Origin of the sequence: Aliiroseovarius crassostreae (assembly GCF_025137635.1) — a bacterium.
GTDB lineage: Bacteria > Pseudomonadota > Alphaproteobacteria > Rhodobacterales > Rhodobacteraceae > Aliiroseovarius > Aliiroseovarius crassostreae.
In genome coordinates this window covers 2,540,001-2,596,870 of record NZ_CP080772.1, presented here as the reverse complement: position 1 = coordinate 2,596,870, position 56,870 = coordinate 2,540,001, and the positions used below count along the sequence as shown (strand labels likewise).

At 59.1% G+C, this 56,870-nt stretch carries 52 protein-coding genes, 1 tRNA gene and 1 rRNA gene (2 of these 54 cut by a window edge); 32 read left to right on the top strand and 22 right to left on the bottom strand.

Annotated features, from left to right (window positions below):
* A protein-coding gene (pnp, locus tag K3J57_RS12460) for a polyribonucleotide nucleotidyltransferase (protein ID WP_173486745.1) crosses the window boundary here: on the bottom strand, nt 1-831 show its beginning. Its footprint begins 1,320 nt before the window's first position; only the first 831 of its 2,151 coding nucleotides appear in the window; it begins with the start codon at nt 829-831; the stop codon falls past the left edge of the window.
* 290 nt (nt 832-1,121) lie between these two features.
* Here pnp and K3J57_RS12455 point away from each other — a divergent pair, with 290 nt between their 5' ends.
* The gene (locus K3J57_RS12455) at nt 1,122-1,781 is read left to right on the top strand and encodes an SGNH/GDSL hydrolase family protein (RefSeq protein WP_259796135.1); all 660 of its coding nucleotides are present in this window, start codon (nt 1,122-1,124) and stop codon (nt 1,779-1,781) included.
* Between the two features lie 89 nt (nt 1,782-1,870).
* Here the strand turns inward: K3J57_RS12455 and rpsO are convergent, their stop codons facing one another.
* Both rpsO and K3J57_RS12445 read right to left on the bottom strand, forming a co-directional pair.
* Nucleotides 1,871-2,140: a 30S ribosomal protein S15 gene (gene rpsO, locus K3J57_RS12450; RefSeq protein ID WP_055192751.1), complete on the bottom strand. Its 270-nt coding sequence runs from the start codon at nt 2,138-2,140 to the stop codon at nt 1,871-1,873.
* 143 nt (nt 2,141-2,283) lie between these two features.
* On the bottom strand, nt 2,284-2,592 hold the full coding sequence (locus K3J57_RS12445; RefSeq protein ID WP_235477701.1) for a DUF5665 domain-containing protein: 309 nt from the start codon (nt 2,590-2,592) through the stop codon (nt 2,284-2,286).
* 174 nt (nt 2,593-2,766) lie between these two features.
* Between K3J57_RS12445 and K3J57_RS12440 the strand changes: the two genes are divergently transcribed.
* Nucleotides 2,767-4,008, top strand: coding sequence for a calcium-binding protein (locus K3J57_RS12440; RefSeq protein WP_259796133.1), 1,242 nt, complete (start codon nt 2,767-2,769; stop codon nt 4,006-4,008).
* A gap of 42 nt (nt 4,009-4,050) precedes the next feature.
* Here K3J57_RS12440 and K3J57_RS12435 read toward each other — a convergent pair whose 3' ends face one another.
* The gene (locus tag K3J57_RS12435; RefSeq protein WP_259797783.1) at nt 4,051-4,584 is read right to left on the bottom strand and encodes a DUF1643 domain-containing protein; all 534 of its coding nucleotides are present in this window, start codon (nt 4,582-4,584) and stop codon (nt 4,051-4,053) included.
* A 92-nt stretch (nt 4,585-4,676) separates the two neighbouring features.
* On the opposite strand from K3J57_RS12435, the gene deoA reads away from it, so the two are divergent.
* Complete coding sequence (gene deoA / locus K3J57_RS12430; RefSeq protein WP_259796131.1) at nt 4,677-5,987, top strand: thymidine phosphorylase; 1,311 nt, start codon at nt 4,677-4,679, stop codon at nt 5,985-5,987.
* 353 nt (nt 5,988-6,340) lie between these two features.
* Here deoA and truB read toward each other — a convergent pair whose 3' ends face one another.
* Together truB and rbfA are read right to left on the bottom strand one after the other, a co-directional pair.
* Nucleotides 6,341-7,246, bottom strand: a complete 906-nt coding sequence (truB, locus tag K3J57_RS12425; protein ID WP_259796130.1) for a tRNA pseudouridine(55) synthase TruB — start codon at nt 7,244-7,246, stop codon at nt 6,341-6,343.
* Nucleotides 7,247-7,324: 78 nt separating this feature from the next.
* Complete coding sequence (gene rbfA, locus K3J57_RS12420) at nt 7,325-7,750, bottom strand: 30S ribosome-binding factor RbfA (RefSeq protein ID WP_055192870.1); 426 nt, start codon at nt 7,748-7,750, stop codon at nt 7,325-7,327.
* A gap of 96 nt (nt 7,751-7,846) precedes the next feature.
* Between rbfA and dapB the strand changes: the two genes are divergently transcribed.
* On the top strand, nt 7,847-8,656 hold the full coding sequence (gene dapB / locus K3J57_RS12415; protein ID WP_055192747.1) for a 4-hydroxy-tetrahydrodipicolinate reductase: 810 nt from the start codon (nt 7,847-7,849) through the stop codon (nt 8,654-8,656).
* 242 nt (nt 8,657-8,898) lie between these two features.
* Here the strand turns inward: dapB and K3J57_RS12410 are convergent, their stop codons facing one another.
* Nucleotides 8,899-9,081, bottom strand: coding sequence for a DUF1674 domain-containing protein (locus K3J57_RS12410; protein WP_259779186.1), 183 nt, complete (start codon nt 9,079-9,081; stop codon nt 8,899-8,901).
* 68 nt (nt 9,082-9,149) lie between these two features.
* On the opposite strand from K3J57_RS12410, the gene K3J57_RS12405 reads away from it, so the two are divergent.
* The 9 genes from K3J57_RS12405 (at nt 9,150) to K3J57_RS12365 (ending at nt 21,054) form a co-directional block, all read left to right on the top strand.
* Entirely contained in the window at nt 9,150-10,442 is a 1,293-nt protein-coding gene (locus tag K3J57_RS12405; protein WP_259796128.1) for an RsmB/NOP family class I SAM-dependent RNA methyltransferase, read from the top strand.
* 172 nt (nt 10,443-10,614) lie between these two features.
* The gene (locus K3J57_RS12400) at nt 10,615-12,354 is read left to right on the top strand and encodes a heparinase II/III family protein (protein ID WP_259792143.1); all 1,740 of its coding nucleotides are present in this window, start codon (nt 10,615-10,617) and stop codon (nt 12,352-12,354) included.
* A gap of 27 nt (nt 12,355-12,381) precedes the next feature.
* Nucleotides 12,382-13,971: a bifunctional phosphoribosylaminoimidazolecarboxamide formyltransferase/IMP cyclohydrolase gene (gene purH / locus K3J57_RS12395; RefSeq protein ID WP_259792142.1), complete on the top strand. Its 1,590-nt coding sequence runs from the start codon at nt 12,382-12,384 to the stop codon at nt 13,969-13,971.
* Nucleotides 13,972-13,976: 5 nt separating this feature from the next.
* Nucleotides 13,977-14,447 carry a signal peptidase II gene (gene lspA, locus K3J57_RS12390; protein WP_173486737.1) on the top strand — a complete coding sequence of 157 codons (471 nt, stop codon included), beginning with the start codon at nt 13,977-13,979 and terminating at the stop codon, nt 14,445-14,447.
* 61 nt (nt 14,448-14,508) lie between these two features.
* A complete protein-coding gene (locus K3J57_RS12385; protein WP_259792130.1) occupies nt 14,509-15,048 on the top strand; it encodes a DUF3035 domain-containing protein in 540 nt (179 codons plus the stop codon).
* Between the two features lie 130 nt (nt 15,049-15,178).
* Nucleotides 15,179-16,513, top strand: a complete 1,335-nt coding sequence (locus K3J57_RS12380) for a M16 family metallopeptidase (RefSeq protein ID WP_259792128.1) — start codon at nt 15,179-15,181, stop codon at nt 16,511-16,513.
* The gene (locus K3J57_RS12375; RefSeq protein ID WP_375542807.1) at nt 16,513-17,829 is read left to right on the top strand and encodes a M16 family metallopeptidase; all 1,317 of its coding nucleotides are present in this window, start codon (nt 16,513-16,515) and stop codon (nt 17,827-17,829) included. The genes K3J57_RS12380 and K3J57_RS12375 overlap by 1 nt, the downstream gene beginning before the upstream one ends.
* A 94-nt stretch (nt 17,830-17,923) precedes the next feature.
* Nucleotides 17,924-19,831 (top strand): DNA mismatch repair endonuclease MutL, encoded by a 1,908-nt coding sequence (gene mutL / locus K3J57_RS12370; protein WP_259792124.1) that lies wholly within the window; start codon nt 17,924-17,926, stop codon nt 19,829-19,831.
* Nucleotides 19,828-21,054, top strand: coding sequence for a DNA recombination protein RmuC (locus K3J57_RS12365; protein ID WP_259796124.1), 1,227 nt, complete (start codon nt 19,828-19,830; stop codon nt 21,052-21,054). The genes mutL and K3J57_RS12365 overlap by 4 nt, the downstream gene beginning before the upstream one ends.
* 91 nt (nt 21,055-21,145) lie before the next feature.
* On the opposite strand, the gene K3J57_RS12360 is transcribed toward K3J57_RS12365, so the two are convergent.
* From K3J57_RS12360 to K3J57_RS12340, 5 genes are all read right to left on the bottom strand, one after another.
* Nucleotides 21,146-22,399, bottom strand: coding sequence for an NAD(P)/FAD-dependent oxidoreductase (locus tag K3J57_RS12360; protein ID WP_259792123.1), 1,254 nt, complete (start codon nt 22,397-22,399; stop codon nt 21,146-21,148).
* Nucleotides 22,396-23,028 (bottom strand): HD domain-containing protein, encoded by a 633-nt coding sequence (locus tag K3J57_RS12355; RefSeq protein ID WP_259784928.1) that lies wholly within the window; start codon nt 23,026-23,028, stop codon nt 22,396-22,398. Before K3J57_RS12355 ends, K3J57_RS12360 begins: the two co-directional genes overlap by 4 nt.
* Nucleotides 23,029-23,116: 88 nt before the next feature.
* A complete protein-coding gene (locus K3J57_RS12350) occupies nt 23,117-24,259 on the bottom strand; it encodes a saccharopine dehydrogenase family protein (RefSeq protein ID WP_259796122.1) in 1,143 nt (380 codons plus the stop codon).
* 1 nt (nt 24,260) lies between these two features.
* A complete protein-coding gene (locus tag K3J57_RS12345; protein WP_259796120.1) occupies nt 24,261-25,316 on the bottom strand; it encodes a saccharopine dehydrogenase in 1,056 nt (351 codons plus the stop codon).
* Between the two features lie 31 nt (nt 25,317-25,347).
* Nucleotides 25,348-25,998, bottom strand: coding sequence for a histidine phosphatase family protein (locus tag K3J57_RS12340; protein WP_259796118.1), 651 nt, complete (start codon nt 25,996-25,998; stop codon nt 25,348-25,350).
* A gap of 174 nt (nt 25,999-26,172) precedes the next feature.
* Here K3J57_RS12340 and fdhF point away from each other — a divergent pair, with 174 nt between their 5' ends.
* Both fdhF and K3J57_RS12330 read left to right on the top strand, forming a co-directional pair.
* Entirely contained in the window at nt 26,173-28,923 is a 2,751-nt protein-coding gene (fdhF, locus tag K3J57_RS12335) for a formate dehydrogenase subunit alpha (RefSeq protein ID WP_259797781.1), read from the top strand.
* A gap of 164 nt (nt 28,924-29,087) precedes the next feature.
* Nucleotides 29,088-29,624: a pentapeptide repeat-containing protein gene (locus K3J57_RS12330; RefSeq protein ID WP_259773249.1), complete on the top strand. Its 537-nt coding sequence runs from the start codon at nt 29,088-29,090 to the stop codon at nt 29,622-29,624.
* A 96-nt stretch (nt 29,625-29,720) separates the two neighbouring features.
* On the opposite strand, the gene K3J57_RS12325 is transcribed toward K3J57_RS12330, so the two are convergent.
* Entirely contained in the window at nt 29,721-30,437 is a 717-nt protein-coding gene (locus K3J57_RS12325) for a response regulator transcription factor (protein WP_055192737.1), read from the bottom strand.
* Complete coding sequence (locus K3J57_RS12320; RefSeq protein WP_259796115.1) at nt 30,434-32,356, bottom strand: hybrid sensor histidine kinase/response regulator; 1,923 nt, start codon at nt 32,354-32,356, stop codon at nt 30,434-30,436. The genes K3J57_RS12325 and K3J57_RS12320 overlap by 4 nt, the downstream gene beginning before the upstream one ends.
* A 238-nt stretch (nt 32,357-32,594) precedes the next feature.
* On the opposite strand from K3J57_RS12320, the gene K3J57_RS12315 reads away from it, so the two are divergent.
* The 7 genes from K3J57_RS12315 to K3J57_RS12285 all read left to right on the top strand — a co-directional run bounded on the left by K3J57_RS12315 (nt 32,595) and on the right by K3J57_RS12285 (nt 41,254).
* Entirely contained in the window at nt 32,595-34,757 is a 2,163-nt protein-coding gene (locus K3J57_RS12315) for an AMP-binding protein (protein ID WP_259796112.1), read from the top strand.
* A complete protein-coding gene (locus K3J57_RS12310; protein ID WP_173486723.1) occupies nt 34,754-35,578 on the top strand; it encodes an ABC transporter ATP-binding protein in 825 nt (274 codons plus the stop codon). The genes K3J57_RS12315 and K3J57_RS12310 overlap by 4 nt, the downstream gene beginning before the upstream one ends.
* 10 nt (nt 35,579-35,588) lie before the next feature.
* Nucleotides 35,589-36,575, top strand: coding sequence for a branched-chain amino acid ABC transporter permease (locus K3J57_RS12305; protein WP_259773245.1), 987 nt, complete (start codon nt 35,589-35,591; stop codon nt 36,573-36,575).
* A 3-nt stretch (nt 36,576-36,578) separates the two neighbouring features.
* On the top strand, nt 36,579-37,655 hold the full coding sequence (locus K3J57_RS12300; protein WP_055192732.1) for a branched-chain amino acid ABC transporter permease: 1,077 nt from the start codon (nt 36,579-36,581) through the stop codon (nt 37,653-37,655).
* A 121-nt stretch (nt 37,656-37,776) separates the two neighbouring features.
* On the top strand, nt 37,777-39,063 hold the full coding sequence (locus K3J57_RS12295) for an ABC transporter substrate-binding protein (RefSeq protein ID WP_259796107.1): 1,287 nt from the start codon (nt 37,777-37,779) through the stop codon (nt 39,061-39,063).
* 74 nt (nt 39,064-39,137) lie between these two features.
* Nucleotides 39,138-39,962, top strand: coding sequence for an ABC transporter ATP-binding protein (locus K3J57_RS12290; RefSeq protein ID WP_055192730.1), 825 nt, complete (start codon nt 39,138-39,140; stop codon nt 39,960-39,962).
* A 71-nt stretch (nt 39,963-40,033) separates the two neighbouring features.
* Nucleotides 40,034-41,254: a phenylacetate--CoA ligase family protein gene (locus K3J57_RS12285; RefSeq protein WP_259796105.1), complete on the top strand. Its 1,221-nt coding sequence runs from the start codon at nt 40,034-40,036 to the stop codon at nt 41,252-41,254.
* 129 nt (nt 41,255-41,383) lie between these two features.
* On the opposite strand, the gene K3J57_RS12280 is transcribed toward K3J57_RS12285, so the two are convergent.
* Nucleotides 41,384-41,707, bottom strand: coding sequence for a hypothetical protein (locus K3J57_RS12280; RefSeq protein WP_259773242.1), 324 nt, complete (start codon nt 41,705-41,707; stop codon nt 41,384-41,386).
* 209 nt (nt 41,708-41,916) lie between these two features.
* Between K3J57_RS12280 and K3J57_RS12275 the strand changes: the two genes are divergently transcribed.
* On the top strand, nt 41,917-42,810 hold the full coding sequence (locus K3J57_RS12275) for a LysR family transcriptional regulator (protein WP_259796103.1): 894 nt from the start codon (nt 41,917-41,919) through the stop codon (nt 42,808-42,810).
* 70 nt (nt 42,811-42,880) lie between these two features.
* On the opposite strand, the gene ykgO is transcribed toward K3J57_RS12275, so the two are convergent.
* Together ykgO and K3J57_RS12265 are read right to left on the bottom strand one after the other, a co-directional pair.
* Nucleotides 42,881-43,006, bottom strand: coding sequence for a type B 50S ribosomal protein L36 (gene ykgO / locus K3J57_RS12270; RefSeq protein ID WP_005850168.1), 126 nt, complete (start codon nt 43,004-43,006; stop codon nt 42,881-42,883).
* Between the two features lie 96 nt (nt 43,007-43,102).
* A tRNA-Val gene (locus tag K3J57_RS12265) sits at nt 43,103-43,177 on the bottom strand.
* A gap of 167 nt (nt 43,178-43,344) precedes the next feature.
* On the opposite strand from K3J57_RS12265, the gene K3J57_RS12260 reads away from it, so the two are divergent.
* Complete coding sequence (locus tag K3J57_RS12260; RefSeq protein WP_259784900.1) at nt 43,345-44,202, top strand: N-formylglutamate amidohydrolase; 858 nt, start codon at nt 43,345-43,347, stop codon at nt 44,200-44,202.
* Between the two features lie 48 nt (nt 44,203-44,250).
* Here K3J57_RS12260 and K3J57_RS12255 read toward each other — a convergent pair whose 3' ends face one another.
* Nucleotides 44,251-45,516 (bottom strand): DNA polymerase IV, encoded by a 1,266-nt coding sequence (locus K3J57_RS12255; RefSeq protein ID WP_259797779.1) that lies wholly within the window; start codon nt 45,514-45,516, stop codon nt 44,251-44,253.
* 160 nt (nt 45,517-45,676) lie between these two features.
* Here K3J57_RS12255 and K3J57_RS12250 point away from each other — a divergent pair, with 160 nt between their 5' ends.
* The gene (locus K3J57_RS12250; protein ID WP_259773239.1) at nt 45,677-46,555 is read left to right on the top strand and encodes an SPFH domain-containing protein; all 879 of its coding nucleotides are present in this window, start codon (nt 45,677-45,679) and stop codon (nt 46,553-46,555) included.
* Nucleotides 46,555-46,821 (top strand): NfeD family protein, encoded by a 267-nt coding sequence (locus K3J57_RS12245; protein WP_173486714.1) that lies wholly within the window; start codon nt 46,555-46,557, stop codon nt 46,819-46,821. Before K3J57_RS12250 ends, K3J57_RS12245 begins: the two co-directional genes overlap by 1 nt.
* Here the strand turns inward: K3J57_RS12245 and K3J57_RS12240 are convergent.
* The 3 genes from K3J57_RS12240 to K3J57_RS12230 form a co-directional block, all read right to left on the bottom strand.
* Nucleotides 46,811-47,566, bottom strand: a complete 756-nt coding sequence (locus tag K3J57_RS12240) for a hypothetical protein (RefSeq protein ID WP_259796102.1) — start codon at nt 47,564-47,566, stop codon at nt 46,811-46,813. The genes K3J57_RS12245 and K3J57_RS12240 overlap by 11 nt on opposite strands.
* A gap of 207 nt (nt 47,567-47,773) precedes the next feature.
* Nucleotides 47,774-48,490 (bottom strand): orotidine-5'-phosphate decarboxylase, encoded by a 717-nt coding sequence (gene pyrF / locus K3J57_RS12235; RefSeq protein WP_259796099.1) that lies wholly within the window; start codon nt 48,488-48,490, stop codon nt 47,774-47,776.
* Nucleotides 48,491-48,559: 69 nt separating this feature from the next.
* Entirely contained in the window at nt 48,560-48,838 is a 279-nt protein-coding gene (locus tag K3J57_RS12230) for a hypothetical protein (protein ID WP_259792100.1), read from the bottom strand.
* 193 nt (nt 48,839-49,031) lie between these two features.
* On the opposite strand from K3J57_RS12230, the gene clpB reads away from it, so the two are divergent.
* On the top strand, nt 49,032-51,647 hold the full coding sequence (gene clpB, locus K3J57_RS12225; protein WP_259792098.1) for an ATP-dependent chaperone ClpB: 2,616 nt from the start codon (nt 49,032-49,034) through the stop codon (nt 51,645-51,647).
* An 87-nt stretch (nt 51,648-51,734) separates the two neighbouring features.
* On the top strand, nt 51,735-53,126 hold the full coding sequence (gene dgt, locus K3J57_RS12220; RefSeq protein ID WP_259796097.1) for a dGTP triphosphohydrolase: 1,392 nt from the start codon (nt 51,735-51,737) through the stop codon (nt 53,124-53,126).
* Nucleotides 53,127-53,214: 88 nt separating this feature from the next.
* Here dgt and K3J57_RS12215 read toward each other — a convergent pair whose 3' ends face one another.
* On the bottom strand, nt 53,215-53,451 hold the full coding sequence (locus tag K3J57_RS12215; protein ID WP_055192718.1) for an EF-hand domain-containing protein: 237 nt from the start codon (nt 53,449-53,451) through the stop codon (nt 53,215-53,217).
* A 537-nt stretch (nt 53,452-53,988) separates the two neighbouring features.
* Between K3J57_RS12215 and msrP the strand changes: the two genes are divergently transcribed.
* The 4 genes from msrP to K3J57_RS12195 all read left to right on the top strand — a co-directional run.
* Nucleotides 53,989-54,909 (top strand): protein-methionine-sulfoxide reductase catalytic subunit MsrP, encoded by a 921-nt coding sequence (gene msrP / locus K3J57_RS12210; protein ID WP_259796094.1) that lies wholly within the window; start codon nt 53,989-53,991, stop codon nt 54,907-54,909.
* A 2-nt stretch (nt 54,910-54,911) separates the two neighbouring features.
* A complete protein-coding gene (locus K3J57_RS12205; protein ID WP_055192508.1) occupies nt 54,912-55,118 on the top strand; it encodes a GDCCVxC domain-containing (seleno)protein in 207 nt (68 codons plus the stop codon).
* Complete coding sequence (msrQ, locus tag K3J57_RS12200) at nt 55,115-55,738, top strand: protein-methionine-sulfoxide reductase heme-binding subunit MsrQ (protein ID WP_259792091.1); 624 nt, start codon at nt 55,115-55,117, stop codon at nt 55,736-55,738. Before K3J57_RS12205 ends, msrQ begins: the two co-directional genes overlap by 4 nt.
* A 948-nt stretch (nt 55,739-56,686) precedes the next feature.
* Nucleotides 56,687-56,870, top strand: a 16S ribosomal RNA gene (locus tag K3J57_RS12195); it runs 1,282 nt beyond the window's last position.

Below are 56,870 nucleotides of genomic sequence, written 5' to 3'. Positions count from 1 at the left end.
AGCGGCCACGGCAGCAACGCGTTCCTGCTTGTCGGTGTTGCCGTATGCAGCGCGGATCTTGTCTTCGCCAGCGGCTTTAACAGCCTCATACAGGTCCGAGTAGTCAGCAGGCTGGAAGTCAAACGGCTCTTTCGCGGCTTCTTCGGCCAGTTCGATGATCAGGTCGATCACCGGCTGAATCTGCTCGTGCGCGAACTTCACGGCGCCCAGCATCTCAGCTTCCGACAGTTCGTAGGCTTCCGATTCCACCATCATCACGGCGTCTTTGGTGCCGGCCACAACAAGGTCCAGACGCTGGTCCGGGTTGTTGCGCAGATCGTGCATGTCGTCGCAGGTCGGGTTCAGGATGTATTCGCCATCCTCGAAACCAACGCGGCAGGCACCGATCGGGCCCATGAACGGAGCACCCGAAATGGTCAGCGCGGCCGAAGCTGCGATCATTGCCACCATGTCCGGGTCGTTGACCAGGTCGTGCGACAGCACGGTGCAGATCACCAGAACTTCGTTTTTGAAGCCGGGAACGAACAGCGGGCGGATCGGACGGTCGATCAGGCGCGAGGTCAGCGTCTCTTTCTCGGTCGGACGGGCTTCACGCTTGAAGAAGCCACCGGGGATCTTACCGGCAGCATAGTATTTCTCGTTGTAGTGAACCGTCAGCGGGAAGAAGTCCTGACCGGGCTTCTGCTGGCGCGCGAAGGTCACGTTGGCCATGACAGAGGTCTCGCCCAGAGTGGCGATGACCGAACCGTCGGCCTGACGGGCAACCTTGCCCGTTTCCAGAGTGAGGGTTTCTTCGCCCCACTCCATCGATTTTTTAGTTACGTCAAACATCATGTTTTCCTAGTTGGAAGCACTCCCGGCCCTCCGGGTCTCCCGTTGAAATGGCGGCCCCATTGCCGCCGACCCCACTATCCTATTCGAGCGCCGGGGTCCGGGCGCAAGTCTCAGATGTTTGCGCCATACATGAAAAGGGGCCGCTTGGGAAGAGGGGGTGGTTTTGGCGCCGGATTGTTTCGTGATCTGTGCTGGATTTTGCGCGGGATATCGGCAAGGGTGGCGGAAGATTGTTTAACACGTTCCAGAGCCTGCAAATGCTGCGTCCCCTTCTTTCGGTTTTTTTATTGTTCCTTGTCCTGAGCGCACCGATCGCGGCAGAGCCCGCAGCGCGCATTCTTACCATCGGTGACAGCCTGATTGCGTGGAACGGGCCGGGGCAGAAATCCGTGGCGGATGTGATGGCGCAGGAATTGGGGGAACCGGTCAAAAGCCGTGCCGTATCAGGTGCGCGGATCATCTATGGCCTGCCGATCACCGGGGCGCTGGGGATGCGGATTGCACGCCAGTTCAACCCGAAACAGCCGCGTGACTGGGTGGTGCTGTCAGGCGGCGGCAATGACCTGTGGTTCGGCTGCGGTTGCAACAAATGCGAGCGCCGGATGGGGCGGATGATTTCCGAGGATGGCCGCAGCGGCGCGGTGGTGGATCTGGTCGCGAAAATTCGCAAGTCCGGCGCACGGGTGGTGATGCTGGGCTATCTGCGCAGCCCCGGTGTGAACTCGCCGATTGAAAGCTGCCGCGATGAGGGTGACGCCTATGAGGCACGTCTGGCGATGATGGCCAAGCGCCTCAAGGGGGTGCATTTCCTGTCCAACGCTGACCTTGTGCCCCATGGCGACAAGAGCTTCCACGCCTTTGACATGATCCACCCGTCGATCAAGGGCAGCCGCGCGATTGGCAAGCGGGTGGTGGACCTGATTAAACGCGAGGATAAGGGGCGTTAAACTGGACGCTAACGCGAGGCGTTTGGGGTTTGACACAAAAAACGCCCGCCTCTTTCGAGACGGGCGCATCATTCCGAATATCGGAGCGATTAGCGGCGCAGGCCGAGGCGTTTGATGAGGTCCTGGTAACGGGCCTCGTCTTTTGCCTTGGTGTAGTCCAAGAGCTTACGACGCTGAGCAACCATTTTCAGAAGGCCACGACGACCGTGGTTGTCCTTCTTGTGGGTTTTGAAGTGCTCGGTCAGGGTCGCGATGCGCGAGCTGAGGATGGCAACCTGAACTTCGGGCGAACCAGTGTCGCCGTCTTTGGTGCCGAACTCTTTGATCAGACGAGCTTTTTCTTCGGGCGTAATCGACATCGGGGTCTCCTTTACAAGGTTAAAGTGGATGGCGCAGGCCGGGATGTCGTCCAGCAGGGCCCATGGAGGTATCGGTCCCGTTTCAGAAACCGATGCGCGCATATAGGGGGATTCTGCAGCGATGGCAAGGAAAACAAGGCTGCTCAGGGCGTGGATTGCGGGGCGTTGATCTGCTCGATGATCTGTTGCGCCCAATTTCCGATCACTGGAATGAAGTCGATCGAAGACAGCATCTGCACGACCACGGCCACAAGAAAGGTGGCGCCCAGAACCGACCCCAGCCCAAAGGCCAGTCCCCGGTAAAGCTGAAACAGGCCCAGTTTCCACAGGCTGTCATGCAGGCGGATGAAGCGGTGACTGTTCAGGTGATGCACTTCTTCCCGCAAGGCGCGGATCTCGTCACCGATGCTGGAGGTGCGGGTGTCAGCCGGCGTCTGATCTGATTTTTGCACGGAGCCTCCGTTAACTATTTCTTATATTTTTAAGGGCATTTAGTGAAAATTGAAGGCATTTTTTTTTGCAAGTTGGGTGTGATTGCGGTAGCCTCGGGCGAGTGGTTGTGTGTCACCTCACGATTCTCGTTATGGTGTGATATAAGTGGTGATGGCAAAAAATACAGGTGCCAAATGCTGTTAGGTCTATTGTTTCTCGGTCTCGTGCCCGCTGCCTTCATGGCGGAGGGTTTCCTTGAAGGCAGCAAAGAGGTCGAGCCGGATGATGTGCAGCCTACAACCAACGGCCAGACCACGGGGGAATCGACCGGCGATTTCCTGAACCCTGACAGCTCCCAGTCTCCTGATGACGGTGATGTTCTCAACCCGATTGATCAGCCGGGTGAAGGGGCTGGTGAAGGGCCGGATGCAACCTTTCTTGACAAGCTGCTGGCAGAAAATACCGACGCGATCTACGGGTTGCAGGACTATGACAAGATCACGGATGATCGTGACCCCGACCCTGTTCAACTGGGCGATGGGGATGATGTTTTTGTCGGGTCCAGCGATGGAACGGCCTCGGACGCGGCGCTTCAACTGTTTAACGGCACCCCCTTCGTCGATCTGCAAGAGGACGAGCTGGTCGAGGTGATTGACGGGCAGGGCGGCGATGACACCATCACCACAGGGGACGATGCCAGCTTTGCCTTCGGAGGTGCCGGGGATGATCTGATCACCGTGGGCGCCGCACCTGCCGCCGTTTTTGGCGGCGAAGGCAATGATCAGATTGTCGGGGCCTATACCGCAAATGAGGACCAGTATTCGGGCTATCTCGATGGGGGGCTTGGCAATGACAGCATCCTTGGCGGCGAAGGCATTGACCTGATTTTCGGTGGGCAGCATGACGATACCGGTGACGGGCCGGATGATGATACCCTGTCCGGCGGTGCCGGGGATGACCAGATTGCCGGCGGTTATGGTGCGGATGAAATCTCTGGGGATACTGGCGATGACATTCTAAATCACCTTGGCCACGCGATGGAAAACAGCGGTGCTGAGCGCAGCAGCTTTGACTGGCACATCGATGGTGACAGCGACACGCTGGATGGTGGGCAAGGCAATGACACTCTGATTTTTGATCGGTTCGATATCGCAACTGGTGGCGAAGGAGCGGATAATTTCCACCTCTATTCCGATCAGGACGCCGGGCTTGGGCATGCAACCGTCACCGATTTTGTGTCTGGCGAGGATTTTCTGCGCATCACGCTTGATCCGGATGTAGACCCCGACACCATAGCGCTCGAGGTGACCCCCTCTGATGATGGGGCGGATAGTGTGGTTTCGGTGAACGGCGAAGTTGTCGCCATCTTGCAAGGTGCGCCCGGAGCCACGGTTGCCGACCTTTATGTTGAGGTCATGGAGGAGGTCTACGCCTAACGACCGGACCGCCGTAAGTGCCCCGCAATCTGTTCTCTAGCTTTACTGACCCCCGTCAGTCGCGTTTTCGCGGTCCCAGCGCATTGGTTGCGTAGCATAGGCAATATACAGCGGATGCTTTGGATGCCCCGCTTTGCTCAGCCCAAGGTGATACAAGCGGTGGCCCCGCGCGCGCAGTAGATTTGCAACCTCACTCCCCCTGTCCCGATGCGCTCCATGTGTCCCCCAGCCGCAAATGATCTGGTCGGCCCAGTCACATCCTGCCAGCAGTTCCAGATCATTTTCCGGCCCGACCGGATCTGCCGCCTGACGCATCACCTGTGGATGCGTCTCGCGTAGGCCAAAGATGTTGACCACACGAAATCCGCCAAACCCCAATGCGCGCGCCCGGCGTTCACACCGCTCTACAGTGGGATCGTTCTGAATTTCCGTCGCCTTGGAGGGGTTCAGCATGATGAAAAGAACCCGTTTCGCCTGTGGTTCCCATACGCGCGTCAGAGCATAGCGATAATGTTCGCAATCCGAATATACCGCTACGCTGGCGGCATCGCCTTTTTGAAACTCTCGTGTAATCATGCCTGTCATTGCCCCCGCGTGACGGGAAAAGCAATCCCTTGCCAATTTTGTCCAAAAGGTCAAAACTGTTCGCTTGAGGAAAGGACACCACCATGTTGATTGCCGAGATCATTCGTAAAAAACGCGACGGGCACCGTCTGGAAATGGACGAGATTGCTGCCATGGTTCGGGGGATTACAGATCAGACTGCCAGCGAAGGGCAGGTGGCGGCTTTTGCCATGGCGGTCTTTTTCCAGGGCATGGTGCCGGACGAGGCCGCGCAACTTACCCTGTCCATGCGCGACAGCGGGGATGTCTTTCGCTGGGATGACCTGCCCGGCCCGGCGGTCGACAAGCATTCGACCGGAGGGGTGGGGGACAATGTCAGTCTGATGCTCGCACCGATTGTTGCTGCCTGCGGCGGGTATGTGCCAATGATTTCCGGCCGTGGGCTGGGCCATACCGGGGGCACTTTGGACAAGATGGAGGCCATTCCCGGCTATACCGTGACCCCCGACAACGCGCTCTTTGCCAGGGTTGTGAAAGATGTCGGTTGCGCGGTGATTGGCCAGACTGCCAATCTCGCCCCTGCTGACAAACGCTTTTACGGCATTCGTGATGTGACCGCGACTGTGGAAAGCATCCCGCTCATCACGGCCTCGATCCTGTCCAAAAAACTCGCGGCCGGGCTGGGCTCCCTTGTGATGGACGTGAAGTTTGGCAACGGGGCTTTCATGGCCAATTATGAAACGGCCAAGGATCTGGCCCTTTCTATCACGCAAGTGGCCCGCCGTGCAGGGCTGCCATGCCACGCTTTGCTGACCGATATGAACCAACCGCTGGCTTCGGCGGCAGGCAATGCGTTGGAAGTGGTCAATGCGATCGAGTTCCTGACCGGCACCAAGCAAGATCCCCGTCTGCGTGAGGTCACACTTGCCCTTTGCGCGGAAATGCTGCTCACCTCAGGCTTGCAAACAGATCGCATGGCTGCATTGACCGCGGTCACCCGCGCGCTGGATAGCGGCAAAGCGGCCGAGCTATTTGGCCGCATGGTGACGGCGCTGGGCGGCCCCGCAGACCTGATCGAAAACCACGCCGCCCTGCTGCCAAAAGCAAAGCATGTTACGCAGGTCTGTGCGCAGGCCGATGGCTTTATCCGTGCAATTGACACCCGCACTATCGGCCTTGCCGTGGTTGAACTTGGCGGTGGGCGCAGGCGCGCCTCAGATGAGGTCAATCCCGCTGTCGGGCTGACCGGGCTCCTGGATTTGGGGGTGGCAGTCTCAAAAGGTGATCCAATTGCCCTGATCCATGCAGATGATGATACCCACGCCGCCGCTGCCCATGATCAGGTTCTTGCGGCCTACCAAATCGGCGCCGCCCCCGAAAAAACACCCGCCTTACGTGACATTGTCGAAGGCTAATATGTTCAGATATCTTATCCGCAAAAACGCGTCCCGCAATGCATAAGGGGCGCTGCCCCTCGCCTCTTCGAGGCTCACCCCGAGGTATTTTGAGGCAAGAAAAAGGCGCGCGCCCCAGCATCATTTTCTGGCTAGCAAGACCCTAAAGCGTTTCGGAGCAAGCATGTGTTTCAAGTTCGTCCCGAAACGCCTACGACATTGATCTCTCTTACAGCGTTATGACTTTCCCCTGCCTCAGGTGAATGTCGTAACGCTTTAGGGTGAGGCCACGCTTTAAGCGCGGGGCCGAGGGGCAAAGCCCCTTTCGGTTTGGGCCGCGATAGCAATGTGGTGTCGTGTTGTCTTCGCGCGGGTTATTGATTGAAAACGCGGCTTGGGTGCAATTCACCCGAGCGGAATATCCCTACTGCAACAGCTTTGCCTTCAAAGGAGGCCCAGGCTTCATCGCCATATTCCACGTCGGATCCCAGCACCATGCCAGGATTGCCATGTTTCAGGCGCGTGGCACCCTCTGCGGTGCAAATCAGTTCGGGCAGTTCGAACAGACCGTCTTCCAGAGGCAGCAGATATTGGTCCAGCTCACCTGTTTTGGAGAGGCTTTCAACCAGTTCCATGCTGACACCATCCTCAACCTCAAACGGGCCGGACCAGATCCGACGCAATTCGCGAACATGGCCAAAACAGCCAAGGGCTTCGCCCAAATCGCGGGCAATGGCACGCACATACCCCCCTTTGCCGCAGGTCATTTCCAGCGTTACATGATCCGCATCATCGCGCCCGACCATCCGCAGTTCCTCGACCCAAAGTGGCCGCGCGGCAATCTCGAATTCTTCGTCGTCCCGGGCGAGCTTGTAGGCGCGTTCACCATCGATCTTGATGGCAGAAAATTTGGGCGGAACCTGCATGATCTGACCTGTGAACTGGTCAAGGGCTGCCTCGATGTCATCATCGGACGGGCGTGCAGTTGTTTCGGAAATCACCTCACCCTCAGCGTCATCGGTGTTGGTTGCCTGTCCCAGCCGCACGGTGAAGCGATAGGCCTTCAGCGTGTCCGTCACGTAAGGAACCGTCTTGGTGGCCTCCCCCAGCGCAACGGCAAGAACGCCGGTGGCTTCCGGGTCCAATGTGCCCGCGTGGCCCGCTTTTTTTGCGTCCATCGCCCAGCGCACCTTGTTCACCACCGCGTTTGAGCTGATGCCCGCGGGCTTGTCCACAACCAACCAGCCGTGAATGTCGCGTCCCTTGCGTTTGCGTGCCATATGCCGTGCCCCACAGATGAATTTTCCCACCCGCGGGTCAATCGGGGTGGCGGTGTCAGTCTAGTTGAAAAGAAGAGGTCAGTCTTCGTCGCTTCTGTCGTCGTCCAAACCTTCGTCCAGATCCCGCTGCACGTCCTCTTGTGCGAACAGGCGACGGGTTTCGTCCATCTGGTCGAAGGTTTCGTCAATCTGGAACCGTAGGTCAGGTGTGAACTTGAGGTTCGTCGACTTGCCAAGGGCGCGGCGCAGCTCGCTTTTGTTGCGGGCGAGGGCCTGAATTGCTTCGTCCTTCCCATGCCCGCCAAGAGGCAGCACATAGGCGGTGGCAATCTTCAGGTCCGGCGACGTGCGCACCTCACCCACCGTGATCGACATCCGGTTCAGCTCGGGGTCATGCACATCGCCGCGTGCCAGCACCTCAGACAGGGTGCGGCGAATCAATTCAGCCACACGCAGCTGTCGCTGCGACGGGCCATCGTGGTCATGAAATCGGTTCTTTGCCATGGCGTCCACATAGGGCGGAATGCGCAATCATGCAAGCAGGGCTTTGCCAAGCAGGGAAATGCGGGTTAGGAGAGGAACGAAATAAGGAGACAAGACATGAGCGAATTGCCGGGCATTGTTGTGATGGGGGCGTCGGGCCGGATGGGGCAGATGCTGATCAAAGAGGTTCTGGCCTCGGACAAGGCGCGGCTGGTTGGTGCGCTTGATCGCCCGGGGCATGATTGGATCGGGCGTGATGTGGGCGAATGTATGGGCGGCCAGCCGGTTGGCGTTGCGGTCAGCGATGACGCGCTGGAAACCATGTCCAAAGCACAGGCCGTGATTGATTTCACCGCCCCGTCTGCCACCGTGGATATGGCTGAAATCGCCGCGCAGGCCCGTGCTGTGCATGTGATCGGCACCACTGGGCTGACCGATGAGGACCTCGAAAAACTCCGCCTTGCCGGGCGACACGCCACCATTGTGCGGGCTGGTAATATGAGCCTTGGGGTGAACCTCCTCACCCAGCTGACCAAAAAGGTCGCAGCGGCGTTGGATGAAGATTACGATATCGAGATCATCGAAAGCCATCACCACCACAAGGTGGATGCGCCCTCTGGCACCGCATTGATGCTGGGAGAGGCTGCCGCTGAAGGCCGTGGTGTGAACCTGACGGATGTGTCTGATCGCGGCCGGGACGGGATCACCGGAGCACGCAAACGCGGTGATATCGGGTTTCATGCCATCCGCGGCGGTGACATCATTGGGGAACATGATGTTCTGTTTGCCGCTGAGGGGGAGCGCATCACGCTTCGTCACGTGGCCAGCGATCGGTCTGTTTTTGCGCGGGGTGCGTTGAAAGCCGCGCTTTGGGGGCAGGGCCAGAAGCCTGGCGAATATGACATGCTGGATGTGCTCGGTCTCTGAAGCTGCGCGTCTGTGCAGGGGCCGAAATCAGGGGCGTTGCTCCTCGGCCCCGTTCTTAAAGCGTGGCCGCACCCTAAAGCGTTTCGACATTCACCTGAGACACGGAAAAGTCGAAACGCTTTAGGATCTTGCTGACCAGAAAATAAGGGCCAGACCGCGCGCCTTTTTCTTGCCCGAAATACCTCGGGGTGAGAGCAAAGCTCGAGGGGCAGAGCCCCTTTCGGCGGGATTTGAGGGGCGCCTCAAAAGTCGATGGCGATGCCCTTTTTTTCCCAATCGCCATAGCGCACGGGTTCGGGTCCGTCACGGCCACCATATTCCTTGGGGATCTCTTTTGCGGCCGCTTCCGCCTTTTTTCGCCGTGCCTCTGCCTCGTCCAGGGCGCGTTGGGCGGCGGGGGGGAGATCTCGTTTTTCGTCGGACATGTCGATATCCTTGTCGCTATGCTGGGATTGATATAGGCCGCTCATGACAAAAAGGCAAAGGTGAGAAAATGGCGGGTGCAAGACAGGCCGGGCAAAAAGGCAAAACACGTGTCATCGACACGCGGCATGTTGTGGTGGACCTGCTGGGGGATGTGATCGAAGACAAGCGCCTGCTGTCCGAAGTTCTGCCCAAGCGCTTGAAACGTCTTGAGGTGGAAGAGCGCGCACGTGCCCAACGACTGGTTCTGACGGTTCTGCGCGGTATGGACCGTGCCGACCGGATGCTGGGACCGCATCTGAAAAAACGCCCCCCGCTCCGGGTGATGAATATCCTGCGCCTGGGGGTGGTTGAAATCTGCTCGGGGGGGGCAGCACATGGGGTGGTGAATTCCTGTGTCTCCGCCGCGCGTGAGGACCGCACCACCGAGAAGATGTCAGGGCTGGTCAACGCCGTTTTGCGCAAGATTTCGGGGGAGGTCGATAAATGGGACAAGTTGCCCGTGCCCCGTCTGCCGAAATGGCTGCGCAAACCGCTTTTGGCAGATTACGGCAAGGAAGCGGTTGAGGCGATGGAGGTCGCGCATTTTGCTGGGGCACCGCTGGATCTCTCCGCCAAATCAAATTCGGCAGGTCTTGCAGAGCGCCTGACGGGGATGCACCTGTCGACAGGGTCGGTGCGCCTGATGGATCCCGGGCAGGTGACGGCCTTGCCGGGCTATGCATCCGGCGATTGGTGGGTGCAGGATGTGTCTGCGTCTCTTCCGGCGAAGGTGCTGAACGCGCAAGCGGGAGAGCGGGTTCTGGATATGTGCGCGGCCCCCGGGGGCAAAACGATGCAGCTTGCGTCAGCGGGGGCAGATGTGACCGCTTTGGATATTTCCGAGGGGCGCATGAAGCGGGTCGAGGAGAACCTCGTCCGCACCGGGTTGCAGGCCACGACGGTTGTCGGTGACGCGCTGGAATTCGAGGACGGACCGTTTGATGCGATCTTGCTGGATGCGCCATGCACGGCAACCGGCACAATCCGGCGCCACCCGGACCTGCCACATGCCAAGGATGGGAGCGAGTTTCCGGGCCTGTTCGAATTGCAGGAATATATGATTGACCGGGCGCTGGGCCTTTTGCGGCCAGGCGGACGGCTGGTATTTTGCACGTGTTCATTGCTGATTGACGAGGGGGAAGAGCAGGTGCGGGATGCGCTGTCGCGCCACGAAGGCCTGCAACTGGACCTTGACGCGTTGCGTATTCCCGGTGTGGATGAGGGGTGGATAGGCCCCGAAGGGCTGCGCCTGTTTCCCCATTATCACGCCGATCTGGGCGGGATGGACGGGTTTTTTGTCACCGCTTTTCGCAAGGCCTGACATCGCGGTTTAACGGGCCTGCTGCAGGCGTGAAATCGCCAGATGACAGAGGCGACGCCCGGATGTATGCTCCTCTCAACCCCCGACAAAAAGAGGGGAATACTGGTTTGAGGTGAAGCCCGGCTGGCCGCGAAAAGGCCATGCAGGGCAAGGAGTTGCCAAGGTGAAGCAGGTGGCACAGCGAACGCCCCCAACAGATTTTCGAAACCAGCTCGCCAATCGCTGGCAGGCATGGCGCTCTACCCGTGCGGCGCCGGCAACGGGGTTTGTGTCGCAGCCAGAGCCACGGACAGTGGGATCTTTTGCCAGAGGCAAGCAACTGGTGGCGGGCAATTTTCTGTTTGCCGGACATCTGGTGAATGCGCCTGCATGTGGATTATGGGATCTTGCCCCGCCGAGCCCGCAATTTGCCAAGGAATTGCAGGGGTTTGTCTGGCTGGATGACCTGGCGGCCCTCGGGGATCTTCAGGCCAGGAAACGGGGCCAGGACTGGTTGATCGGCTGGATTGATCACTTCGGTGCAGGACGTGGACCGGGCTGGACCCCGGACCTGACCGGGCGGCGTTTGATCCGCTGGATCAACCATGCGCTGTTCCTGATGGCTGGAATGGAGCCTGCAAACAGCAAGCGGTTTTTCTCCTCACTTGGGCAGCAGACGATTTTTCTGTCGCGCCGCTGGCATGGGGCCAGTCCGGGACTGCCCCGGTTCGAAGCGTTGACAGGGTTGATCTATGCGGGCCTCAGCCTGACCGGGATGGAAAAGCATGTTGCGCCTGCGGTGCGCGCGCTGGCGCAGGATTGTCGTGAGCAGATTGACGCCGAAGGTGGCATTCCGACCCGCAACCCCGAAGAGTTGCTGGAGGTGTTTACCCTGCTGACCTGGGTGGCGTCCGCCCTGTCAGAAAGTGGACAGGCCGCACCGGCAGATCATCTTGCAGCCATGGAACGGATTGCTCCTACCCTGCGGGCCCTGCGCCACGCTGATGGTGGGCTGGCGCGGTTTCATGGCGGTGGGCGTGGCCTTGAGGGGCGTTTGGATCATGCGCTGGCAAGTTCCGGCATTCGCGGGGGTGCGCATCCGGGCCTGTCGATGGGATTTGCCCGGATGACCGGAGGGCGCACAACAATTGTAATGGATGCGGCCGCGCCCCCCCGGGGGAGGGCTTCTGTCAATGCTCATGCCTCGACCCTGTCTTTCGAGCTGACCTCGGGACGACGCCCGCTGATCGTGAATTGCGGCACCGGGGTGCAGTTTGGCGAGGATTGGCGCAAGGCGGGGCGGGCCACACCTTCGCATTCCACGCTGGGTCTCAAGGGGGTGTCGTCCTCACGCGTGGCGGATGCGGGGGAAGGGGCAAGTGGTCAATTGGTTCAGGCCCCCGAAGATGTGCGGGTGCAGATGACACATGATGCGGGGCGGGTGGGTATCTTTGCCGATCACGATGGCTATCTGGCCACCCATGGCCTTTTGCACATGCGTCGTCTGGAGCTGAGCGTGGATGGTCGTGACCTGACAGGGGAAGAAACGCTTGCGGCACTCGATCCCGATCATCAAGGCCGGTTTGATGCGGTGATGGATGCGCGCGGGTTGCAGGGAATTCCTTTCGCGGTGCGTTTCCACCTGCACCCGGATGTGGATGCGGCGCTGGATCTGGGGGGAACGGCCGTGTCGATGGCGCTCAGATCAGGTGAAATCTGGGTTTTCCGCCATGATGGACAGGCAGAACTGACGCTGGAAAACAGCGTTTATCTGGAAAAAACGCGTTTAAAGCCCCGTGCGACGAAACAGGTGGTTCTCAGGGCGGTCGCAATGGATTATGCGACACGCATTCGTTGGTCATTGGCAAAGGCGCAAGAGACCCCTTCGGTTCTGCGCGACCTTGAAGACGGTGACCGCGAGCTGCCACAGTAACTTCGCTGCCTAAGGGGCCAGACCGACATGACCGACCTTCATCGCGTAGAGCGCGCGCTTATTTCCGTATCCGACAAGACCGGGCTTATTGAGCTGGGACAGGCGCTGCAGGCGCGCGGTGTCGAAATCCTGTCGACCGGCGGGTCTGCCAAGGCGCTGCGTGAGGCCGGTGTGGCCGTGAAAGATGTCTCGGAAATCACCGAGTTCCCGGAAATGATGGATGGTCGGGTGAAAACCCTGCATCCCCGCGTGCATGGTGGCCTTCTGGCCCTGCGCGACAATGACGAACATGTTGCCGCCATGACCGAGCACGGTATCGGCGCCATCGACCTTCTCGTCGTGAACCTCTACCCGTTTGAGGCCACTGTCGCCAAAGGGGCCGATTATGACACCTGCATCGAAAACATCGACATTGGTGGCCCGGCGATGATCCGTGCCGCCGCCAAGAACCACGCCTTCGTGAACGTGGTTGTGGATGTGGAAGATTACGAAAAACTGCTGGGCGACATGGACCAGCATGGCGGCAAGACCTGCCCCAAATTCCGCAAAAAGCTGGCGCAGAAAGCCTATGCCCGCACCGCGGCGTATGATTCGGCCGTGTCGAACTGGATGGCCAAGGCGCTGGAACTGGACGCGCCCAAGCGCCGCGCCTTTGCCGGTGAGCTGAAACAGACCCTGCGTTATGGTGAAAACAGCCATCAGAAGGCTGCCTTCTATACCGATGGCTCGAACCGTCCCGGCGTGGCAACCGCTGTTCAGTTGCAGGGCAAGGAACTGAGCTACAACAATATCAACGACACCGATGCAGCCTATGAGCTGGTGTCCGAATTTGACCCCGCCGAAAGTGCCGCCGTGGCGATCATCAAACACGCCAACCCCTGCGGTGTGGCCAAGGGCGCGACTCTGGTCGAAGCCTATCAAAAGGCGTTCGACTGCGACCGCACCTCGGCTTTCGGGGGCATCGTGGCCCTGAACAAACCTCTGGATGCAGAAACCGCAACCAAGATCGTTGAGATCTTCACCGAGGTTGTCATTGCGCCGGGTGCGTCCGATGAGGCCAAGGAAATCTTTGCTGCCAAGAAAAACCTGCGCCTGCTGCTGACTGATGGCCTGCCGAACACGCGTGAGCCGATTGTGGCTTATAAACAGGTTGCCGGTGGCATGCTCGTTCAGGACAAGGATGTTGGCTATGTCGGTATGGAGGACCTGAAGGTTGTGACCGACAAAGCGCCGACCGATGAGCAGATGCAAGACCTTCTGTTCGCCTGGAAAGTTGCCAAACACGTGAAATCCAATGCGATTGTCTATGTGAAAGGCAACGCAACCGTTGGTGTTGGTGCAGGGCAGATGTCGCGTCTCGACAGCGCCAATGTTGCCGCGTCGAAAGCGGGCCGGATGGCGGCAGAGCTGGGGCTGGATGAAAGCCTCGCCAAGGGCTGCGCCGTGGCATCGGATGCGTTTTTCCCCTTCCCCGATGGCCTGATGGAAGCCGCCGCTGCGGGTGGCACCTGCGTGATCCAGCCCGGTGGGTCGATGCGCGATGACGAGGTGATCAAGGCGGCAAATGAGGCCGGCCTCGCCATGGTCTTCACCGGTATGCGTCACTTCCGCCATTGATCCCGATGCGTGTGATTGCTCTTTTTGCTGCCCTGTCGCTCCTGATTGATCAGGGCAGCAAGTTTTTTGTGCTGAATGTGCTGGACCTTGCGCAACGTGGCTGGGTCGAAGTGTTTCCGCCTTTTCTGAATTTCCAGATGGCCTGGAATCGGGGGGTCAATTTTGGCCTCTTCGGGTCAGATGGCTCGGCGATGCGCTGGGTGTTGATTGCCCTTGCGCTGGGCATCTCTGCCTGGGTGGTGCGCTGGGTTGTCAAAACAGGCGCGGGTCGTCTAGCGCTGATCAGTGCGGGGCTTTTGGTCGGTGGGGCGCTCGGGAATGTGGTGGACCGGGTGATTTACGGGGCCGTGGTTGATTTTCTGAACATGTCCTGCTGTGGTTTTCAAAACCCCTATTCCTTCAACGTCGCGGATATATTTGTCTTTGCCGGCGCATTTGGGCTGGTGCTTTTTGCCGATCCTGCCAAGTCCGAGTGAAAGGCGCGTGACGCGCGTTTCCAGATGGGCTAAGAAACGGTAAGAAATGGGGGTTTGCTCAATGCGCAATGTAACGATGAAAGTTCTGATCCTCGGGGCCACCGTGTTTGCGATCTCTGCCTGCAGCAGCGATGACAACCCGCGCCTGATGAACCTGAAATCGACACAAAGCAGCCCGGATGAGTTTGCCATCCTGCCAACCAAACCGTTGCAGGAACCCCCGAGCTATCGTGATCTGCCCACGCCAACCCCCGGTGGCAGCAACCTGACCGACCCGACCCCGATCAAGGACGCGGTGGCGGCACTGGGCGGCAAGCCCGGATTGCTGGATGATACCGGGATCCGGCGCAGCGAAACCGCGCTGGTATCCTACGCAGGGCGCAAAGGCGTGACGGGCAATATCCGTCAGGCGCTTGCTGCGGAAGATCTGGAATGGCGTCGTGAAAACGATGGGCGCCTGCTGGAACGCCTGTTTGACGTGAATGTCTATTTCCGTGCGTATGAGAGGATGGAACTGGATCAGCACCGCGAGCTTGAACGCCTCCGCCGTGCCGGTGTCTGGACCCCGTCCGCTCCGCCTGAATTCCTTCCGACCGAGTAAATCCGCTCCCCTCTGTTGCAGCTTTGCACTTTTGCGCGCTTGGGTGCAGAAGCTTATCAACTTTGCGTGCGCATGGCTTGCAGCCCACGTCAGGGACCCTAACTTGATCGCAACAGAACAGGAGTGTTCCATGCGACGATTGATGGCCGCCTTGGCGGTTTGTTTCGCGCTGCCGGTGCAGGCGGCACAGGATGGTGTGACAGAATTCAAGCTCGATAATGGGTTGCAGGTGGTGGTGATCGAAGATCACAGGGCACCGGTTGTCGTGCAGATGCTTTGGTATCGGGCCGGGGCGGCAGATGAAAAGCCGGGGGTTTCGGGGGTTGCGCATTTCCTCGAACACCTTCTGTTCAAGGCCACCGATACGATGGAAGCAGGAGAGCTGTCGCGGGTTGTCACGGAAAATGGCGGCTCGGACAATGCGTTCACATCGCAAGATTACACCGCATATTTTCAACGCATTGCGGCAGATCGCCTGCCGCTGATCATGCGGATGGAAGCAGACCGGATGCGCAACCTGCGCCTGACCGAAGAGGATGTGGCGACGGAGCGTGAGGTGATCCTTGAGGAACGCGCCCAACGCACCGACAGCGATCCCGGATCGCTCTTTTACGAACAGATGCGGGCCGCGCAATATCTGAACCACCCTTATGGAATTCCCGTGATTGGTTGGCGGCATGAGATGGAAAACCTCTCGCGCACGGCTGCACTGGAGTATTATCAGCGGTTTTACGCCCCCAATAATGCGACGCTGGTGGTGGCAGGGGATGTGAACCCGGAGGAGGTCAGGCAGCTTGCTGAGACCTATTACGGTCCGCTGGAACCGACGGCGGATCTTGCCCCGCGCGCCCGGATCACCGAACCCCCGCAATTGGCTGAGCGGCGTTTGCGCATGGCGGATGCGCGGGTCTCGCAACCGTATCTGATGCGCAGCTACCTGGCGCCGGAACGTGATCCGGGGAACCAGAAAGAGGCCGCAGCCCTGGTCTATCTGTCGGAAATCCTTGGCGGCTCCGGGGCCACCTCGGTATTGGGGCGGGCCTTGCAGTTTGACAACCCGATCGCCGTCTATGCAGGGGCAAGCTATGGGGCCACGGCGCTGGATGACACGAGTTTCAGCCTTGTGGTCGTGCCCAATGGGGAGACCTCTCTGCGCGCGGCGGAAACCGCTCTGGATGACACGCTGGAGACATTTCTGGCAGGCGAAATTGATGTAGCCCAGTTCGAGCGGATCAAGTTTCAGCTCAAGGCGTCTGAGATTTATGCCCAGGACAATGCACAGGCGCGGGCGGATCGCTATGGTCGTGCACTCAGCTCGGGTCTGACCCTGCAAGACATAGATGCCTGGCAGGACGTATTGCAGGCGGTCACGCCCGATGACGTCATGGCAGTGGCGCGCAAAGTGCTGAACAGGAAGCAATCGGTCACGGGTTGGCTGGTCCCCGAAGGTGGAGAGGAAATGTGATGCTGCGATTTCTCCTTGTTGTTCTGGCCCTTGTGGCCTTTCCGGCCCGCGCTGAAGTGGCCATTCAGGACGTCACCTCAAAGGCGGGGCTCAAGGCCTGGCTGGTTGAAGAACACAGCCTGCCCTTTGTGGCGCTTGAGATCAGTTTTCGCGGGGGGACCTCGCTGGATCGGCTGGGCAAACGGGGCTCGGTTGAGTTGATGACATCGCTTCTTGAAGAAGGGGCAGGTGATCTGGATGCGCGCGGGTTTGCAGAAGCCGCCGAGGCGCTGGCTGCGTCTTTCATGTTTCGGGCCGGTCGCGATGGTGTGGATGTGTCCGCGCAGTTTCTGACCGAAAACCGGGAGGAGGCCATGGCGCTGCTGCGTTCGGCCCTGATCGAACCCAGATTTGAAGCGGATGCAATTGAACGGGTCCGCGATCAGCTCCTTTCGAACCTGCGTTCCCGCGCCACGGACCCGGCCGATATCCTGTCGGAAACCTGGGATGTGACCACCTATGGCGACCACCCCTATGGCAGCTATGATGGCGGCACGGTGGAAAGTGTCGAGGGGCTGACGCGTGAGGACCTGCTGACCGCCTATCGTGATACTTTGGCGCTGGATCGGGTCTATATTGCCGCGGTTGGGGATATCACGGCCGATGAACTGGCCGAGTTGATGGACCGTCTTCTTGAAGGGCTGAGCGCCGAAGGGGCACCCTTCCCCGAGCGGGCGGAAGTCTCCTGGAACGGTGCGCAGACCGTGATCCCCTTTGATACCCCGCAATCCATTGCGCGGTTTGGTCATGGTGGGATCGACCGTGAGGATCCGGATTTCTTTGCCGCCTACCTGATCTCGCAGATCATGGGCGGTCTGGGATCCGACAGCCGGTTGATGCAGGAAGTGCGCGAAAAGCGGGGCCTGACCTACGGGATCGGTGCCTATCTGTTTGATCGTGAATATGCCAACGGGTTCGCCGGGCAGTTCTCCAGCCAGAATGCCAGCATGGCCGAGGCGGTAGAGGTGGTTCGTCAGGAATGGGCCGACATGGCGCAGAACGGTATCAGCGCCGAGGAGCTGTCGGCGGCAAAAACCTATCTCACCGGTTCTTATCCGCTGCGCTTTGATGGCAACTCGAATATCGCCAACCTTCTGGTGGGGATGCAGATCGAAGGCCTGCCGATCGATTATATCTCCACGCGCAATGACAAGGTGGAGGCCGTGACGCTGGAACAGGCCAACCGGGTTGCAGGTGAAATTTTCCGCCCGGAGGAGCTGACCTTCATGATCATCGGAAAGCCAGACGGGCTGGCTGATCAGCCCGCATCGAACTAACTGGAGGGGGAGCCCAGAGCCGCCGACACGCGCCTGTGCTTCCCCGTTCCGAATCGGGTGTCGAATCGGGCGGAGCCATGCTAAATTTTGTGGTATGCCCGAGGACACCCCCCATATGAGCTTGAATTCCGCGCCGAAACGCCCTGTGATCCGCCAGCTGGATGACGCTGCGATCAACCGGATTGCAGCCGGTGAAGTGGTCGAACGCCCTGCGTCTGCGGTCAAGGAACTGGTGGAAAATGCCATTGATGCGGGGGCCACCCGGATTGAGGTGGCTTATGCCGATGGCGGCAAGACGCTGATCCGGGTGACCGATGACGGGTGTGGCATCGCGCCCGAAGATCTGCCACTGGCCCTGTCGCGCCATGCCACGTCAAAGATTGATGGCTCCGACCTGCTTGATATTCACACTTTCGGTTTCCGGGGTGAGGCGCTGCCATCGCTGGGGGCCGTCGCAAGGCTTACCATAACATCGCGCGCCGAAGGGGGCGAGGCTGCAACCCTGCGTGTGACCGGCGGCAAGATGGGGTCGGTGAAGCCCGCGGCCCTGTCTCAGGGGACGATGGTCGAGTTGCGGGACCTCTTTTTCGCCACACCCGCCCGGTTGAAATTCATGCGCACGGATCGGGCCGAGGCGCAGGCGATCAATGATGTGATCAAGCGTCTGGCCATGGCAGAGCCACATGTGGGCTTTACCTTGCGCGATGTGTCGGGCGGAGGGGAGGGGCGCGTGACCTTCCGTGCTGATGCCCAGTCCGGCGATCTGTTTGATGCGCTTTATGGTCGGCTGACCCAGATCCTGGGCCGTGAGTTTACCGAAAACGCGCTGGCAATTGATGCCACGCGGGAAGGGTTGCGGCTGACGGGCTATGCCGCGCTGCCAACCTATTCGCGCGGGGCGGCGGTGGCACAGTTCCTGTTTGTGAATGGTCGCCCGGTGAAGGACAAACTGCTGACCGGCGCATTGCGCGCGGCATATTTCGATTTCCTGTCGCGCGACCGCCATCCCGCGGCGGCGCTTTTCATCACCTGTGATCCGCAACTGGTGGACGTGAACGTGCACCCGGCCAAATCCGAGGTGCGCTTTCGTGATCCGGGGCTGGCGCGCGGGCTGATCGTGTCGGGGCTGCGCCATGCGCTGGCAGAAGCTGGCCACCGTGCGTCGACCACCGTGGCCGGGGCCACCCTTGGGGCGATGCGCCCGGAGGAGCCCACCGCGACCGGTGCTGCGCGGGTTTACCAGATGGACCGCCCCTCAATGGGGGCCTTGCGTGCCTCGTATCAGGGGCAAGCGCCGCAAAGCCTGCCAGAGCGGGACTATGGCGCGCCGGGGTTTTCCGAGATGGCAACCCCGTCTGCCCGGTTCGAAGATGAAGTCCTGGACCCATCCCCCACACCCGTTGACGCGGTTCGGGCCACGGAATTGCCACTGGGGGCCGCCCGGGCGCAGGTGCATGAAAACTATATCATCGCCCAGACTGAGACCGGGATCGTGATCGTTGATCAGCACGCCGCACATGAACGGCTGGTCTATGAAAAGCTCAAACACCAAATGGCGGAAAACGGCGTGGCCTCGCAGGCTTTGTTGATCCCGGAAATCATCGAACTGTCCTCAGACGAGATTGCCCGTCTGTTGGAGGTGGCCGAGGATCTGAAAACCCTTGGACTGGTGATTGAACCATTTGGCGGCACGGCGGTTGCCGTGCGCGAAACCCCGGCAATCCTGGGCGAGGTCAACGCCACCGCGATGATCCGGGATGTGTTGGATGAGCTTGCGGATCTGGGCGACAGCAACACGGTGCAGGCGCGGATCGAAGCGGTTCTGTCGCGGGTGGCCTGCCATGGCTCGATCCGGTCCGGGCGCTGGATGCGTGGTGAGGAAATGAATGCGCTTCTGCGCGAGATGGAAGCAACGCCGCATTCGGGGCAATGCAACCATGGCCGCCCCACTTATGTGGAGTTGAAGCTGGCAGATATCGAAAGGCTGTTTGGGCGCACATGATTGAAATCGGAGAATTTTCACTGCCATTGATCCATCCGCTTGCATTGGTGGCAGCAGGCGTCGTGGCGCTGATCCTGATCTTGCTGATGCTGTCCCTGCGGCGCGCCGGGCAATCGGCACGCATGGGGGAGGATCTGGCCCGGCAGATGCACTGGCTCGGGCAGAACGTGCAGCAGCTCGGCCAGGGGCAGGAGCAGCTCCGCGGTGGATTGAACCATGTGTCAGACCAGCAGGCCAGCGCGCAGGTGCAGGTGATCCAGACCGTTGAGGCCCGTCTTGGCGCAGTGCAGCAGCAGATGAATGACCGGCTGCATGACAATGCGATGAAATCCGCCCGGGCGCTGGCTGACATGCAGGAACGGATGAAGGAAAGCCTGCAGGGATCCGCGGTGAAAACCACCGAAAGCCTGACCCAGCTGCAGGAGCGCCTGAAGGTCATCGACAAGGCGCAGGACAATATCACCCGGCTGTCTGGGGATGTGCTGTCGCTGCAGGATATTCTGTCCAACAAGCAGACCCGCGGGGCGTTTGGTGAGATCCAGTTGCGCGATATCGTCTCAAAGGCGCTGCCCGCTGACAGCTTTGGATTGCAGGTCACCCTGTCGAACGGCAAACGCGCGGATTGCCTGATCCACCTGCCCAACCCGCCCGGGCCGATTGTGATCGACAGCAAGTTTCCGTTGGAAGCCTATGAAGCGCTTGTCGCGGCCAGCACCGAGGCGGAGCTGAAAGCTGCGATGCAGATGTTTCGCAGCTCGGTGCGCAAGCATATCAACGATATTTCCGACAAATACATCATCGAAGGTGAAACTGCGGATGGGGCGCTGATGTTTCTGCCGTCTGAGGCGGTTTATGCCGAGCTTCACGCCAAGTTTCCCGATCTGGTGCAGGAAAGCTTTACCAAACGCGTCTGGATTGTTTCCCCCACCACCTGCATGGCGACGCTGAATACGATGCGGGCGATTTTGAAAGACGCAAGGATGCGGGAACAGGCCGGGGCCATCCGCAAGGAATTGCATCTTCTGTCAGCGGATGTGGGACGGCTGGGCGATCGGGTTGCCAATCTCGACCGGCATTTCCATCAGGCTTCCAAAGATATTTCCGACATCAAGATTTCCGCCGAGAAAGCGGGTAACCGCGCGAAACGGCTGGATAATTTTGACTTTGAAGAAGTGGCGGCCGAGGACCAGACCGTGGTGCCGATCGGGAAGGCGCCAAGCTGACTGCAGCTGACTGTCTGGGCCGAACAAATTTCTTCTGTTTCCGGGCAACGAACTGCGCAGTGCTACGTCCCAGTGTTTCGGGCGAAACGGTTTAATGAGAAAACCGGGTCGGCGAAAATGCTGCGATATCGAAGCTCGGGCTCTTTTCCTGTGCCAGATCTGAAATCACCTTTCCGGTGATCCCCCCCAGGGTGAGGCCGATATGTTGGTGCCCAAATGCAAAAAGCACACGGTCGGAATGCGGCGAGGGACCAATGACCGGCAGGGCATCGGGCAGGGTGGGGCGGTGGCCCAGCCACGTCGCATCCGGCTTTCCGAGCGGGCCGAACATGTCTTGTGATTTTCGGGTGAGGTAATCGGTGCGACCTGTGTTGAAGGGCGCGTCGAGGGCGTTGATTTCCACCGTGCCAGCAATCCGCAGCCCCTCCGCCATTGGCGTTGCGTAAAACCCGGCTTCGGCCCAGCCCACGGGGCGTGAAATCAGATGGCCGTGGTTGCGATAAAGCACATGATAGCCGCGTTCCGTGCCCAGCGGCAGATGCTCGCCCCCCGTCCCCTGGATGCGTCGTGAATATGCGCCTGCGGTGAGGGCAAATCTGCGCGCGCGAAGGGGTCGCTGGCCCTCAAGATGTGCGGTTACACCTGTTTTGTCAGGGGAGATGCGGCCAATGCCCTGCGCGAGATACGCCCCTCCCAGCTCTTCAAACCGGGCACACATGCGCGATACCAGCAATTCGGGGCTGGTCACGTGGCGGGCCCCTTTGAACAACAGGCCGCGATAGAGGGGAAGGGTCAGGTTCGGTTCCAGATCCCGCAACTCGTCAGGGGAGAGTTCGTCAAACGCCACCCCCTGTGCGCGGCGCATCTCATTGCCGTGGCGCGCATTGTCATAGCCGGATTTTGACGACCAGACATAAAGGCAGTCATTCTGGACAATCAGGTCCTGGGCGCGGGCCTCGGCAATCAGCGGATCAAGGCCCGCATCTGCCTGTGCCAGAAACTGGCCGAGGGCGCGGGTAATGTGGCGAACCCGGCCGGCACGGCAATTGTTCAGAAAGGACAGCATCCAGCGGGGATTGCGCAGCCCGTGCCAGAGGTTGAAGCTGAGCGGGCTGTCCGAACTGGTCAGAAGCTGGGGCAGAGAGGTCAGGACAGAGGGGGAATTGACCGGAAGGCACGCATAGGTGGCGATGGTGCAGGCAGAGCCGGACGTGGTGCCGGAACCGGGCGGGTTCGGGTCACATAGCGCCACCCGCAGGCCCGCCTTTTGCGCATAAAGCGCGGTGGACATGCCGACAATGCCAGCCCCGGCCACGATCAGGTCAAAGTCATCTTGCTCTGTCACGTACCTGTCTGGTCCTTGTCTTTCGGGACATCCTCACGGGTTTCATTCAGCTCCATATGCCCCTCGGTTCGGCTGAACACCCGGCGCAGCATCGGTTCAAAGAACTCAAGCGGTTTGGTGGGGTAGTCCGGGTCGAAACTGGCCTGATCATACTCGTGACAGAACCGCACACAGGCGTCGTAATGCGGGCTGTCCTTGTATTTCTCGCGGGCATGGCGATCACCGCCAAGGTGATGGTTGTAATAGTAGCCCTGGAAAACGCAGTGATGTTTCAGGATCCAGTATGTGCGCTCACTGACATAGGGTTTCACGATGGCAGCGGCGAGTTCACCATGGTTGAACGGGGCCAGCGTATCACCAAGGTCATGCACAAGGGCGGCCACGATCAGATCCTCCGGCTCCCCCGCTTCATGGGCCCGCGTGGCGGATTGTAACGAATGCTGGTAGCGGTTGATCGGATAGGGGGTGTCCTCTTCGTCCAGTTCCTTCAAGGCCACCAGCAGCCGGTCAACCACGGCATTTGCATAAGCCTCGTCATATTCCATAACGGCAAGGAAATCTTCCTTGGTGGCGGTTTCGAAACTGGTCCAGCCGGGTCTGGGCCACTTGGATTGAGCGGTGTCTGGCATGGCGTCCTCCCTTTTCGGAAAGCCTAACGCCCTTGGGACGCCATGCCGAGTTGTTTGCGACAGGATAATGTCGTTCGTGGCGTGTCGCTCAGGCGATGTGATCGACAATAGCCAGATGTTGAGCAAGGGTGCGCACCTCACCCATCCAGCTGTCGATCAGGGCCGGATCCGAGGGGGCTGCGCTGACGCCTGCGGAAATTTTGCCCCCTTGCACCGCTTCAATCGCCAAAGAGACCGGCGTGGAGACAAGCCGCGCCATGGCGGTGCCACGGGCGTCGCCCCAGGCATCCATCACATAGGTTTTGTGATAGGTGGCCGCGCCATCTTTTTCCGCTTTCAATGCCACACACATGATCACGCGGTCAGGCTCGCCTTCGTCATAGGCATTGTCCTGCCAGAACTGGTCGGACATTTCCTTGAGGCGCGCATCACCTGCCGCACCTTCCAGCGTTTCAACCTCGGCAAACACATCTTTCCACGCATCGGCCCAGCCGTTCAGGCGCAGGGTGCCGCGCACAAACAGATCGGTGTTCCAGTCCGGATCAAAGCCGTATTCTTCCATGAACGGCAGGCTGTCCCGGTTGGGATAGACCTCGAAACTTTCGGCCTGCGGCAGCGGGGCGTCATAGGCGGAAATCGCATCCCATGGGCGGGCCACGTCAAAAACCTTGCCGCCTTTCAGGGATCTGGATGGTGAACGCAGCGCCTTCAGTACCCCCAGCGGCGACCAGCTGAATTTGTATCGGAACGGGTTGGCCGTTTTCGGCACCCCACCGCAATACGAGATGAACGAGAGCACCTGCCCCTGATCCGTGTCCTGACTGGCGCGGTAATCAGCCACCAGCCAATGGGCCATCAAATGGTCAATGCCGGGGTCCAGCCCAACCTCGTTTACCGAACACAGACCCGCATCTTTGAACTTGGCATCCAAGGCGCGCATCTCGGGGGAGATGTAGCTGGAGGACACGAAATGTGCGCCGTTTTTCAGACACAGTTCCGCCACCGGCACATGCAGATCACCGGGCAGCATCGACACGGCGATGTCACCGGGTTGAAGGGCCGCATCCAGCGCGTCCATCTCAAAGGCGCGGATGTCCTTTGCTATGTCGCCCACCGCTTCGCGGGCCTTGTCGATGGTTCGGTTCCAGACCACCACATCCTGTCCATTCTCGATCAGGCGACGCAGGCCGGGGATGGCCGACAGGCCGGTGCCACACCAATGGATGGTCATGTCAGATCTCCTTCATATGTTCGTGAAAGGTGGCGGCGGCTCGCCCCCAGACCCCGGAGGAGAGGTCGGTCAGGGTGAGCAGGCTGGGGAGTAACTGGCCCGCGTAATCAATTGAACTTTCCACCGGCAGCATCGAGGGCAGGTTGTCGATTGCCATCACGTCGAGCACCGGATCGGTCGCAACCCGCAGCGCCGGGGCAGCCCAGCTGGTGGCCTTGTTATAAACCGGCACCGGGTTGTAATCGCTGTCCGGGTCGCAAGCCACATCGCCAATGGCGGTCAGCCTGCGGTCGGCCTCTTTCGCGTCTTGTGGCACAAAAACCGGAGTCTGCGGCCCGGCCAGGATGCAGTTGATGAATATGTCGTGAGTGAGAATTTCCGGGAATGGCCCGCCATGGGCGGTTTCCGCCATGTCCCATTTGGTCACGGCAACGCCCATCGCTTCCATCAGGTCGGAGGCCCCGGTGCCAACCCGGCCCAAGGCGCCGATCACGATGGCGTTGGGGCGCGGCGCGGCTGTGGCGTCCAGCTCGGTCTTGAGCTCGTCCAGCAGCGCGTCCTTGCCGGAATAGGCGCCGACCGGCCCGCAAATCTCGCCCCGTTGCTGGGCGGCCCAGCTTTTCAGGGTCACGGCGGCCCCCGCAAATCCGGCCCAATAGCCGAAGGCGGCCACGCGGCGCCCGTTTTCCGCCACCAGATATTCAAGGTCATAAAGGGTGCCGCCACCGGCTTTGAACCGTTCCAGAAGGATCTTGCCGGAAAACTGCCCCTTGAAGGCATGGCCGAACATGATGTGCTTATGACGCAGGGGCGTGCCGCCTTCGGGCAGTTCCTTGAGGCCAAAAATGATGGCGTCGAGGGGGGCATCTGGCCAGCTGTTCTCGGCGGCGATGTCACACCCTGCTGCGCGGTAGCCCTCGATGCCGATACAGCGGACCTTGCTTTCCTCGACGGTGACGCGAATCCCTGCCTCGATCAGTGCCTTGGCACCGTCCGGGGTCAGGCCAACCCGGTCCTCATTCGGGCGCTGCTCTGCCCGTACCCAAAGATGTGTCATCCTGTTCTCCTGGATAAGTGTTGGTCTGGCCTCAGAAATGGGTCTGGGCGTGATGGCGGTCGGGATGTTCCAGATGTGGCACCCCGTTGAACTGGGTCAGCGTCAGCCCCGCTGGCAGCATCCGCATCCGATGGACCGAGCTGTTCATGATCGGCAGGATGGCGCGGGTGAACGGGCCGATATCCAGCCCCATCACCACCCGCGTGGCCATGCCGATAAAGCCGCCAGAGGTGAAAATGATCGGGTTTTCATGGGCTTGAGCGATATCGTGGATCACTTCCTGCACGCGGGTCTGAAAGTCGTGAAAGCTTTCGGGGGCGCCGTCGATCTTGCCTTCCTGCCAGGCGGAAAAGGTCAGGGGCAGGTGATCGACGAAATCCTCATGCGACTTTGGATGGGCCAGGCCGTATTGGGCGTGCATCCGTTCTGACAGGTCGAAATAGCGCACTTCATTCAGGCGCGAATCGCTGCGCACCTCAGCGGCGCCCCATTCTTCGGCGGTCTGTTTGTGACGGGTCAGGGTGCCTGTGAAAACGGCATCAAACGCCTGCCCCGTGGCGCGCATGTGCTCGCCCAGCCAGCGGGCCTGCTGACGCCCCAGATCGGACAGGCGGTCATAGCCCGCCTCGTCCGTGGCGCTGTTATTGGCCTGCCCGTGCCGGATCAGGGTGATTTGCGTCATGACATTCCCTTTCACACATCCTTCACCGCATTGCTAAGGGATTGGATCCAATCTTGAAAGGGGGGCTGGCGCAAAATCCACAGCTTATGTCGTGAATGACGAACTGAAAGAAACGCGCAAATGCGATATACTGGCCCCTGAAACGGAGAATTTACTATGGCGGATGGGCAAAACATGTCGGGGATTACCTTCACCTTGGACGGGCGCGAAGTGGTTGCGCAACCGGGCGAGAGCATCTGGGAAGTGGCAAAACGAGAGGGCACGCTGATCCCGCATCTGTGCCACAAGGATGTGCCCAATCTGCGGTCCGACGGGAATTGCCGTGCCTGTGTGGTTGAAATCGAAGGTGAACGCACCCTGGCCGCGTCCTGCATCCGCACCCCCAGCGACGGCATGGTGGTGGTGACCGACAATGCCCGCGCCCGGTCTGCCCGCAAGATGGTGGTGGAGCTTCTGGTGGCTGACCAGCCTGAGGAACGCCACGACGCCAACGCGCATTTTTGGGATATGGCAGAGCTGAATGGCGTGACGCAAAGCCGTTTTCCGAAGCTGGAAGAGGGGCGGGTGCCGCTTCTGGATGACAGCCATGTGGCGATGTCGGTCAATCTTGATGCCTGTATTTCGTGCAACCTCTGTGTGCGGGCCTGTCGGGAAGTGCAGGTGAACGAGGTGATCGGCATGGGGGGGCGTGGTCACGACGCCTATCCGGTGTTTGATATCAACGACCCGATGGGTGCCTCGACCTGCGTGGCCTGCGGTGAATGTGTGCAGGCCTGCCCGACCGGCGCGCTGATGCCGGCCACGGTCAAGGACAGCTCGGATTTCGATAAAGAAGTCAAAACCATCTGCCCGTTCTGCGGCGTGGGCTGCCAGGTCAGTCTGAAGGTGAAGGACGACAAGGTGGTCTATGCCGAGGGCATCAATGGCCCCGCCAACGAAGGGCGTCTGTGTGTGAAAGGCCGGTTCGGCTTTGACTATATCAACCACCCCCATCGCCTGACCAAACCGCTTATTCGCAAAGATGGCGCCGAGAAGGGGCTGAATGTGGATCCGGCCAACCCGCTGACCCATTTCCGCGAAGCCAGCTGGGACGAGGCGCTGGATGTGGCCGCCAAGGGCTTGATGAAGCTGCGCGATGAGCATGGTGGCGAAGCCATTGCGGGCTTTGGGTCCGCCAAATGCACCAATGAAGAAGCCTATTTGTTCCAGCGGTTCATCCGCGAAGGGTTCCGCCACAATAACGTCGATCACTGCACCCGCCTGTGCCACGCCTCGTCGGTGTCGGCCCTGCTGGAGAATGTGGGTTCCGGTGCGGTGACCGCGTCGTTCAACGAAATTGAAAACGCCGATGTGGCGATTGTGATTGGCTCCAACCCGATCGAAAATCACCCGGTTGCAGCGACCTATTTCAAACAGTTCACCAAGCGTGGTGGCAAGCTGATCGTGATGGATCCGCGCGGCGTGGGCATGGGGCGCTATGCCACGCATCGCCTGCAGTTCAAGCCCGGCGCGGACGTGTCGATGCTCAATGCCATCATGCATGTGATCGCCGAGGAAGGCCTGCAAAACGATGCCTATATCGCCGAGCACACCGAGAACTGGGAGGCAATGCGCGAACACCTCAAGGCGTTCTCGCCCGAGGAAATGGCCCCGATCTGCGGTATCTCTGCCGATGATCTGCGCGCCGCGGCCCGCACGTTTGCGGCCGGTAAGAACGGCATGATTTTCTGGGGGATGGGTGTCAGCCAGCATACCCACGGCACCGATAACTCTCGTTGCCTGATTGCACTGGCGTTGATGACGGGCAATGTGGGGCGTCCGGGCACGGGTCTGCACCCGCTGCGTGGCCAGAACAACGTTCAGGGCGCGTCGGATGCGGGCCTGATCCCGATGTTCTACCCCGATTACAAATCGGTGAAAGACCCTGAAATTCAGGCGCTTTACCGCGATGTATGGGGGGTGGATGAGCTGAACCCCAACCCCGGCCTGACCGTGGTTGAGATCATGGATCAGGTCTATGATGGCAACATCAAGGGCATGTATATCCTCGGCGAAAACCCGGCCATGTCCGACCCGGATGTGAACCATGTGCGTGAAGCTCTGCGGCGGATGGAATTCCTTGTGTCGCAGGACATCTTCCTGACCGAAACCGCTTCTTACGCGGATGTGATCCTGCCGGCCGCCGCGCTGGCCGAGAAGCTGGGCACCGTGTCGAACACCAACCGCACGGTGCAGCTGACCCGCCCGGCCGTGCCGCCCGCAGGTGAGGCGCGTGAAGACTGGCGGATCACCGTGGATCTGGCCAAACGTATGGGGCTGAACTGGAATTTCGATCACCCGAGTGACGTGTTTGCCGAGATGAACCGCGTGATGCCCTCTCTGAACAACATCACCTGGGACCGTCTGGATCGTGTTGACGCGGTGACCTATCCCTCGCTTTCGCCGGAAGATCCCGGTCAGGCGGTGGTGTTTGGCGACAGGTTCCCGCGCGAAAATGGCCGCGCCCGCTTTACGCCGGCTGCGATCTTGCCACCGGCTGAAACCCCGGATGCGGATTACCCGATGGTTCTGACCACCGGCCGTCAGTTGGAGCATTGGCACACCGGCTCGATGACCCGTCGCGCCACGGTTCTGGATGCCATCGAGCCGGAGGCAAACTGCTCTCTCAACCCGAAAACCCTGCGCGAAATGGGAGTGGAACCCGGCGATATGATCCGCCTGACCACCCGCCGTGGCACCATTGATGTGATGGCGCGGGCGGATTATGCGGTGGCTGAAAACATGGTGTTCCTGCCGTTTGCCTATGTCGAGGCGGCGGCAAATATTCTGACCAACCCGGCGCTGGATCCCTATGGCAAGATCGCTGAAATGAAATTCTCGGCCGTTCGGGTGGAGAAAATTGATCAGGGGATTGCGGCGGAGTAAGTCCCCACATCATTGATAATACATGAAAATGCCCTGCGAGTTTCCGTGGGGCATTTTTATTTGAATTTATGAATGTGTTAAGGGCTTGACTCCTGTTAAGTCCTCCGGATGTGGGCTGTGGCAGCTTGGGTGGCAATCCAATGTGAACAGGAGTGACTACCCTCATGGAGAAGAAACAAACCCCATTTGCCACCCTGACGCAGGTGGCGGCAGTTGCGGCCATTGCGCTGTCCACCGCCAGTGCTGCGCTGGCCTGGTCGGACCAGACCACCAATGAGCGCGACTACAACACCGTCTGCGAGTATATCCCCGAAGCACAATGTGCCGGTGCGATCCGTATGGATGCAGATATGTCGGGTGTGGACATGACGGACGCGTCGATGACCACCATGCGGCTGGACCGTGCCAACCTGTCACGCGCCAAGCTGGAGCGGGCCATTCTGCACATGACCAACCTTGTTGAAGCTGATCTGAGCTTTGCCAACCTCACCGGCGCGCATATGCATGCGGTGAACCTGCAAGGGGCCAATCTGATGATGGCCAACCTGTCCGGGGTGAACCTTCTGGATGCCAACCTGAGTGGGGCCAACCTGCTGGGTGCCAATCTGAATGGTGCCATCCTGATTGAAGCGACGCTGGACAATGCGACCTGGCCGGATGGGCGTGTCTGCGCCGCAGGATCGATTGGCGAGTGCCGCTGAAGCGTTTCGGTTTTCACCTGAGGCCGGGGAAAACCGAACCGTTGTAACGGATGTCACTGAAACGCTTGGGTGACTTCGGAAAACCGACTTCGGGGATTACCCCCAGCGCACATTCCCGAGAAAGATATAGCCCGCGCCATAGATCGTTTTGATCAGGCGCGGGTTTTTTGGGTCTTCCTTCAGCTTGGTGCGCAGGCGCGAGATGCGCACATCCATGGCGCGGTCAAAGCTTTCACCGGCGACACCCCCCAGGCTTTCCTGCATCTGTGCGCGGGAAATCAATCGGTTCGGGGCATCGAGAAACAGGCGCAGCACCTCACCCTCGGCATGTGAAAACGTCGTTTCGGCGCCACTTTCATCTTCCAGAACGTATCGGTCGAAATGCGCGGTCCAGCCATTGAAATGGGCGGTGTGCGATGCGGGGGCGCCGACTTTCTGGCTGCGCAGGCGGGCGCGCACACGGGCAACCACTTCTGCCGGTTCAAACGGTTTGATGATATAGTCATCCGCCCCGAGCTCCAGCCCAGTTATCTTGTCCTGCACCTGCACACGACCTGAAATGATGATGATCGAGGCACCGGATTCCAAAGCCAGCCGGTGCACCAGCGTCAGCCCGTCCCGGTCCGGCAGACCCAGATCCACCAGACAGACATCGGGCGCCATGGTGTTCAGGGCGGCTTCGAACTCGGTGGCGCGGGCAAAACTGGCGGTGCGAAACCCGGCATCTTCCAGCGCCTCCGACAACATCCGGCGGATTTCAGGTTCATCGTCCAGAATGGCGATCATCGGGCGATGGCTGGATGGTTGGGTCATGTGCGGACCTCCTGCGACAGGAACGTGGCGAGTTCCCCTTTGGTAAAGGGCTTATGTAAAACAGGAAAGCCTGCTTTTGCCCGTCTTGGGTCTTCTGACGGTAGGGAAGTCATCAGGAGTTTGGGAATATCCACCCCGGCGGCCTCCAATCCACGCAGGAATTCCGGCCCGGTCTGCACCCCTTCAAGAATCACGTCGGACAGGATCAGGCCAATCCCCTCCAGCGTCATCAGCCCAAGCGCCTCCTCTGCGGAGACGGCTTCAATCACCTGATGCCCCATTTCGGTCAGCATGGTGCGGACCGAGGCGCGGATGTCGGCATTGTCTTCGATCAGCAGGACCAGCCGCGGTGCGATCGGTCGGGCCGGTTTGCGCAGGGGCAGGCGGATGGAGACCATAGCCCCCCCGTCAGGCGCATTGGCGATTTTCAACTGGCCACCTGCCACCGTGGTCTGATCATAAACCATGGACAGGCCCAGCCCGGAGCCGTCCCCCCCTTTGGTGGTGAAAAACGGATCCATCGCCCGCTCCAGCGCCTCATCAGAAAATCCGGTGCCGGTGTCGCGGACCTGAAATTCGACCCATGTTTCGCGGATCGGTCTGGCCGACAGGGTGATTCGACCGGGGCCTGATCCGATGGCATGGGTGGCGTTGATGATCAGATTGAGCAGCCCATCCTGCACGGCGCCGGCATCCAACACCACGGGATCTGCAAGGTTTTCTTGGGTAATCACCAGCTCTACCCCGTCGGGGAGCGTCGGTTTTGCCAATGTTTCCAGCCCCTTGAGGAGTTCCGGAATGTCAGTTGGTTCGAAATGAATTTCGCGTTTTCCGGAAATCGACGCAATGCGTTCCAAGAGTGTGCCCCCCCGGCGCACGGCGGCGGTGGTGGCCTGAACCAGCTCTTTCGCACCGTCGCCAATGTCCATTTGCCCCAGCCGGGATTGCAGTCCGAGGATAATGGTCAGCAGGTTTGAGAAATCATGGGCCACGCCAGAGGTGAGCTGTGCGGCCAGCTCACGTTTGTGGGTCTGGGCCAGCGCGGCGCGGGCCTGGGCTTCTTCGGTGATGTCCATGGACAGGATGTAGATCCCGGTGATCAGCCCGCTTTCCTCGTCCCGATCCGGGGTCAATGCCACGCGGATGCGCCGCCCGGACCCCTCGTGGCTGAATTCAAATACATTGGCCTCACCTTTGAAGGCTTTCTGAAAATAAGGCGAGATGCGTGCATAGGCCTCGCTGCCAAGGGCTTCGCTTGCGTGCAGGCCAAACAGGTCCGTGGGGCGGCCTGGGATCACCCGGCCCAGTCGGCGGTTCGAGAATGTGTAGGTCTGATCCAGGTCGATCCGCGCGATATGGGCGGGCATCATTTCGGCGGTCAGACGGGTGCGGCTTTCCATTTCCAGAAGCTCGCGCTTGGTTTCCTCCAGCGCCTTGTTGGTCGAGGCGAGGGCGCGGTTGGTCTGGGCCAGCTCTTCGGTATGTGAGAGCACCTGATCGGACAGTTCCTCAGAGCGCGCCCGCAGCAGGCGTTCCTGCCGCTTGATATGGGTGATATCGGTATAGACCGTGACCCAGCCCCCCTGTGGCAGCGGGTTTCCTTCAACCGAGATCACAGAGCCATTGGCGCGGGTGCGTTCGATGTAATGCGGCACGAAGGCTTTTGCCTGCTCCACGCGGGCCAGAACAAAGGCGTCGATATTGCCAACAGCGCCGTAATCACCGCGCTCGGCAAGGTGGCGAATGGTTTCACCGAACTCGGCGCCAGCTCGGACCAGCCGGTCGGGCAGATCGAACATATCTTGGAACTGGCGGTTGCCAATAACCAGCCGAAGCTCTCGATCATAGATGGAAAGCGCTTGCTGGATGAGGTTCAGCCCGGCCTGCGTCAGGGCGGTGGCTTCTTTGCTGTTTGGCATGAATTTCGGTCCCCTCTTTGTCTTCGCTATCACCGAACCCCCTTTCAGAAAAGGGGTTTGCTGCGGAAAAACCCTGCTTAATGAGGCTGTTACAATTCGTTAGGATTTGGAAAAAGTGGCGAAACCTTTGACGGCGAGATTTTTTTCGTCAGGGTTGTTGGCATAGATTCGTCTGCAACCGGGTCCGAGGAGAGGCCCTGACATTCGAAGTCGGACAGGCCGACGGTGGGAGGAAAATTTGGGACAAGAATTAGCCGCAGCTGGTGCATTCGCTTCCATTCCGGCGCTCCTTGCGCGGAACGTGAAGGAATTTGGAAATCGCCCGGCCTATCGGGAAAAGGAATTCGGGATCTGGCAAAGCTGGACCTGGGCGCAAGCCGCCGAAGAAATCCAGAACCTGGCCATGGGCCTGTTGGCGCTGGGGATTGAACGGGGCGACCATGTTGCCATTATCGGGCGCAACCGCCCTGCCCACTATTGGGGGATGGTTGCTGCGCAGAAAGTGGGTGCCGTGCCGGTGCCGCTTTATCAGGACGCTGTTGCCGAAGAAATGGAATATGTGCTGGAAAACTGCGGCGCCCGTTTCGTGATCTGTGGTGACCAGGAACAGGTCGATAAGGTGATCGAGGTGCAGGAGAAGATCCATGGCATCGAACACGTCATCTATTTCGACAAGCGTGGCCTGCGTAAATATGATCACAGCCATCTGCACTGGTATCACGACATTCAGGAAGAAGGCCGTGTTGCACATGCCCGTTTCGAAGAAGAAATGGCTGCCCGCGAAGCTGAGCTGACCTATGACAGCACCTGCGTGATGCTTTACACCTCGGGCACCACCGGTCGCCCGAAAGGCGTGGTTCTGTCGAACCGCAACATCATTGAAAGCGCCAAGAACTCGTCCGAGTTCGACAATCTGGGCGGCAATGAAGATGTTCTGGCCTATCTGCCGATGGCATGGGTGGGGGACTTCATCTTCTCGCTGGGTCAGGCCATGTGGTGCGGTTTCTGCGTGAACTGTCCGGAATCGGCAGACACGATGATGACCGACCTGCGCGAGATCGGGCCGACCTATTACTTTGCCCCGCCGCGCGTGTTTGAAACCCAGCTGACCAATGTGATGATCCGCATGGAAGACAGTGGCGATCTGAAATACGCGCTGTTCCATCACTTCATGGAATTTGCGAAGACCACCGGTGAAAAATACGGGATGCCGAAGCGCAAGGTCACCACGCAGAAGCGCACGCTGGAGCAGAAGATCCGCCACGGGTTCCGTTACGCGATGGGGATCGGCTTTGCCGTTGAGACCCTGATCGAAAACACGATCCGTCTGGGCTTTACCAAGCTGCGTCACCCGCTTGAAACCCGCAAGCATTTCAAGGCAAAAGACCCGATCGGTCTGAAACTCTATCGTGGCAAGCTGCAGGAATATTTCAAATATCGCTGCGGTGAGGTGCTGGTTTATGGCCCGCTGAAAGATACGCTTGGCTTTGGCCGCATTCGTGTGGGCTACACTGCCGGTGAAGCAATTGGTCCTGAGATTTTCGAGTTCTATCGCTCGATGGGGATCAACCTGAAACAGCTTTACGGTCAGACCGAAGCCACCGTGTTCATCACCGTTCAGCCTGATGGTGAAGTGCGCAACGACACCGTGGGTGTGCCTGCTCCGGGTGTTGAAATCCGTCTGGCGGATAATGGTGAGATCTTCTACCGCTCGCCGGGGACGTTTGTGGAATATTACAACAACCCGGAATCGACCGCCGACACCAAGGATGCGGAAGGCTGGGTGGCCACGGGTGACGCTGGTTTCTTCGACAAGACGAACGGTCACCTGCGCATTATCGACCGCGCCAAGGATGTGGGCAAAATGGCCGATGGCCGGATGTTCGCGCCGAAATATGTTGAGAACAAACTGAAGTTCTACCCGGACATTCTGGAGGCGGTTGTCTTCGGCAATGACCGTGACATGTGCACGGCCTTCATCAACATCGACCTGACCGCAGTTGGCAACTGGGCCGAACGCAACAACGTGGCTTATGCCTCGTATCAGGAACTGGCTGGCCACCCCGAGGTGCTCTCGACCATTCAGGAGCATGTTGAAGCCGTCAACAAGTCGGTTGCTGAAGATGAGATGCTGTCGGGCTGTCAGATCCACCGCTTCCTGATCCTGCACAAGGAACTGGATGCAGATGACGGTGAGATGACCCGGACCCGGAAAGTGCGCCGCAAGATCGTCGAGGAGAAATACGCCCCGCTGATCGACGCGCTGTATGGCGGGAAATCCGAACAATATATCGAAACCGAGGTCACCTATGAGGACGGCCGCAAGGGTTCGATCAACGCCACCATCGAAATCCGCGATGCGGTTGTGGTTGGCACCAAACAGGGGATGGCGGCAGAATGAGCTTAGATATGAACGCCGACAGCTACGTCACGGAAGACGGGCGCACCATTGGCCCGGTGGTCATGGATTTGAAGAATATCACGCTGCGGTTTGGTGGTGTGGTTGCGATCAAGGACATCAGCTTCAACATTCGTGAGGGCGAGATCCGCGCGATCATCGGCCCGAACGGGGCTGGTAAGTCCTCGATGCTGAACGTGATCTCGGGGTTTTATAAACCTCAGGAAGGCGAGGTTTGGTTCCGCGGCGCAAAACGCCCGCCGATGCGCCCCTACCAGGTGGCACAGCAGGGCCTGGCCCGGACCTTCCAGAACATCGCGTTGTTTGACGGCATGACCGTGCTGGACAACATCATGACCGGCCGTCTGAACCACATGAAAGCCAACCTGTTTGAGCAGGCGATCTGGAAAGGCAAAGCCGAGAAGGAAGAACTGGCCAACCGTGAGATCTGCGAAAAGGTCATCGACTTCCTGGAAATTCAGCACATCCGCAAAACCCCGGTGGGGCGTCTGCCATATGGTCTGAAAAAACGGGTGGAGCTGGCGCGTGCGCTGGCAGCGGAACCGTCGCTGCTTCTGCTCGACGAGCCGATGGCCGGCATGAACGTTGAGGAAAAAGAAGACATGTCGCGCTTCATCCTCGACATGAATGACGAATTTGGCACCACCATCGCCCTGATCGAACATGACATGGGTGTGGTTATGGATCTGTCCGACCGTGTGGTCGTGATGGATTACGGTAAGAAAATTGGGGACGGCACCCCGGACGAGGTGCGCAACAACCAGGATGTGATCGACGCCTATCTCGGCGTGGCACACGACTAAGGGGGGAGACATGTCTGAACAATTGCTCTTTGCAGCGGAAGTCACCCTGAACGGCCTGATGGCCGGGGTTCTTTACGCACTCGTCGCACTGGGGTTTGTCTTGATTTTCAAGGCGTCCGGTATCTTCAACTATGCTCAGGGTGTGATGGCGCTGTTTGCGGCCATGACGCTGGTGGGTATCCAAAACGGTCAGGTTCCGTTTTCGCACCTGATCAACGCCATCTTCGGCACCGAGATCCACCACTTCCCGTGGCACGTGCCCTCGATCATCGCGATCATCCTCGCCGCTGGCGTGATGGTCGGCTTTGCCTGGGTGGTGGAGCGTTACATCCTCAAACACCTTGTCGGCCAGCCTGACATCATCCTGTTCATGGCGACCATTGGTCTGGCCTATTTCATGGAAGGTTTCGGGGACATCATGTGGGGCTCTGAAATCAAGAAGCTGGACGTGGGTCTGCCGACCGGTCTGAACGAGACCATCGACAGCGTGACCTACAACTGGTTCGGCTATGGGTTCTTCATCGACAATCTTGATATTGTTGCTGCGATCATTGCTGCCCTTCTGGTGGCTGCGCTGACCATCTTCTCGCAATACTCCAAACAGGGCCGGGCGCTGCGCGCCGTGGCGGATGACCACTCGGCCGCGCTGTCGGTTGGTATCTCGCTGCGCTTCATCTGGGTTCTGGTCTGGTCGATTGCAGGCTTTGTGGCGCTGGTCGCTGGTATCATGTGGGGCGCCAAGTCGGGTGTGCAGTTCTCGCTGTCGCTGATCGCGCTGAAGGCCCTGCCGGTTCTGATGCTGGGCGGCTTCACCTCGATCCCGGGCGCCATTATCGGCGGTCTGATCATCGGTGTGGGTGAGCAGCTTTTCGAATTTGCCATTGGTCCGCTGATCGGTGGCGCGACGCAGAACTGGTTCGCCTACGTTCTTGCGCTCGTCTTCCTTATCTTCCGGCCGCAAGGCCTGTTCGGCGAAAAAATCATCGAAAGGGTCTGATCCATGTTTTACCGTGAAGCTGGTGATTTCAAAACATCCTACCAGGACGACAACCAGACCTTTCCGATCCGTCTGGACCGGGCTGGCTATTGGGTCGCAATGGCAGTTGCCTTCCTGATCATTCCGTTCATTGTGAATGATTACTGGGTCAACTCGATCTTTGCCCCCTTCTTCATCTACGCCATTGCGGCGCTGGGCCTGAACATCCTGACGGGCTATGCCGGTCAGGTGTCACTGGGCACCGGGGGGTTCATGGCTGTGGGGGCTTACGCCGTCTATAAGCTGATGGTCGCCTTTCCAGAGATCAACATCGTGTTCCACGTGTTGATTGCCGGTGGCATCACCGCCGTTGTCGGGGTTCTGTTCGGCCTGCCGTCGCTGCGCATCAAGGGGTTCTACCTCGCTGTGGCCACGCTTGCCTCGCAGTTCTTCCTGGTGTGGCTCTTTAACAAGGTGCCGTGGTTCTACAACTACTCGGCATCGGGTCAGATCAACGCGCCGGAACGCACCGTGTTTGGCATCATCGTAACTGGTCCCAACACCGACGCCTGGGCGAAATACCTGATCTGTCTGGTGTTCCTGGTGGCGCTGGCCTGGGTGGCGCGCAACCTGACGCGCGGCATGACCGGTCGGAAATGGATGGGTATTCGTGATATGGATATCGCGGCTGAGATCATCGGGGTGAACCCGCTGATGGCCAAGATGTCGGCCTTTGCGGTCAGCTCATTCTTCATCGGCGTGGCCGGGGCCCTGTTCTTCTCGGTCTACCTTGGCGCGGTTGAAGCAGGTGAGAGCTTCGGGATCTCCAAATCGTTCCTGATCCTCTTCATGATCATCATTGGTGGTCTGGGCTCGATCTTCGGGGCCTTTGCAGGGGCAGCCTTCATGGTGCTGATGCCGGTTCTTCTGAAGAACGTGCTGGTGGGTGGCCTCGGCTGGCCGACCGACCTGGCAGCCCACTTCGAATTCATGATCGTGGGGGGGCTGATCGTGTTCTTCCTGATCGTGGAACCGCATGGCCTGGCCCAACTGTGGCGCCTGACCAAAGAGAAACTGCGTCTGTGGCCCTTCCCCCACTAACTGGGAACGGCCCCTGACGGGGAAAAGATTGGTCTTCCGGTTCATGAGGAGCGGACCGGAAGACCGAAACCAAAGTGACCCATAACGGGCACGATATTTTGCTAATCTAGGGAGGAAGCAAATGACCTTTAAGAAAGTTGCAGCGGCGTCGGTTGCCGCGCTGATGGTAGGCGCACCGGCGATGGCCGATCTCGTTTTCCCGTCGCTGAGCTATCGCACCGGCCCCTTTGCCGCCGGTGGTATTCCTTACGCTGACGGTTTTGCCGACTACATGACCCTGCTCAACGAGCGTGACGGTGGTGTGGGTGGCGTAAAGATCGCCGTGCCGGAATGTGAAACCGCTTACAACACCGAAAAAGGTGTGGAATGCTATGAATCGACCAAAGGCGAGGGTGCTCTTGCCTATAACCCGCTGTCGACCGGCATCACCTATCAGCTGATCCCAAAAGCGACCGCAGATGACATCCCGCTTTACACCCCGGGTTACGGCCGCACCTCGGCTGCCAACGGTAAAGTGTTCAGCCACGTGTTCAACTATCCGGCCAACTACTGGAACGGTGCCTCGGCTGCTGTGAACCACCTGCTGGATCTGAACGGCGGCGACCTGAATGGCAAGAAAGTGATCTTGCTGCACTTCAACGGTGCCTATGGTAAAGAGCCGATCCCGACCCTGACCAAGCTGGGCGAAAAACACGGCTTCGACTTCTCGGCCATCCCGGTTGACTATCCGGGTCAGGAACAGAAGTCGCAGTGGCTGCAGATCCGCCGTGAGCGTCCGGACTATGTTCTGTTCTGGGGCTGGGGTGTGATGAACCAGGTGGCCATTCAGGAAGCTGCCAACATCCGCTTCCCGCTGGAAAACATGATCGGTGTCTGGTGGTCGGGTGCTGAGCACGACGTGAAACCGGCTGGTGACGCTGCAAACGGCTACAAGGCTGTTGCCTTCCACGGTGTTGGCTCGGACTATCCAGTCTTTGGTGACATCCAGAAATATGTTGTGGACGCAGGCAAAGCCGCCGGTAACGGCGACAATGTCGGCACCGTGATCTACAACCGTGGCGTTTACGCTGCGATGATGCTGGCCGAAGCGGCCCGCAAAGCGCAGGAGATCCACGGTGTGAAAGACATCACCTCGGGTCAGATGCGTGATGGTCTGGAGCAGCTGGAAATCACCGATGCCCGCATGAAAGAGCTGGGCATGGAAGGCTTCGGCCCGGCATTCTCGGTATCGTGTGAAAACCACGGTGGCCCCGGTACTGCTGCGATCTCGCAGTGGGATGCAGGCAAAGGCACCTGGTCGCTGATCTCGGATTTCGGTCCGTCGGATATGGAAGTGATCCAGCCGCTGATCGACGCCGACTCGCAAGCCTACGCTGCTGAAAACAACATCGCTGAGCGCTGCAACTAAGCCGCGATACGCGAAGGGTTCGGGCCAGTTGGCCCGAACCATCCCACGAACGACTACGTTAAGGACGACCAATCATGCTGGACGCCGCGAAAGCAAAAGAGAACCTGCTCGAGGTCAACAATATCGAGGTGATCTACAATCACGTGATCCTCGTCCTGAAAGGTGTAAGCCTCTCGGTCCCGAAAGGGGGCATCACCGCGCTTCTGGGCGGGAACGGTGCAGGGAAGACCACCACGCTCAAAGCCATTTCAAACCTGTTGCAGGCAGAGCGGGGCGAGGTGACCAAGGGCACCATCGACCATATGGGCGAAAACATTGCCGAACTGAACCCGGCTGCGCTGGTGAAGCGCGGGGTTATTCAGGTGATGGAAGGCCGCCATTGTTTCGAACACCTGACAGTGGAAGAAAACCTTCTGACCGGGGCCTATACCCGCACGGATGGCCGCGCTGCCGTCGCAAAAGACCTGGAAATGGTCTATGAATATTTCCCGCGCCTTGCGGAACGCCGCAAGTCTCAGGCCGGCTACACCTCCGGTGGGGAACAACAGATGGTGGCCATGGGCCGCGCCATGATGTCACGCCCGGAAATGATCTTGCTGGATGAACCCTCGATGGGTCTTGCACCGCAGCTTGTGGAGCAGATTTTCGAGATCGTGAAACGTCTGAACGAAGAGCAGGGCACAACCTTCCTTCTGGCTGAACAGAACACCAACGTGGCGCTGCGTTATGCCCATTACGGTTACATTCTGGAAAATGGCCGCATCGTGATGGACGGTCCCGCTGCTGAACTGCGCGAAAACCCGGATGTGAAAGAATTCTATCTCGGCATGTCCGATGAAGGGCGCAAGAGCTTCCGCGACGTGCGCTCCTACCGCCGTCGTAAGCGTTGGCTGGCCTGATCGCCCCCCAACGCCACCTTTAAAAGTTCCGTATCGCCGGTGGCTGCCGGCTCAGACAAGAGGTTTCACTCATGTCCAAGTATTTTGACGCGCTGGAAACCCGTTCCGCAGATGAACGCATCAGCGCATTGGCCGCTGCACTGCCCGCGCAGATCGCACGCGCACAGGCCCTCTCGGGCTATGGTGAAAGCCTCAAGGGGGTCGAAGCCGCTTCGGTCAAAACCCTGGCTGATCTGGCCAAGCTGCCGGTTCTGCGCAAGTCCGAGATCGGCAAGGCGCAGGCTGCAGATGGTCCTCTTGGTGGGTATGCTGCCCTGCCGACGCACAAGTTTGCCCATATCTTCCAATCGCCCGGACCGATCTATGAACCCGGTGGGGTTGGACATGATTGGTGGCGCATGGGGCGGTTCCTCAATGCCTGCGGCATCGGGGAAGGCGACATTGTGCAGAACTGTTTCGGCTACCACCTGACGCCTGCGGGCATGATCTTTGAAAATGGCGCGCGTGCCGTCGGGGCCGCTGTGGTGCCGGCTGGCGTGGGCCAGACCGAGCTTCAGGTGCGCGCCGCGGCCGATATTGGCACCACTGCCTATGCGGGCACGCCGGATTATCTGAAGATCATTCTCGACCGTGCCGATGCCGATGGCGTGAAGCTCAAGATCACCAAGGCTGCCGTGGGGGGCGGGGCACTGTTCCCGAGCCTGCGTCAGGAATACGCCGATCGCGGTATCACCTGCCTGCAAAGCTATGCCACTGCCGATCTGGGCAACGTGGCTTATGAAAGCGACGCGATGGAAGGCATGATTGTCGATGAGGGCGTGATTGTCGAGATTGTGCGCCCCGGCACCGGTGATCCCGTGGCTCCGGGAGAGGTGGGGGAAGTGGTGGTGACCACGCTCAACCCCGACTACCCGCTGATCCGCTTTGCCACCGGCGACCTGTCGGCGGTGATGAAAGGCGAAAGCCCCTGCGGTCGCACCAATATGCGTATCAAAGGCTGGATGGGTCGCGCTGACCAGACCGCCAAGATCAAAGGGATGTTCGTGCGCCCGGAACAGGTCGCCGATTTCGTGGCCAAGCATTCAGAAGTTGCGAAAGCCCGTGTGATTGCCACCCGCGAGGGCGAGATGGACGCGATGACCGTGCAGGTGGAAACCGACGCCACCGACCCGGCCCCGTTTGCCAAATCCGTGGCCGAGACACTGAAACTGAAAGGCAAGATCGAGATCGTCGCCCGGGGCAGCCTGCCCAATGATGGTGTCGTGATTGACGATCAGCGGGTCTACGACTGATTTCCAATTTGGTATCTGCGGCTGCAGCCCTGACCGCATCCGCAGGACAAATCCCCGTCAGGTAACTTCTTCCTCCTGATGAACTGGGCCGAGCTTTGTCTCGGCCCTTTTTTTCATGAGGTGAGGTGGTTACTGGGGATCAGGTGTGGGGCGCTGCGGGTCACGCTGGGGCGTGTCACCGCGATCACGTGGATCGCGCGGTTCGGGGCAGGGATCCACCAAGGACCCATTGGCGTCATAATAAGCCGGATCTGCACATTCCCCACCATCGGGGACACAGACCGGCGGGGCCGCGGTTCCTGCAACCAGCACATATCCTTGTTCACATCCGATCGGCTCTCCTAGTTTGTTGAACACGGGATCCGCGCGAATGGGTTCGGGGGCGGGGGCCTGTGAACATGCGGCCATAAGGGCCACGACGCTCGCAAATGTGGAAAGGGTCTTGAAATGCATAATTGTTCTCCCTGTCTTTGAAGGTGGGTTGTGGTGCAATGCTTGGCCCGGCTGGGAACCGGGGGGCCTGTTCGTCATCCCTGATTTTTCACGTTATCCGAACAGGTGCTGGACATTAAGCATCTCAAACGCCTAACCTTCCTGCATATTTGCAGGTTACTATGCGCAGGCCTGGCTGCCACGGCTGGCCACAAGACCCGAGGTGCAGGATGGACTGGAGCCATTTGAAAGTCGTAATGGCGATTGCGCGCGCCGGGACACTGACGCAGGCCGCGCAATTGCTGGAAATGGATCAGACCACCGTCGGGCGCCGCCTGAACGCGCTTGAAGCCCAGTTGGGAGAGATTTTGTTCGTCCGCTCCAAATCCGGCTTCATGGCGACAGATCAGGGACGTATCGTGCTGGAACATGCCAGAAGCGTCGAAGCGATGCTGGAGCAGATGCAGGATGACCTGCGAGAGCAATCGGAAAATGTGGCCGGGGTTGTCAGGATCGTCAGCAATACCTGGATTTTGCAACGTCTGGCGCGTCGTGCAGCGAAAGATATTCTGAACAGCCACCCAAGGCTTGAGCTGCGCCTTTCGGGGCGCCTGCCCCCCGTGCCACCACATGGCGAGGCGACCCTGTCCCTGTGGTTTGATGCGCCCCCGGCCGCGATGGAGTTTTCAACACCGTTTTGCATGTTGCCCTATGCGGGCTACAGGGCCTTCGATCTGCCTGCACAATCACTGCGATGGGTGCTGTTTCGGGATGATGACGCGCCGGGGCCAACCATGACGCGCCAGCTTAGGAAAAAGCTGGGTGAAAAGGTGCAGGTTCCGCTGACGGCCACGGATGCCAGCATTTTGATGACGGCGGTTGAGGATGGAATTGGCAAGGGAGTGTTGCCGGAATGTCTCGGGGATGAAAACCCCCGCCTGGTTCGACTGGAGGAGGGGGAAGGCGCCATACAGATGGGCCGGGTGCTTCACCTGCATCGCAATCCGGACACTATGGAAAGCAAGCGGGTCAGGGCGGTGATCACCTGGCTCCAGGCGGCGATGCGACGCGACTTTGGGGCGCAGCTGATCACACCGGGCAAGTCAGCCACCCGCCCCGAATAGCGGTGCAAAGAAAAAGCCGCCCAGAAGGACGGCCTTTCAAATCGCTTGGCTGATGCCAAAACTCCGGGGATTAACCCTGACGAGCTTTGAAGCGGCGCTGCGTTTTGTTGATCACATAAACGCGGCCCTTGCGACGCACCACGCGGCAATCGCGGTGGCGGTTTTTCAGCGAGCGGAGCGAGTTACGAACTTTCATGTCCTATCTCCTTCAACGCGGCGCTGCGGATTGCGCCTTGTGCTTCATTTTGCCAACACCTGATCGGGGACCCCGATAATCCGGTGCGGCGGTTCATGGTGGGCGATACTGGGATCGAACCAGTGACCCCTTCGATGTCAACGAAGTGCTCTACCGCTGAGCTAATCGCCCTGAAATCCTATCCGAAACAAGGTTTTCACCCTCTTTCAAACAACACAACGCGGGAAATCCCGCGCCGGTCCCGTCCCTATAAAAGGAGTCGGCGCAGGACGCAAGGGCTTTTGGTGAGAGTTTTTTTGCCTTTATATGAAAGACAGAAGACACCAGTGCGAGCAACCATGCAAAACCAACCTTACGCGCTATATCTGCCGGCTGAGCGATGCACCAGCGTTGTTTTTGCGTCTCCCCATTCCGGGCGGGCCTATGAGCGGTCTTTTTTGCGTTCGACCCTTCTGGACCAGTGGCAGATCCGTTCCTCCGAGGACGCGTTTGTGGACATGCTGTTTGCCGATGTGCCGCAATTCGGAGCCCCGTTTCTGGTGGCCAATGCACCGCGGGCCTATGTCGATCTCAATCGTGGGGCTGAAGAACTTGACCCGGCCCTGGTGCGCGGGGTGCGGCGACAGGCGCTGAATGCGCGGATTGCCTCGGGTTTGGGGGTGATCCCCCGTGTGGTGGCCGGTGCGCGCCCGATCTATCATGGCAAGATCAGCCTGAGCGAGGCCCAGCAACGCTTGTCCGCGGTCTGGTTCCCCTATCATGATCAGCTGCAGCGCCTTCTTGATGATTGCCATCGCCAGTTTGGTCAGGCCGTGTTGATCGACTGTCATTCCATGCCGCATGAGGCAGTGCGCAATGTGACCTATAAGGGCGTGCGCCCCGATATTGTCCTTGGGGATCGTTATGGTGCGGCGGCCTCGGCCGGGATTGTGAAACTGGTGGCGTCTGCTTTCGAGGCCCAGGGGTTCAGCGTTGCCCTGAACACGCCCTTCGCGGGCGCCTATATGGCGCAGCATTATGGGCGTCCGACATATCATCAGCATGTGGTGCAGGTTGAGATTGATCGCGCACTTTATATGAACGAAGGCATGGTGCGGCCGAATGGGCAGTTTGATCAGGTCAGAACGCGGCTGACGAAAGTGGCGCAGGATATCTGCCAGATCGGGTGTTCTGAAGAGCGGCTCGCGGCGGAATAGCCGCATAGGCGTTTTGGCTTTGGCACCCCAAACGGACATCCGCGTGCTTTATTTGCGCAAAGCCCGTCCCTTGACGATAAGCGTCTTGCCAAAGCGCGCGCGAATCTCATCCGTGGCCCGTTCAGCGGCCCGCCGTTGGCGTGCCTGTGGATCGAGCAGGTCATCGGTCAGATCGGCCCCCTCAGCCCCCACCAGATCGCTGATCCCGACGCCGATCAGGCGAAATGGCCCTTCGCTGAGCGCACGTTCCAGCAAGGGACGTGCGGTGCGATAAATCCGGTCAGCGGATTGGGTGCTGTCGCCAAGGCTCACCCGCCGGGTCAGGCTGGCATGATTGGCGCGTTTCAGTTTCAGGGTGACCACCCGCCCCGCCTTGCCCTTGGCCTTGGCGCGGTCTGACACCTGTTCGGCCAGGCGCCACAGATGCCCGTCCAGCAGTTCAAGTGCCCCGGTATCTTCAAAAAATGTAGTTTCCTTTGAAATTGATTTGACCGGGGCATGGGCCGAGACCCGCCTCCGGTCCTCGCCACGGGCCAGATGGAAAAGCCGGGTCCCCATTGACCCGAACCGTGCCACCAGATCGCTTTCATCCCAGCGCAGCAGGTCGGTAAAGGTGCGGATGCCAGCGCGCTCCAGCTGGGTCTGGGCGGCGGGGCCAACCCCCCAGATCATTCGCACCGGCTTATCGCGCAGAAAATCCATGGTCTCGGCTTTGCCGATCACGGAAAACCCCCGCGGCTTGTCGAGGTCCGACGCCACTTTGGCGAGGAATTTATTGTGTGAAAGCCCGATGGAACCGGTCAGGCCCAGCTCATCTTTCATCCGCTTCACGAGGCCTGCCAACATCACGGCCGGGGGGTTGCCATGCAATCTGGCGGTGCCGCTCATGTCCAGAAAAGCCTCGTCGAGCGACAGGGGTTCAATCGACGGCGTCAGTTCCTCCATCATTGCGCGGATCTGTTTTGAAATGGCCGCGTAATGGCTGCCACGTGGTTTGATGACAACCGCCTCAGGGCAAAGCTTCAGAGCCTGAAACATCGGCATCGCTGATTTCACGCCGCGAATGCGCGCCACATAGCAGGCGGTTGACACCACCCCACGCCGACCACCCCCGATGATGACGGGCTTGTCGGCCAGAGCCGGATTGTCGCGTTTTTCGACCGATGCGTAAAAGGCGTCACAATCCATATGCGCGATGGAAAGGTCCAAAAGCTCTGGATGGGAGGTCAGGCGCGGGCTGCGACAGACCGGACAGCGCCGCGTCGGCGGGTCTGTTTCAAAGGGGGTCAGGCAGGATCGGCACAGGCTGGGCATGGTCTGATCATATCCAAGCATATGCGGGGGTGAAAGGGGAACATGCGGGCCGGAGGCCGGTGCAACTACCGGGTCGTATGTCGAGCAGGATATTGTATTTCCCCGAGGATACGACCATATGTTGTGGAAATTGAAACTATTATGATTGACGAGGGATAAAATGAACGAGCTTCTTGGTGGCGGTAATATTGTTTTGCTGGTCTTTGCCGCCTTTCTGATCCTGACGGTTTTCAATGGCGTCAAGATTGTGCCGCAAAGTCAGAAATTCGTGGTTGAACGTTTTGGGCGCCTGCAGGCGGTTTTGGGGCCGGGGATCAACTTTCTTGTGCCGTTCCTTGACGTGGTGCGCCACAAAGTCTCAATCCTGGAGCGTCAGCTGCCGACGAACTCTCAGGACGCAATCACCTCCGACAACGTGTTGGTGCAGGTGGATACGTCGGTGTTTTATCGCATTCTGGAGCCGGAAAAGACGGTTTACCGTATCCGTGACGTGGATGCGGCAATTGCCACGACGGTTGCCGGGATTGTTCGGGCCGGGATCGGTGAGATGGAGCTGGACGAGGTGCAATCGAACCGCCAGCAGCTGATTGCCAAGATCAAGCAACAGGTTGCGGATGCGGTGGATGACTGGGGGATCGAAGTGACCCGTGCTGAAATCCTCGATGTGAACCTTGATGCGGCCACCCGCGAAGCAATGCTGCAACAGCTGAATGCGGAACGCGCGCGCCGCGCGCAGGTGACCGAGGCCGAGGGTAAGCGCCGCGCGGTGGAGCTTTCTGCGGATGCCGAACTCTATGCCGCCCAGAAAGAAGCAGAGGCACGCCGGATCTCGGCAGATGCCGAAGCCTATGCAACACAGGTTGTGGCCAAGGCGATCAAGGAAAATGGTATTGAGGCAGCGCAATATCAGGTCGCTCTGAAACAGGTCGAGGCGCTGGCCATTGTGGGCAAGGGCGAGGGCAAGCAGACTGTGCTTCTGCCGTCCAATGCGCTGGATGCTTTCGGGGATGCCTTTAAATTGCTGAAAGGTAAATCCTGATGCTCTGGCATGAATGGTGGGTCTGGGCGGCCGGTGCCATTGGCCTGGTGATCCTTGAAATCTTCGTGCCAGGTTTCGTCTTTCTGGGCTTTGCCGCCGGGGCTGCGGTCGTGGCGCTGTTGACCCTGATTGGCCCCTCAATCGGTCTGCCCGCCCTGTTGGTGATCTTTGGGGCTGTGTCGGTCATCGCCTGGTTGATCATGCGCCGTGCATTCGGGGTGCGGGACGGGCAGTCGAAAAGTTTCGACCGCGACATCAACGAGTAGCCGCGTTGTCAGGGCGCGCGCCGGTCTCAACCGGCGCGGGCTCGTAAAAATAGGGCAAGGTGTCATGCAGCGCCTCGCCTTTCATCAGCCAGGACAGGCCAAAAGCCCAAAGGGCAACACTTTCTGCCCAGAAGGTGAAATGCCAGCCATTGTCCCAAACATGCCCCAGCTCTGGAAACACCAGTTTGACGCCCCCTACCAGGGCCACCATGGCATAGATGACCCAGCCAAATAGCCGGTAACACAGGTTGCGCCGCTCTTTTTGCATGCTGCAGGGTGGGGCGGTGCAGCGGGTGAACAAGGTATGGGACATGACGCCGAGGCTGGCCAGGAACAGGCCAGCGGCCCCAAGGTGCAGTGCGGCTTGCAGGCGGTCATCGGCAATCAGTTGATCCATTAGGGTCTGTGGCGGATAGCATGTTGCCTGCAGGCAATTGGTCGGGACCGCAGCCATGAACAGAACGCTGGCCCCGGCGAGGTTCGAGACACGGCGATCTGTCAGCCATTCGCCATTCGCGGCAGGATATCCCTGATAGGCCAGCAAAAACAGTCCGACCCCGGCCGCGGCGCCGATGAAGATTTCGCGCAAGGGGGAGTAGTAGAATTCGGAAATGGAATTCTTCATGGGCATCTGCGCAATCATCGCCCCCAGCATGAGAACAATCGGCAGGCCAAGGCCAATTGCGCCGATTGACCGGCGCAGGCGCAACATGGTGGCAAGGTCGGGGCCGTGGTGGCGGGACATGATACGGGGCCTCGTGCTCAAAGGGCTTGGCGCCACGGTATGTCATACCGCGTGTCACCAACTACGAGGCTATGTTCCTGAGAGGACGGTCGCAGGGCAAATCGCGTTTGCTCACATCTTGAGGAGCGGGGCGGAGGGGAGGGGCGTTGCCCCTCGGCCTGACGGCCTCACCCCAGGATATTTACAACCAGAAAATATGGCTGCAGGTCAGTGCTGTGTCTGGGGCGTGGCGAGTTCCGCAAGGATCGCTTCGGCTGCCGCGCGCGGGTTGGCGGCGTTGCGGATCGGACGGCCTACCACGATGTGATCGACGCCGTCGGCCACGGCCTGCGCCGGGGTTGCGACGCGTTTCTGGTCCCCTAGAGCGGCGCCTGCGGGGCGTACGCCAGGGGTGACGATCAGCTTGCCTTCGGCTTCGGGCAGGGCGCGGATGAGTGCGGCTTCTTGTGGTGAGGCAATCACCCCATCGGCGCCGGCGTCCATCGCGCGGGCGGCGCGTTCGAGCACAAGATCCTGCACGTCACCGGGTTTGATCAGGCTGGCATCCAGATCAGCGCGATCCAACGAGGTGAGGATGGTCACGGCGAGGATCCTCATGTCTTTGCCGCCTTTGCCTTCCTGCGCGGCGCGCACCACATGCGGGTCGCCATGCACGGTCAGGAAATCCAGGTCGAATTGAGCAAGCCCGCGCACCGCTGCTTCGACCGTATTGCCGATGTCGAAGAGTTTCATGTCGAGGAAGATTTTCTTGCCCTGTTCGGATTTCAGCTCATTGGCAAGAGCAAGTCCGCCTCCGGTCAGCATGCCGAGGCCGATCTTGTAGAAACTGACGGCGTCCCCCAGTGTCTCAGCCAGCTTCAGCCCCTCCAGCGCATTGGGGACATCAAGGGCAACAATCAGGCGGTCATCGGCTTTGGTGGTCATGGCAGGCTCCTACTTGGTCCTGCCTCTCCTACTGCGCGTGTGCGACAAAGGCAAATGGCAGATGAAAGGTCAGGCCACGAGCGTGATGTTCTGGGGGTGGAATGCGGTGTTTTCGGCAAGATCAACGCAATCCGGCAGGCGCCGGGCCTGGCGCAAGGCCTCACGGGCAAGGGAGAGTAGCTGATGGTCGCGGGGCTGATCCGGGCCGATGTCGGTCCGACACAGGAACTGCGCTCGGGTGGTGATCTCGGTTTCCGATGTGCCAAGTGTCAGGACAACGGAGGCGTTTAGCTTTTGGTCCGCCTCGTCAAATGTGACCCCGGAAATGGTAATGGATGTGATCATCATGGCCCCTCTCATGGTCCCAATATCAGGGACAAGGCAGCGATGTTTCAGGGTAATTTCCGAACACCATTCCCCGCGAAAAGACACCACTTGCATTCAACCAAAGGGATGCCCATCTGACTTATGAGGCCCGAACCGGGGTGTGCCGCAACAGTGGGCATCCTTTCTCTCGGGCGCTTAAGATAAGGAGAATGATATGGACGTATCGAAATTCACCGAGCGGTCGCGTGGGTTTATTCAGGCCGCCCAGACCATCGCCATGCGCGAGAACCACCAGCGCCTTGTTCCCGAACATGTTTTGAAGGCCCTTCTGGATGACGAAGAAGGGATGAGTGCCAACCTGATCCGCAAGGCAGGTGGGGCACCGGAACGTGTGCAGGCGGCACTTGAGGAGCGGATGGCGAAGCTGCCCAAAGTGTCCGGCGAGGGTGCGCAGGTCTATATGGACAACTCAATCGCGGTTCTGGTGGATGAAGCAGGCAAACTGGCCAAGCAGGCCGGGGATAGTTTCGTGCCGGTTGAGCGACTGCTGACCGCGTTGGCTGTTGTGAAGTCAAAGGCGCGTGAGGCGCTGGAAGCGGGCGGTGTGGATGCAAAATCGCTCAATGCTGCGATCAATGATCTGCGTCAGGGGCGCACGGCGGACAGCGCCAGTGCCGAAGACAGCTATGAAGCGCTTTCGAAATATGCCCGCGATCTGACCGAGGTGGCGCGTGAAGGCAAGATTGACCCGATCATTGGCCGCGATGAGGAAATTCGTCGCTCGATGCAGGTGCTCAGCCGTCGCACCAAGAACAATCCGGTTCTGATCGGGGAGCCGGGCGTGGGGAAAACCGCGATTGCCGAAGGGCTTGCCCTGCGCATCGTCAATGGCGATGTGCCGGAAAGTCTGCGCAACAAACGCCTGCTGGCGCTTGATATGGGCGCGCTGATTGCCGGTGCGAAATATCGCGGTGAATTTGAAGAACGCCTGAAAGCGGTGCTGAACGAGGTGACCGCAGCGGCGGGTGAGATCATCCTTTTCATTGACGAAATGCACACGCTGGTCGGTGCCGGGAAATCGGATGGCGCGATGGATGCGGCCAACCTGATCAAGCCTGCGCTTGCCCGCGGTGAACTGCACTGTGTGGGTGCCACCACGCTGGATGAGTATCGCAAATATGTGGAAAAAGACGCGGCCCTTGCCCGCCGGTTCCAGCCGGTGATGGTTGAGGAGCCCACTGTCGAAGACACGATTTCGATCCTGCGCGGCATCAAGGAGAAATACGAGCTGCACCACGGGGTGCGGATCTCGGACAGTGCGCTGGTTTCGGCGGCCACGCTGTCGCATCGCTATATCACCGACCGCTTCCTGCCGGACAAGGCGATTGACCTTGTGGACGAAGCCGCCAGCCGTCTGCGCATGGAAGTGGACAGCAAACCCGAGGAGCTGGACGCGCTGGACCGTCAGATCATGCAGATGCAGATCGAAGGTGAAGCGTTGAAGCTCGAAGATGACAAAGCGTCCAAGGATCGCCTTGAGAAGCTTGAGCAGGAACTGGGGGAACTTCAGGAGAAATCCGCGTCCCTGACGGCCAAATGGCAGGCGGAACGGGCCAAGCTGGAAGGTGCGCGTGAATTGAAGGAGCATCTGGACCGCGCTCGCGCCGAGCTTGATATCGCCAAGCGGGACGGCAACCTCGCCCGTGCGGGGGAGTTGTCTTATGGCATCATCCCCGAGCTTGAGAAGAAACTCGAGGCGGCCGAGGATGCAGACAGCGATATGATGGTCGAAGAGGCGGTGCGCCCTGAGCAGATTGCCTCGGTGGTGGAACGCTGGACGGGTATTCCGACCTCGAAAATGCTTGAGGGCGAGCGCGAGAAGCTTTTGCGGATGGAAGAAGATCTGCACCGTCGCGTGATCGGCCAGCATTCCGCCGTGAAAGCAGTGTCGAACGCTGTGCGCCGTGCGCGTGCCGGGCTGAATGATGAAAACCGCCCGTTGGGCAGTTTCCTGTTCCTCGGGCCGACCGGCGTGGGGAAAACCGAGCTGACCAAAGCTGTGGCAGAGTTCCTCTTTGATGATGACAGCGCGATGGTGCGCATTGATATGTCCGAGTTCATGGAGAAACACGCGGTCGCCCGTCTGATCGGTGCGCCTCCGGGTTATGTCGGATACGACGAAGGTGGTGTTCTGACCGAAGCTGTGCGGCGCAGGCCCTATCAGGTTGTGCTGTTCGACGAGGTCGAGAAAGCGCACCCGGATGTGTTCAACGTGTTGTTGCAGGTCCTGGATGATGGGGTGTTGACCGATGGTCAGGGTCGAACGGTTGATTTCAAGCAGACGCTAATCATCCTGACGTCGAACCTTGGCGCACAGGCGCTTAGCCAGCTGCCGGATGGGGCGGATGCCTCGGACGCAAAGCGCGATGTGATGGATGCGGTGCGGGCACATTTCCGGCCCGAGTTCCTGAACCGACTGGATGAGACGATCATCTTTGACCGTCTGGGACGGGCGGATATGGATGGCATTGTCGAAATCCAGCTTGCGCGTCTGGGCAAGCGTCTGGCACGGCGGAATATCTCGCTTGATCTGGACCAGGGGGCAATGACCTGGCTGGCGGATGAAGGGTATGATCCCGTGTTTGGCGCGCGTCCTTTGAAACGCGTAATCCAGCGCGCGCTGCAGGACCAATTGGCAGAAATGCTTCTGGCCGGGGATGTGATGGATGGCGACACGATCTCTGTCACCGCCGGGGCCGAAGGGCTGATCATCGGCGACCGTGTTGGCAACACGAACCAGCAACCGCCCGAGGATGCAGTGGTGCATTAAACCGCGCAAAACCAAGCAAGAGCCCGCTTTCCCGGCGGGCTCTTTTTTATTACACATCAGGCAATTGGGCAGGAAAGGGACAGGGACATGGCTGAGAAAATGCAGTGGGACAGGTTGCTGAACACCCAACCTTGGGAAGATAAGGGCAAAGCCGAGGATCCGGCGCGTCCGCAATATGTGATCGATGCGGACCGGATCACCTTTTCTGCGCCGTTTCGCCGGCTGGCCAACAAGACACAGGTCCACCCGCTGCATGACAATGACCACCTGCGCCACCGGATGATCCATTCGCAAGAGGTGGCCTCGGTCGGGCGCACGCTCGGCACGCAGATTGGGCATTGGCTGGTCAGCGAGGGGCATCTTTGCCCCGGTGGTGAGCACAAGCTTGCGGGTGTTGTCCATGCGGCCTGCCTGGCCCATGACATTGGCAACCCGCCGTTTGGGCATTCGGGCGAGAACTCGATTGGCGCATGGTGTCGTGAGAACCTGAAAGCCGGGCAGGGGGTGTTCAACGGGATTGGCGAGGCCAAATGGGAAGAGTTCTGCAGGTTCGAGGGCAACGCGCAGGGGTTTCGTATTCTGACCCGACTTGAAATGTATCGCAATGAGGGCGGCATGAATCTGTCGCATGCCGCCTTGGGGGCGTTCATGAAATACCCGATGGGCGCGGAAACCTCGCGAAAGATCAAAGGAGGGGCAGAGAAATCTGGCATCCCGAAAGCTAGGGTCAAGGACCACATTTATGTGGGCGCCAAGAAGTTCGGATTTTTTGAAAGCGAACGAGAGATTTTTGCGAAATCGGCACAGGCGTTGGGCCTGATCGAAGAGACCGGCCCGGATGGGCAAAGCTGGTGGCGCCGCCACCCGCTGGTCTATCTTGTCGAGGCAGCAGACGACATTTGCTATAATATCGTCGATCTTGAGGACGGGTTCACTGCGGGGGATCTGTCGTTTGATCAGGTGGTCGCACTGCTCGACCCGGTGGCGTTCAAAACCAATCGCGATCAGTCGACTTACACGCCCTATGAAAAGGTCTCGTATCTGCGGGCGCGTGCGATAGGTGGGGCGATTTTGGCCTGTGTTGAGGCGTTCAAGGCCAATCATGAGGCCATTTTGTCAGGTGGCTATTCCGGGTCGCTTATTGCCAGTTCGAAGAAAGCCAAAGAATTCGCAGCCATCAAAGATATGGCGAATGAGCAGCTCTTTACTGCGCCGCGCAAAACCAAGCTTGAGGTCTATGGCCGCAATGTGGTGCGCGAGGTGTTGCAAGGCATTCGGCCTGTGTTCGATGCGCTGAAGGAACAGGATTGGAATGAGGCGAAGTTGCCGGAGTATGAGCGCCAGTTGGTGCGCGCGATCCATCTTGATCTGCGCGATATTCACGATAGCTATTCCGCGCTGCATGCGATGACAGATTATGTCTCGGGCATGACGGATCGCTATGCGGTGGAAGTGTCGAAAATGCTGTCGGGCACCTGATCCAACCGGCCTTGCGCCCCGCCATAAAAAAGGCCCCTGCCGTTGGGGGACGGCAGGGGCAAGGGGCGTGAGTGGCAGAGACGTGGGGTTACATCTCTGAGGGGATAATGCCGGCCTCACGCGCCGCAGCCAGTTCCTCAACGCTCAGCGTGCCGTCATCATCCGTGTCGGCCTGCGAAAACGTATCGGTGCTGATCTGGTCATAGACAGCCACCAGTTCCTCCATGGTGATCTGGCCGTCTTCGTTGGTGTCAATCTGGGTGTCGGCCAGAGCAATCCCTGCGCTTGCAATAAAGGTCAGCGGGATGAGGGGGAAAAGTTTCATGGTTCTCTCCGTTTTTGTTCCGTGAGTGGTTTGTGAGTGGTGCGCCCCGTGGGGCACGGGCTTATCTGGCGCAATGCGTCCCCCCTGTGCATCGATAATCGTCTAATCGGGTGTTTTGAGCGTGGATTTGCGAGAAGGTGCACCACCTGCGCGCGAGAAATTGCGCAGAAAAACATCAAGATAGGATGTTGGCGAAAGCTCACCTATGGCGCACACGGGTTTTGGCGAAAAGTTGCTTAAATCACAGTGGCTTGCCTGCTTGGCGGGAGTTTGCTTCCGTAGGGGCAGCCTTCTGCGGCTGAGCCGTGTTGGCGGCGCTGCCCAAAGCTGAGAAGGGGCGCACCGCAGGGGAGGGGAGGCAATATGGTGGAGGCTGCACCCTCTGTCCGAGAGCTCTTTAGAAACCGCAGTGATTGATACAGGCGGATAATAAGCATGGATTGTTACAATGTGCCAACGCGGACGTGAGGTGATGTGCTTTGGCATCTGTGACATGATGCACTACCTCTTTTGCAACAGACAGAAAAAGGTGCCCCGATGGCTTACTCGTCCAAACTGAAATACTCCGATGTCACGCCCAAGGCGGATTTTCTGAACCGACGCCAGCTGATGAAGGGGATCGGATCTGTGGCTCTGGGCACAGCCATCGGGGGCATTGCCGGTCCCGCCGTGGCGGCGGGCAAGTATTCCACCAATGCCAAACCCAATTCATTGGAGGATATCACCGCCTACAACAACTTTTACGAATTCGGCACCGGCAAAGGTGATCCCGCCACCTATGCGCACCGCCTGACCACTGCACCCTGGTCAATCCAGATCGACGGGATGGTCGACAAGCCGGGCAATTATGGGTTGGAAGACATCCTTTCCAAGGTCAGCATCGAAGAGCGGATCTATCGTTTTCGTTGTGTCGAGGCGTGGTCGATGGTCATCCCTTGGAACGGGTTTGAACTGAACCAGCTTTTGAACCGGGCCGGGGTGCAATCCGGAGCCAAATATGTGGCATTTGAAACTGCGGTGCGCCCCGATGAAATGCCGGGCCTGCGTTCAAGCGGGATCAAATGGCCGTATCGTGAAGGGCTGCGTCTGGATGAAGCGATGCATCCGCTGACCTTGATGGCCACTGGTATCTACGGTGAGGACATGCCGAAACAGAACGGTGCGCCCATCCGGTTGGTGGTGCCGTGGAAATACGGGTTTAAATCGATCAAATCGATTGTTCGGATCACCTTGACCGATAAAGAACCACCCACCACCTGGAATATGCTGCAACCCTCGGAATATGGGTTCTATTCCAATGTGAACCCGACTGTCAGTCACCCCCGCTGGTCGCAGGCGTCCGAGCGCAAGATCGGCGGCGGGTTGTTCGCCAAACGCCAGCCGACCCTGATGTTCAACGGATACGAAGACGAAGTTGCCTCTCTGTATGCGGGCATGGATCTGAAGCGGAATTTCTGATCATGGCCGAGCGGTTCTCAGTTCTGACCTGCCCGGAATGTGGGCATGAGGAACCGGAAGAAATGCCGCTTGATGCCTGTATGTTCTTTTATCAGTGCAAGGGCTGTGACGTGGTGCTGCGTCCGGCACCTGGCGATTGCTGCGTGTTCTGTTCTTATGGCACCGTGCCGTGCCCCCCGATCCAAGATGGCAAGGAGTGTTGCTCATGAGTATCGTCGACCGCCTCAATCGCGCCACACGCCGTGTTCCGATCTGGGCCGTCTATCTGATCGGTCTGTTGCCGCCGTTTGTGCTGCTCTATCTCGGTCTGACCGGTGGGCTGGGTGTGGACCCGGTGAAAGAGCTGGAACATGAGCTGGGCGAGCTGGGGCTGCAGTTTCTGATTGTCGGGTTGGCGATCACGCCACTGCGTCGGTTTTTCGGTCTGAACCTGATCCGCTTTCGCCGCGCGATCGGCGTGCTGACCTTCTATTATATCACCTGTCACTTGCTGGTCTGGCTGGTGCTCGATGTGCAGATCCTGTCGCAGATCTGGGCCGACATCCTGAAGCGTCCCTATATCACCATCGGCATGGCCGGTTTCCTGATCCTGCTGCCGCTGGCGATGACGTCGAACAATTGGTCGGTGCGCAAGCTGGGCAAAAACTGGCGCCGGCTGCACAAGCTGGTCTACCCGGCGGTGTTCCTTGGAGGGCTGCATTACGTGATGCTGGTCAAGACCTGGCAGGCAGAACCTTTGATCTACTTCGCGGTGATCCTTGCGCTGTTGGCCACACGGTTGCCGCTGCGATTTCCAAAGCTGACCGGACGGCGCGAAGGCGCTGTGTGAACAGCACCTATATATAGTGTCAAAGACGGCGGCGCGAATGGGGGCCGCTGTTTTTCTGTTGTGGGTCTAATTCGGTCCTGATGCTGACTCAGTCTGAGAGGGGCGGTGGTGGGTAATCGTTCGAAACCCAGCGACTCAAGCTGTGAGTCGCTGTGAGTCGGGGCGAGTCGGGGGAAAATGCGGGCAGGGCGGGCAGGAATTTGATGTTTGTTCTGATTCACTGGCTTTGGATTTGAGTTTTTTGAGTGTTTTTTGAGTGTTTGTTTTGCTGTGCGGTGTTGTTTTGGACTTCAGGATTATGGGGAGTCGCGTAGTGCTTTTTGGTTTGGGGTGATTTTGCCTTGTGGGAAGCGGGTGTTTTGTGTTGCGGGGCGGGCGGTGTTGGCGCTGGCGTGTAGCGCAAAGTATTGATTTCATTTGATATTTGTTCTTTTTTTGATTTTTTGTGAGAAAAGTCAAAAAAGGGGTTGCGGGTGTTTGGTTTAAGACTTAGAACCCCCTTCACCGGCGGCGCTGAGGCGCACGGCGGGACGCGAGACGGAGCGGACGAGATGATCGGAAGTGAGGTTTAGCGGGAAAAATTCGAGGCAGATTGATCGGGTTGCGCCAAAGAGATGCGGTGCTTCCGGTGGATTTTGTCTCTGGGATCTGGTTTAACTTGGTTCCGCGCTCTTTGACATTGATGGTATCTGAAGAGATATGTGGGCGGTTTGGTTCATTCGATGAACAAACAACTGCACATATATCCAACTACCTAGCGAGGCCTTTATTGGTTTAGCGATGATGGATAGTCAGCTTCACTGTTTGTCGGCTTTCGGTATCTTTTGATACTGATGTCACAAACAGAAGTAGGTTCAACCAGCCGGTTGGACCGGAACGTTTCTAAGTCAATTGGAAACAACAGTATGTGCAGAGGTTCGAACGTCAAGGTTAGGCAGTAATGTCTTTCAACTTGAGAGTTTGATCCTGGCTCAGAACGAACGCTGGCGGCAGGCCTAACACATGCAAGTCGAGCGCACCCTTCGGGGTGAGCGGCGGACGGGTTAGTAACGCGTGGGAATATACCCGGTACTAAGGAATAGCCTCTGGAAACGGAGAGTAATACCTTATACGCCCTTCGGGGGAAAGATTT

Excerpts from the sequence above, each read along its gene's own strand:
- rpsO (WP_055192751.1), bottom strand. The coding sequence starts at position 2,140 with ATGTCGATTACGCCCGAAGAAAAAGCTCGTCTGATCAAAGAGTTCGGC.
- K3J57_RS12440 (WP_259796133.1), top strand. The coding sequence starts at position 2,767 with ATGCTGTTAGGTCTATTGTTTCTCGGTCTCGTGCCCGCTGCCTTCATG.
- K3J57_RS12435 (WP_259797783.1), bottom strand. The coding sequence starts at position 4,584 with ATGATTACACGAGAGTTTCAAAAAGGCGATGCCGCCAGCGTAGCGGTA.
- deoA (WP_259796131.1), top strand. The coding sequence starts at position 4,677 with ATGTTGATTGCCGAGATCATTCGTAAAAAACGCGACGGGCACCGTCTG.
- truB (WP_259796130.1), bottom strand. The coding sequence starts at position 7,246 with ATGGCACGCAAACGCAAGGGACGCGACATTCACGGCTGGTTGGTTGTG.
- rbfA (WP_055192870.1), bottom strand. The coding sequence starts at position 7,750 with ATGGCAAAGAACCGATTTCATGACCACGATGGCCCGTCGCAGCGACAG.
- dapB (WP_055192747.1), top strand. The coding sequence starts at position 7,847 with ATGAGCGAATTGCCGGGCATTGTTGTGATGGGGGCGTCGGGCCGGATG.
- K3J57_RS12410 (WP_259779186.1), bottom strand. The coding sequence starts at position 9,081 with ATGTCCGACGAAAAACGAGATCTCCCCCCCGCCGCCCAACGCGCCCTG.
- K3J57_RS12405 (WP_259796128.1), top strand. The coding sequence starts at position 9,150 with ATGGCGGGTGCAAGACAGGCCGGGCAAAAAGGCAAAACACGTGTCATC.
- purH (WP_259792142.1), top strand. The coding sequence starts at position 12,382 with ATGACCGACCTTCATCGCGTAGAGCGCGCGCTTATTTCCGTATCCGAC.
- lspA (WP_173486737.1), top strand. The coding sequence starts at position 13,977 with ATGCGTGTGATTGCTCTTTTTGCTGCCCTGTCGCTCCTGATTGATCAG.
- K3J57_RS12385 (WP_259792130.1), top strand. The coding sequence starts at position 14,509 with ATGCGCAATGTAACGATGAAAGTTCTGATCCTCGGGGCCACCGTGTTT.
- K3J57_RS12380 (WP_259792128.1), top strand. The coding sequence starts at position 15,179 with ATGCGACGATTGATGGCCGCCTTGGCGGTTTGTTTCGCGCTGCCGGTG.
- K3J57_RS12375 (WP_375542807.1), top strand. The coding sequence starts at position 16,513 with ATGCTGCGATTTCTCCTTGTTGTTCTGGCCCTTGTGGCCTTTCCGGCC.
- mutL (WP_259792124.1), top strand. The coding sequence starts at position 17,924 with ATGCCCGAGGACACCCCCCATATGAGCTTGAATTCCGCGCCGAAACGC.
- K3J57_RS12365 (WP_259796124.1), top strand. The coding sequence starts at position 19,828 with ATGATTGAAATCGGAGAATTTTCACTGCCATTGATCCATCCGCTTGCA.
- K3J57_RS12355 (WP_259784928.1), bottom strand. The coding sequence starts at position 23,028 with ATGCCAGACACCGCTCAATCCAAGTGGCCCAGACCCGGCTGGACCAGT.
- K3J57_RS12350 (WP_259796122.1), bottom strand. The coding sequence starts at position 24,259 with ATGACCATCCATTGGTGTGGCACCGGCCTGTCGGCCATCCCCGGCCTG.
- K3J57_RS12345 (WP_259796120.1), bottom strand. The coding sequence starts at position 25,316 with ATGACACATCTTTGGGTACGGGCAGAGCAGCGCCCGAATGAGGACCGG.
- K3J57_RS12340 (WP_259796118.1), bottom strand. The coding sequence starts at position 25,998 with ATGACGCAAATCACCCTGATCCGGCACGGGCAGGCCAATAACAGCGCC.
- fdhF (WP_259797781.1), top strand. The coding sequence starts at position 26,173 with ATGTCGGGGATTACCTTCACCTTGGACGGGCGCGAAGTGGTTGCGCAA.
- K3J57_RS12330 (WP_259773249.1), top strand. The coding sequence starts at position 29,088 with ATGGAGAAGAAACAAACCCCATTTGCCACCCTGACGCAGGTGGCGGCA.
- K3J57_RS12325 (WP_055192737.1), bottom strand. The coding sequence starts at position 30,437 with ATGACCCAACCATCCAGCCATCGCCCGATGATCGCCATTCTGGACGAT.
- K3J57_RS12320 (WP_259796115.1), bottom strand. The coding sequence starts at position 32,356 with ATGCCAAACAGCAAAGAAGCCACCGCCCTGACGCAGGCCGGGCTGAAC.
- K3J57_RS12310 (WP_173486723.1), top strand. The coding sequence starts at position 34,754 with ATGAGCTTAGATATGAACGCCGACAGCTACGTCACGGAAGACGGGCGC.
- K3J57_RS12305 (WP_259773245.1), top strand. The coding sequence starts at position 35,589 with ATGTCTGAACAATTGCTCTTTGCAGCGGAAGTCACCCTGAACGGCCTG.
- K3J57_RS12300 (WP_055192732.1), top strand. The coding sequence starts at position 36,579 with ATGTTTTACCGTGAAGCTGGTGATTTCAAAACATCCTACCAGGACGAC.
- K3J57_RS12295 (WP_259796107.1), top strand. The coding sequence starts at position 37,777 with ATGACCTTTAAGAAAGTTGCAGCGGCGTCGGTTGCCGCGCTGATGGTA.
- K3J57_RS12290 (WP_055192730.1), top strand. The coding sequence starts at position 39,138 with ATGCTGGACGCCGCGAAAGCAAAAGAGAACCTGCTCGAGGTCAACAAT.
- K3J57_RS12285 (WP_259796105.1), top strand. The coding sequence starts at position 40,034 with ATGTCCAAGTATTTTGACGCGCTGGAAACCCGTTCCGCAGATGAACGC.
- K3J57_RS12280 (WP_259773242.1), bottom strand. The coding sequence starts at position 41,707 with ATGCATTTCAAGACCCTTTCCACATTTGCGAGCGTCGTGGCCCTTATG.
- K3J57_RS12275 (WP_259796103.1), top strand. The coding sequence starts at position 41,917 with ATGGACTGGAGCCATTTGAAAGTCGTAATGGCGATTGCGCGCGCCGGG.
- ykgO (WP_005850168.1), bottom strand. The coding sequence starts at position 43,006 with ATGAAAGTTCGTAACTCGCTCCGCTCGCTGAAAAACCGCCACCGCGAT.
- K3J57_RS12260 (WP_259784900.1), top strand. The coding sequence starts at position 43,345 with ATGCAAAACCAACCTTACGCGCTATATCTGCCGGCTGAGCGATGCACC.
- K3J57_RS12255 (WP_259797779.1), bottom strand. The coding sequence starts at position 45,516 with ATGCCCAGCCTGTGCCGATCCTGCCTGACCCCCTTTGAAACAGACCCG.
- K3J57_RS12250 (WP_259773239.1), top strand. The coding sequence starts at position 45,677 with ATGAACGAGCTTCTTGGTGGCGGTAATATTGTTTTGCTGGTCTTTGCC.
- K3J57_RS12245 (WP_173486714.1), top strand. The coding sequence starts at position 46,555 with ATGCTCTGGCATGAATGGTGGGTCTGGGCGGCCGGTGCCATTGGCCTG.
- K3J57_RS12240 (WP_259796102.1), bottom strand. The coding sequence starts at position 47,566 with ATGTCCCGCCACCACGGCCCCGACCTTGCCACCATGTTGCGCCTGCGC.
- pyrF (WP_259796099.1), bottom strand. The coding sequence starts at position 48,490 with ATGACCACCAAAGCCGATGACCGCCTGATTGTTGCCCTTGATGTCCCC.
- K3J57_RS12230 (WP_259792100.1), bottom strand. The coding sequence starts at position 48,838 with ATGATGATCACATCCATTACCATTTCCGGGGTCACATTTGACGAGGCG.
- clpB (WP_259792098.1), top strand. The coding sequence starts at position 49,032 with ATGGACGTATCGAAATTCACCGAGCGGTCGCGTGGGTTTATTCAGGCC.
- dgt (WP_259796097.1), top strand. The coding sequence starts at position 51,735 with ATGGCTGAGAAAATGCAGTGGGACAGGTTGCTGAACACCCAACCTTGG.
- K3J57_RS12215 (WP_055192718.1), bottom strand. The coding sequence starts at position 53,451 with ATGAAACTTTTCCCCCTCATCCCGCTGACCTTTATTGCAAGCGCAGGG.
- msrP (WP_259796094.1), top strand. The coding sequence starts at position 53,989 with ATGGCTTACTCGTCCAAACTGAAATACTCCGATGTCACGCCCAAGGCG.
- K3J57_RS12205 (WP_055192508.1), top strand. The coding sequence starts at position 54,912 with ATGGCCGAGCGGTTCTCAGTTCTGACCTGCCCGGAATGTGGGCATGAG.
- msrQ (WP_259792091.1), top strand. The coding sequence starts at position 55,115 with ATGAGTATCGTCGACCGCCTCAATCGCGCCACACGCCGTGTTCCGATC.